This window comes from Streptosporangium sp. NPDC000095 (assembly GCF_042899335.1).
GTDB lineage: Bacteria > Actinomycetota > Actinomycetes > Streptosporangiales > Streptosporangiaceae > Streptosporangium.
Genome location: NZ_JBIAZS010000018.1, coordinates 1 through 56,566 on the forward strand (window position 1 = coordinate 1; position 56,566 = coordinate 56,566).

Here is a 56,566-nt window from a genome sequence, read left to right on the forward strand (position 1 = left end):
TCGACCCCCCCGGACCACCCCCCGCCGCGTCCCGGCCCCCCCCCCCCCGCCCCGTCGCGGGGGGGGGGGGGGGGGGGACAAAAAAAACCCCCCCCCCCCCCCCCCCGAAACTCCGCCCTGTTTCCGGCTTGTTTCGTCATCCACAGCCCGGAATCACCTTCTTGGGACGCGGGTTATGGCGCGTTGTATCCCAGGGTGTAGGCGCCGGAGCCGCTGAAGGAGACTATGCGGTATCGGTAGTAGCCGGCCGTGCCGGTATAAGTGATCTTCTCGTTGGGGGTCGGGCTTTCCGAGGTGGCGACGGTGACCCAGCTCTGGTTGTTCCACTTCTGCAGGTAGAGGTCGAAGTCGACGCTGCCGCTGCCGGCCAGGCAGGCGGAGTGAATGCCGTCGGCGGTCGACTGGTAGTAGCGGTTGTTCGGCTGATAGACGGACTGACCATTGGCCAGCGTGCCGGTGACGGTCCTCGAATAGCCGGTGCACGTGCCAGGGGCCGCCGGTGGCGGTGGGGGCGGGGTGGATCCGCTGCTGGTCGTCAGGGTCAGGCCGTAGGTGGTGAGGATCTCGCCGATCGGCTGGAAGTAGGTGACGCCGCCGGAGTTGCAGTCGCCGGAGCCGCCGGAGGTGACGCCCTGGGCCTGGTCGATGGAGATGAAGGAGCCGCCGGAGTCGCCGGGTTCGGCGCAGACGTTGGTCCGGGTCAGTCCGGAGACGGTGCCCTGGGGGTAGGTGACGCTGGCGTTGAGTTGCTGGATGGTTCCGCAGTGCCAGCCGGTGGTGGAGCCGGACCGGCAGACCGACGCCCCCTCGATGGCCACTCTGGAGCCGGCGACGTTCACCGTCTCGCCCGCGCCGTTGCTCACCCACGGCCTGGGGGTCCAGTTGTTGTTCACGGCGACCCAGGCGAAGTCGCTGTCCGGGAAGGTCGACCCCTGGAAGACACCTTGGTCGGCTTGGTTGAAGCCAGTGGTGGTGGCGCCCTTGGCGCCGCAGTGACCGGCGCTGACGAAAGCGTTCTGGGTCCCCTTGGTCACGGAGAACCCGATCGAACAGCGCTCCGAGGCGCCGATGTAGTAAGCGTTGCCGCCCACCAGGTCGGACAGGAGCTGGGGTCGTTCGATGGATGACACCACCCGCACCGCGACCGGGTCCACGTCGCTGGCCTCGATGGCGTCCTGGGTCGTTGACGGCACATCGGACAGGACGACGACCTGGTTGGTCCGCACGTTGACATAGCGCACCGGCCCGCCCGAGTGGGCGGACAGGGCCGTCTCGACCGTCTGGAGGGTCGAGTTGAGTTGCGCCAACGACCGGCCGACGATCTCGGCGCGGGCACCCCTGGTGACGATCTGGGGAGTGTGTTCTTTATCGGTGGTGGCCACCACGAGATTCTGTGCGAGGTCTCCGGTGAACCAGGAACCGCCGAAGTCGGCGCCGAGTTCTTCGCGGAGTTGTGCCTCGACCGGCGCCAGGCGGGTCTCGTTGAGCAGTCGGGCCTGGGCCTGCTCCGCGGTGAGATGGAGGTCGCGTTGCATGGCCGCGAGCATTCCCGGCGGTGGTTTCATCGTGGTCGCGGTGGTTGCGACGCCGGTCGTCAGGGGCCGGGCGGCGGCAGGGACGGCCGTCGCGGTAAAAGTGGTCGCCAGGACGCATCCCATGATGGCGGCATATCTGCGGGGCATCGGTCTCTCCTCGACCTTGACTATCCAAGAAAGAGGGGGGAGCGCCTCACACCATCGGTTGATCATGCGGTGCGGGCAGCACAACCTTAATTCAGCTGTTGTCGGTCGCGGCCACGGAAGCCACACGCCACGCGGGTGCGACTCCGGCGATGCTCGCCGGAGCATTCCGGGGCCCGGCGAGGGACACCGTCGATCGGGTCCTCGACCGTCCCGGACCTCCCGCCACCCCGTCGATGCCGTAGACCTCGGCGGTCGGGTCACCGGGAAAAGGTCGGAGCGGCAGGAGGTGAGACTTGGGCGCGTTGCGGCATCCTGTATTCCAGGCTGTAAGGGCCGGAGCCGCTGGAGGAGACCACGCGGTATCGGTAGTAACCGGCCGTGCCGGTGTAGTCGATCCTCTCGTCGGGGTGCGGGCTTTCCGAGGCGGCGACGGTGACCCAGGCCCGGTTGTTCCACTTCTGCAAATAGAGATCGAAATCGGTGTTGTCGTTGGCGTTCAGGCAACCGGAGTGGACGCCGCCGAAGGCCGAGTAATAGCGACGACCGCGCGGTTGATAGGCGGAACTACCTACGGTCAGCGAGTCCTCGGCGATGCGCGGGTAGCCGGTGCAGGTGTTCGCGCCCGTGCCAGACGGGTTGGCGGTGGTCGTCAGGGTCAGGCCGTAGGTGGTGAGGATCTCGCCGATCGGCTGGAAGTAGGTGACGCCGCCGGAGGCGCAGTCGCCGGAGCCGCCGGAGGTGACACCCTGGGCCTGGTCGATGGAGATGAAGGAGCCGCCGGAGTCGCCGGGTTCGGCGCAGACGTTGGTCCGGGTCAGTCCGGAGACGGTGCCCTGGGAGTAGGTGACGCTGGTGTTGAGTTGCTGGATGGTTCCGCAGTGCCAGCCGGTGGTGGAGCCGGACCGGCAGACCGACGCCCCCTCGATGGCCACTCTGGAGCCGGCGACGTCCACCGTCTCGCCCGCGCCGTTGCTCACCCACGGCCTGGGCGTCCAGCCGTCGTTCACGGAAACCCAGGCGAAGTCGCTGTCCGGGAAGGTCGACCCCTGGAAGACACCCTGCAACACCCGGTTGAAGCCGGTGGTGGCCTTGCCCTGCGCACCGCAGTGACCGGCGCTGACGAAAGCGTTCTGGGTCCCCTTGGTCACGGAGAACCCGACCGAGCAGCGGGACGTGGTGCCGATGTAGTAGGCGTCGCCGCCCACCACGTCGTAAAGGAGCCGTGGGCTCTCGGCGGAGTGCACCGCCTGCACGGCGTTCGCGCCCACACCGCTGGCCTCTATCTCATCCTCAGTGGCTAAAAGATCCGAGGTGAGGATGACGATCCTGTTGCTCTTCACATCGATGAAGCGCACTTTTCCCCCGGCAGTGGACAGAGACGCGTCAGTGATCGCCAAGGCCTTGTGGAGGTCCGGGAGCGACCGGGTGACCACCTCACCCCGTGCGCCCGCGGCGATGATGTCGGGAAGATCGGCGGGGGTGGTGGTGGTTACCACGAGGGTCTGCGCGACGGTTCCGGTGAACCAGGAACCGCCGAAACGGTCACCGAGCTTCGCGCGGAGTTGTGCCTCGACCGGCGCCAGGCGGGTCTCGTTGAGCAGTCGGGCCTGGGCCTGCTCCGCGGTGAGATGGAGGTCGCGTTGCATGGCCGCGAGCATTCCCGGCGGTGGTTTCATCGTGGTCGCGGTGGTTGCGACGCCGGTCGTCAGGGGCCGGGCGGCGGCAGGGACGGCCGTCGCGGTAAAAGTGGTCGCCAGGACGCATCCCATGATGGCGGCATATCTGCGGGGCATCGGTCTCTCCTCGACCTTGACTGTCCAAGAAAGGGGGAGAGCGCCCCATACCACTGGCTCATCGTGCTACGTGGGCAACACGTAACCTTAATTCAGCCGATGCCGGTCACAGCCACATAAGCCATACGCCACGCCGGACAACGATTTCCAGCGAAGGCCACCGGGCAGGTCACGGTGCCTTGTACCCCAGAAGGTAGGCGCCGGAGCCGCTGGAGGAGATTACGCGGTATCGGTAGTAACCGGCCGTGCCGGTGTAGTCGATCTTCTCGTTGGAGGTCGGCCCATTGGAGGCGGCGACGGTGACCCAGGCCTGGCCCTCCTGCTTCTGCAGATAGAGGTCGAAGTCGGTGCCGATGGTACCGGCCAGGCAGGCGAAGTGGGGGCCGTCGGCGGTCGACCGGTGATAGATCGCCTGGTGAGCGGGCTTCCCAGCGATCAGCCGGCCGTCGGCGGTGTGCGGGTAGCCGGTGCAGGTGCCCGTGCTCGGAGGCGGAGGATTGCCATTGGTGGTCACCAGGGACAGGCCGTAGGTGGTGAGGATCTCGTTGACCGGCTGGAAGTAGGTGACGCCGCCGGAGTTGCAGTCGCCGGAGCCGCCGGAGGTGACGCCCTGGGCCTGGTCGATGGAGATGAAGGAGCCGCCGGAGTCGCCGGGTTCGGCGCAGACGTTGGTCCGGGTCAGTCCGGAGACGGTGCCCTGGGGGTAGGCGATGCTGGCGTTGAGTTGCCGGATGGTTCCGCAGTGCCAGCCGGTGGTGGAGCCGGACCGGCAGACCGACGCCCCCTCGATGGCCACTCTGGAGCCGGCGACGTCCACCGTCTCGCCCGCGCCGCTGCTCACCCACGGCCTGGGGGTCCAGTCGCCGTTCACCGCGATCCAAGAGAAGTCGCGGGACGGGAACAGCGATGCCTGGAAGATCCCCTGAGGGCCCCGGTCGACGTTGGCGCTGGTGGTCATCCCCACCGTGCCACAGTGACCGGCACTGACGAAACCGTTCTGAAGACCGCGGACCACGGAGAAGCCGATCGAGCAACGGGTTGTGGCACCGACGTAATAAGCCTCGCCACCCACCAGATCGGAAAGGGGCTGGGGCCGCTCAGCGGAGGAGAGCACCCGCACCGCGCTCGAATTCACGCCGGCGGCCTTGAGGACGGCCCTGGTCGTCGACGGCACATCGGACAGGACGACGACCTGGTTGGCCCGCACGTCGACGTAACGCACATGCCCTCCAGCGAACGGGTGAGTGGACAGGATCTCGTCCGTCTGCTTCTTGATCACGTTGAGTTGCGCCAGCGACAGGCCGACCACCTTGCCCCTGGCGCCCTCGGCGAGGATATGGGGAAGATCGGCGGGGGTGGTGGTGGCCACTACAAGAGTCTGCGCGACGGGTTCGGTAAGCCACGAACCAGCGAAACGGTCACCGAGTCTTCTATGGAGCCGCGCCTCGATCTCCGTCAGGCGGGTCTCGTTGAGCAACCGGGCCTGGGCCTGCTCCGCGGTGAGATGGAGATCGCGCTGCATGGCCGCGAGCATTCCCGTTGGTGGTTTCGTCGCGGACACGGTGGCCGAGGCGTCGGACGTCAGGTGCCAGGCGACGGCGGGGGCGGTCGTCGCGGTAAGGGCGGTGACCGCCAGGACACATCCCATGATGGTGGCATGTCTGCGGGGCATCGGTCTCTCCTCGACCTTGACTGTCCAAGAAAGGGGGAGAGCGCCCCATACCACTGGCGCATCGTGCTACGCGGGCAACACATAACCTTAATTCAGCCGATGCCGGTCACAGCCATGAAAGCCACACGCCACGCGGACGACGATTTTCAGCGAAGAGCACATGAGCGTTCCTCGCGTTCGCCTGAACACACCATGCCCGGACTCCCGTTCGGGGTGCCCGGCGGGGAACTCGCCGGGCACCCCGGTAGACGAACGTGTGGTGGAGGGGGCCGGGCGCGCCACCCCGGGTCCGGGGCCGGGTGCGGTGTTTTTACCCGCGGGCCGCGGAGAACACCCGTCAGCGGGTGTTCGCCGGTGAGCTCCACCGCGGGTGTTCAGCCACGGGCGGTGGCGAAGGCCTCCAGCGCGCGGTCGACGTCCTCGGACGAGTGGGCCGCCGAGAGCTGGACCCGGATGCGGGCCTCGCCCTTCGGGACGACGGGGTAGGAGAAGCCGATCACGTAGACGCCCAGCTCCAGCAGGCGTTCGGCCATCGCGGCGGCCTCGGCGGCGTCGCCGATCATCACCGGGACGATGGGGTGGTCACCGGGCAGGATGTCGAATCCGGCCTCGATCATGCCGATGCGGAACCGCTCGGTGTTGGCGCGCAGCCGCGTCCGTGCCTCGTCCGAGCCGCTGATCAGGTCGAGGACGCGCAGCGAGGCGGCGGCGATCACCGGGGCGAGGGAGTTGGAGAACAGGTAGGGGCGCGAACGCTGGCGGAGCAGCTCGCAGATCTCCCCGCGCGCCGCCACGTAGCCGCCGCTCGCCCCGCCGAGCGCCTTGCCGAGCGTGCCGGTGAGGATGTCGACCCTGTCCCGTACGCCGTGCAGCTCGGGGGTGCCCCCGCCGTTGTCGCCGACGAAACCGACGGCGTGCGAGTCGTCGACCATCACCATCGCCCCGTACCGCTCCGCCAGGGCGCAGATCTCGTCCAGCGGCGCGACGTAGCCGTCCATGGAGAAGACACCGTCGGTGACGATCAGCCTGCGCCGGGCGTCGGCGGACTCCTTGAGCCGCGCCTCCAGCTCGGTCATGTCACGGTTGGCGTAGCGCAGGCGCCGGGCCTTGGACAGGCGGATGCCGTCGATGACGCTCGCGTGGTTGAGCGCGTCGGAGATCACCGCGTCCCGGTCGTCGAGCAGGGTCTCGAACACGCCGCCGTTGGCGTCGAAGCACGAGCTGTACAGGACGGTGTCCTCCTGGCCGAGGAAGTCCGACAGCCGCGCCTCCAGCTCCTTGTGCACCTCCTGGGTGCCGCAGATGAAGCGGACGGACGCCATGCCGAAGCCCCAGCGGTCGAGGGCCTCCTTGGCGGCGGCGACCACCTCGGGATGGTCGGCCAGACCCAGGTAGTTGTTGGCGCAGAAGTTCAGCACCTCACCGCCGCCGGCCACGGCGATGTCGGCGCGCTGCGGGGTGGTGATGACCCGTTCGGGCTTGAGCAGCCCGGCTTCCGCGATCTCGTTCAGGGTCGTACGGAAGTCGTCGCGCAGGTTGTCGAACATCAGGCCGTCCAATCCGAGGTGATCTTTCCGGTTCCGCCGAGGTCGCGGCGGGGGCCGGGCATCAGGCCGTCCAATCCAGGATGACCTTGCCGGTCCTGCCTCCGGCGGCGGTGTCGAAGGCCGCGTCGAAGTCGCGGTAGGAGAAGCGGTCGGTGATCACGGGGGTGAGGTCGAGGCCCTTCTCCAGGAGTACGGACATGGCGTACCACGTCTCGTACATCTCCCGGCCGTAGACGCCCTTGATGGTGATCATCGAGGTCACGACCGTCGCGAAGTCGACGGCGAACTCCTCGGCGGGCAGGCCTAGCATGGCGATCTTCCCGCCGTGCGACATGGAGGCGATCATGTCGCGGAGCGCCTTCGGGTTGCCGGACATCTCCAGGCCCACGTCGAAGCCCTCGCGCATGCCCAGCCCGTCCATGCCCTCTTGTATGGAGGTCTCCGCGACGTTCAGGGCGAGGGCGACCCCGAGCTTGCGGGCCAGCTCCAGCCGCTCGGGGCTGACGTCGGTGACGACCACGTTGCGGGCGCCCACGTGGGTGGCGACCGCGGCGGCCATCAGCCCGATCGGCCCGGCGCCGGAGATCAGCACGTCCTCGCCGACCATCGGGAACGTGAGGGCGGTGTGCACCGCGTTGCCGAACGGGTCGAAGATCGCGGCCACGTCGAGGTCGACCGGGACCCGGTGCACCCAGACGTTGGAGGCGGGGAGCGTCAGATATTCGGCGAAGGCGCCGTCGCGGTTCACCCCCAGTCCGATCGTGCTGCGGCACAGGTGCCGCCGACCGGCCATGCAGTTGCGGCACTTGCCGCAGACGAGGTGCCCCTCGCCGCTCACCAGGTCGCCGCGGGTGATGTCCTCCACGCCGGGCGCCACCTCGACGACCTCGCCGCAGAACTCGTGGCCGATGACGAGCGGCGTGTTCAGCGTCTGCCGGGCCCACGCGTCGAAACTCCGGATGTGCAGATCCGTGCCGCAGATCCCGGTGCGCAACACCTTGATCAGCACCTCGCCGGGTCCGACGGACGGCTCCGGCACGTCGACGAGCCACAGACCGGGCTCGGCCCTCTCCTTGACCAGTGCCTTCATCGCGGATTCCCCCTCGGTTTCGACCATACGCACTGTGCCCGGTCGCCTTCGGGGGTGTCCATCGCGGTTTTCTTAACCCCGCCCACAGCGTTGCTTCACGCCCGGGTCCCGGGGGGATACCCAGACATTTCTCCCTAAACCGGCCGAACAAACGGGTACGACCGCGAGATCTCGACGGGAGCACCGGTCAGGTCGTCTCCTTCAGGCCCCAGCCGATGATCACCGAGGACAACCTGGTCGTCGAGATCGACACGGTCCCGTACTTCCAGGTCACCGACCCCCGCGACGACCCGGTGCCAGGCGCGGATGCCCGCGCCGACGAACACCGGTCGTGATCGTTGCCCTACGAACCTCGGCCATGAAAAAGGTCCTCCCGCCCGGGTCACCGGGCAGGAGGACCGGGAAGAGAAACCCTCCTCCGGAGGTCAGGGGCGGTGCTCCTCCTGGAGGTGACGCTCCTGCTGCGACTCCGTCTCCGCTCCGAGGAGGCCGTTGCCGGGGAGAGGCGCCGGAGGCGCGTTGAGCTGGCGGGGACCGAGATCGGTCTCGGCGGCCTCGGCGACCGCGTCGGCGGCCGCCTGCTCGGCCTGCTTCCGCTCCTCGGCCGCCGCCTCGTTCACCCTGGGGGTCTCGCGGACGGCCGACGACTGCGGCAGCGCCTCGGTGAACGCCTTGGAGACGCCCTGGATGGCGGTGGTGACCTCGCTGGGGATGACCCAGAACGTGTTGTTCGGGCCCTTGGCCAGCTCGGGCAGGACCTGCAGATACTGGTACGCCAGCAGCTTGGGGTCGGGGTCGTTGCGGTGCACGGCCTGGAAGACCTCGTCGATGGCCTGCGACTGACCCTCGGCCTTGAGGATCGCGGCGCTCCGGTCACCCTCGGCCCGCAGGATCGCGCTCTGCTTGTCACCCTCGGCGGTCAGGATCTGCGACTGCCGCTGGCCTTCGGCGTTGAGGATCGCGGCGCGCTTGTCCCGCTCGGCGCGCATCTGCTTCTCCATCGCCTCCTTGATGCTCTTCGGCGGGTCGATGGCCTTGATCTCCACCCGGTTGACCCGGATGCCCCACTTGCCGGTCGCCTCGTCGAGCACTCCGCGCAGCTGGCTGTTGATCGTGTCACGCGAGGTGAGCGTCATCTCCAGGTCGAGCGAGCCGACGACGTTACGCAGCGTGGTGACCGTGAGCTGCTCCACGGCCTGGATGTAGTTGGCGATCTCGTACGCGGCGGCCCGGGGATCGGTGACCTGGAAGTACAGGACCGTGTCGATCTCGACGACCAGGTTGTCCTCGGTGATCACCGGCTGGGGCCTGAAGGAGACGACCTGCTCACGCAGGTCGATCATCGGATAGACCCGGTCGATGTACGGGATCACGAAGTTCAGGCCGGGCTTCAGCGTGCTGTGATAGCGGCCGAGTCGTTCCACGTTGCGGGCTCGCGCCTGGGGGACGATGCGCACCGAACGGATCACGGTGAACACCGCCAACAAAGCGATGAGCAGTCCGGCTACGAGTAGAGCATCCATGGCGTCACTCCCGACGTGGATTTATTTATGGCGGCACTCCCGCGGTCTGGCTGTACGGGCAGAGGGGTCGTGGCGTCACTCTCGTGGATACACGAGTGCGGTCGCGCCTTCGATCTCGATGACATCGACGGTCGCTCCGGCGGGGATCACCAGAGTCTCGTCGTAGGCCCTGGCGGACCACTCCTCGCCGCCGATCCGAACCCGGCCGTCCCTGCCGGTCACCTCGCTCAGGACGTAGGCGGACCTGCCCACGATCGCCTGGATCCCGAAGCGCTGGCTCCGGGGTTGCAGCTTGGCGATGTGGCGCTGGGCGACGGGACGGACCAAGGTCACTCCGGCGGCCATGGAGGCGACGAACACCACGAGTTGGAGTGGGATCGGCAGCCCCAGCGCGGCGGCGACGGAGGTGATGAGGGCGGCGCCCCCGAGCAGGCCGAGAGCGGTGGTGAGGGTGAGTATCTCTGCGACACCAAGCGCCACAGCCAAGATCAACCAGATGACCCAATACTCCATGCTCCGACCCTCCTGTCCTACTTGTACAACGTTCCGGACGTCAGGTAGGTTCCTTTGCTCACCGTATGCCTTTCGCCATGTCGCGGACAGGCCCGGTTCTCCCCGCAGGCCGCCGACTTCGAGCGCCTCGGCTCATCCCTTCCCTCGAATCGCCGGGTTACCGCGCGGGCTCGATCCTTCCGGAGACCTCACCCAGAGTGATGACGGTCCCGCCGGGTCCCGGAGCGGTCGCGGTGATCGTGACGGTGTCCCCGTCCTCCAGGAAGGTCCTGGCGGAGCCGTCGGGCAGCTTCAGCGGCTCGGTCCCGTTCCAGGTCAGCTCGATCAGCGAGCCGCGCTCGCCCGGCCCGGAGCCGGAGACCGTACCGCTCGCGTAGAGATCGCCGGTGCGCAGGGCGGCGCCGTTGACGGTCATGTGGGCGAGCATCTGGTCGGGCGTCCAGTACATGTCCCGGTACGGGGGACGGGAGACGACCTCGCCGTTCACGGAGACCTCCATCCGCAGGTCGAGCCCCCACGGCTCCTCGCGGCGCAGGTAGTCGAGCGGCTCGGGATCCTGCCGCCCGCCCTCGACGCGCGCCTCCGACAGGGCCGCGAGCGGGGTGATCCACGGAGACATCGAGGTGGCGAAGGACTTGCCGAGGAACGGGCCCAGCGGGACGTACTCCCACGCCTGGATGTCGCGGGCACTCCAGTCGTTGACCAGGGTCACGCCGAACACGTGGTCCTCGAACCGTCCTGCCCGCTCCCCGAGGGCGGTCGGCGCGCCGACGACGAATCCCAGCTCCGCCTCGATGTCCAGCTTGGCGGAGGGGCCGAAGACCCCCGCGCCGCGCTGCCCGGAAGGTCGGGTGACCGGGGTCCCGGACACCACGACCGTCCCCGCCCTGCCGTGGTAGCCGACCGGCAGGTGACGCCAGTTCGGCTTGAGCGGCTCCTCGTCGGGGCGGAACATCCGGCCCAGGTTGGAGGCGTGCTCCAGCGAGCAGTAGAAGTCGACGTAGTCGGCCACCTCGATCGGCAGGTGCAGGGTGACCTGGTCGAGGGGTATGAGGTGCGGCTCCACCACCACGTGGTCGGTGCTCAGCTTGTTCTGGATCAGGGTCCGGGTGTCCCGCCACGCGGCCGGGCCCCTGGACATGAAGGCGTTGAGCGATCCGGTGGCGAACACCTCGTCGTGCAGCGCCCCGGCCAGGTCGACCACGTGGTCTCCGTACCGGACGCCGACGCGAGGGGTCTCTCCCTCATGACGGGAGAAGACTCCGTAGGGCAGGTTCTCCAGGTCCCAACCCATTACACGTTCTCCTCTGTTGTGTCGGGGGCGGCCATGCCGTGGGCCGCTCCGCCGGTGGTCGCTGTATCGGGGATGGTCGTTCCGGGGATGGCCGTGCCGGTGCCGGTGCCGGTGCCGGTGCCGGTGCCGGTGCCGGTGGTGGCGGTGGCGGTGGTGGTGTTGTGGGGCGCCGTGCCGGCGGGGGCGGGCGGGCGCCGGGCGATCAGGCCCAGGGCGACCAGGTCCTCGATCGGGGTGTGCGTGTCGCACGACCCGTACGACACCAGCAGCTCCCTGGCGCGTGCCGAGGTGTCGTCGGGCACGGCCTGTGCCAGCCGTACCAGCTCGCCGACGTCGGTGAGCTTCAGCACCGGCACCGGGTCGCGGTCCTCCACGGCCGCGCAGACCGCGAGGACCAGGTTGAGGAATCCGTGCCGGTCGACGCCGAGCGCGGGATCGAAGTGGCGGACCGCGTTGTGCAACCCCGCGGTCGCCTTGAACGGTACGCCGTGCCTCGCGCAGTGCGCGATGAGGGCGCCCAGGTCCGCGGCGCTGGGAAAGGCGCCCGCGGTCAGCCCGCCGCAGCGGAACTTCAGACCGGGGCCCTCGCCGTCGCGCGGCAGGGAGGTCAGGGAGGCGAGGGAGGCATGGTCGCCGGCGGACACCTCGACGAACAGCCGGGCGTCGCCGGGCAGCCGTCCGGCCAGTCGCTCCCACACCGCTCCGGGGGTCTCGCCCGGCGCCTGCCGCACCTCGACCAGCTCGACGGCGACGTCCTCCAACGGCGGTAGGTCGGGGGTGTCGAGGATCAGACCGAGCCGGATGGGAAAGGTGAGGTGGTCGCGGAGCTCCCCCAGGCGTCCGGCCGGGCAGAGGAACCGGTGGGTGAGCACCGGGTCGTTGCCCGCCAGGTCGTTCCTGTGGCGTTCCAGGGCCTCCGCCATCGGCAGCCCGGTCGGCGGGAACAGCCCCGCGTCGTCGACGAGCTCCCGGAAGAGCGTCGCCGTTCCCATGCCCACACCGCTCATACCTGTGCCGCTCACACCTGTGCCGTCCACGCCCGTACCGCTCGCGTCCCTACCGTCCACGCCGGCGCCCGTTCCCGTTCCCGTGCTCGCGTCTACGCTCATGGTTCTGCCCCTACCCCGTGGCGGGTCGGAGGTCGCGCTCGGACCGGAGACCGTATCCGTGTTCGTGGTCACGTCCGGGGACGCTCCCGCGTTCGTGTCCCGGCCTCGGGCCGTGTCCGGAGGCGGCTCCGGGTCCGGGGCCGCGTTCGTCAACGGGCCCACGTCCACGCGTACGCGGGGTCCTCCACGGAAAGCCCGGCGCGACCCAGGTCGAGGGGGCGGAAGGTGTCGACCATCACGGCCAGCTCGCTCGTCTGCGTGTGGCCCTGCCGGACCGCCTCGATGACGGCTTCGACGGCGCCCGGCTGCGGCCCGTGCGTGAACCCCGCCGGGTGCAGGGAGACCGAGCCGACGTCGATGCCCGATCCCTTGCGCGCCGTGTAGTCGCCGCCCGCGTAGAACATCAGCTCGTCGGAGTCGACGTTGTGGTGGTTGTACGGGATCGGGATCGCGTCGGGGTGGAAGTCGAGCGGCCGGGGGCAGAACGAGCAGATCACGAAGTTGGGACCCTCGAAGGTCTGGTGCACCGGCGGCGGGGCGTGGGTGCGCTTCACGATCGGCTCGAAGTCGTTGATGTTGAACGCGTACGGGTAGAGGCAGCCGTCCCAGCCGACCACGTCGAACGGGTGGTCGCGGTAGACCAGCCGGGTGAGCCCGCCGCGCGTGCGGACGAGCACCGGCACCTCCTCGCCCTCGGTGATCAGGGGCTCCTGCGGGGTGCGCAGGTCGCGCTCGGAGTAGGGGGCGTGCTCCAGGAACTGGCCGTATTTGGACAGGTAGCGCTTGGGCGGCCGGATGTGACCGGCCGCCTCGATGGTGAACGCCGTGACGAGGCCCCTCGGCACCCACCGGTGGATCGTCCCGGTGGGGACGACGACGTAGTCACCCTCCCCGGCCTCGATCGCCCCGTATGTCGACTCGAACCTGACCTGCCCGCTCGCGATGTAGACGCACTCGTCGCCCATGGAGTTGCGGTAGAGCCCGCTGGGTTCCTCGCTCGCGGCGTACGACATGCGGACGTCGGCGTTCCCCGCGATCAGCCCGCGCCCGGAGACGAGGTCCCCCTGGGGCTTGAGGTCCTGGGTACGCAGGTGGCGGGGGGAGAGCGGCACGTTGGGGGTGAGGTTTCGCGACTCGTCGGGCTCGACGGCCTCGGCCTTGACGATCGCCGTGGGGAGGTGGCGGTGGTAGAGCAGCGACGAGTCGCTGGAGAACCCCTCCTCGCCCATCAGTTCCTCGGCGTACAGCCCGCCGTCGGGCCGCCGGAACTGCACGTGCCGCTTGCGGGGGATCTCCCCTACGACCCGGTAGTACGGCATCCGCTTCTCCCAGCTCTGTCCGTTTATAGGACGCATACGTCCTTTATACGAACAACCATCTGTCAGGGGGATGGGAGATGTCAAACGTCGTCCCAGGGTGTCCGTCCCGTAGGAATCCCACCTCTGCCGGCGCCGCCCCGGTGACCTACGCGAGCCGACGCCGTTCGAGCGAGGTGATGTGCGGACCCGACCCGGCGCGATTCGGGGCGCACATTCCCGGGCGAGCCTCAGCTCACCGCCTGCTTCACCAGCGCGCTGATCCGCGCCTCCACCTCGGCCGTCACCTCGGTCAGGGCGAAACCAGCGGCCCACATCGCGCCGTCGTCCAGGTTCGCCTGGTCGCTGAACCCGAGCGTCGCGTAGCGTGTCTTGAACTTGGCCGCGCTCTGGAAGTGGCACACGATTTTGCCGTTCAGCGCGTAGGCGGGCATCCCGTACCAGAGCTTCGGCGCGAGGGCCGGGGCGTCGGCGGTGATGACGGCATGGACGCGCTGGGCCAGGATCCGGTCCGATTCCTGCATTTCGGCGATCTTCGCGAGCACGTCCCGCTGGTCCTGCGCCGCCTTGTCCGCGCGTGAGCTGCGGCGCGCCGCCGTCTTCCGCTCCTGGGCATGGTCCTTCATCGCGGCCCGCTCCTCGGCGGTGAATCCCTCGTACGTGCTGCCTTCGGTGCTGCTCATGGCGGATCTCCTCCTGGAGGATCTTGATTTTCTGGATTTCGAGAAGGGACCTTGTGGTCCTCGGTCGTGATGACGTCGTCGAGGTCGTCTCGCCGCCCGCCTCGGCGGATCCTTCGAGCGAGGTGGGTTCGTGGTCTTGTCGGCGGCCGCCAAGCGGCGGGCATGGCAGGGGCAGGCGGCGATCAACGGTCCTGCAGAAGCCCCAGGACGTTGCCGTCGAGGTCGACGACGGTGGCCACCAGGCGTCCGCCGCCGACCTCGTGCGCGGCCTCCCGGACGATGGCCCCCGCGGCGATCACCTCGGCCAGCTTCGCCTCGATGTCCGGTACGTGCCAGTAGGCCACCGGCGAGGTCATGCCCTGCGGTCCACCGCCCGGCACCAGCCCGATGTGCTGGCCCTCGACCTCGAAGCCGACGTAGTAGGACGAGTCAACCTGGGGCGGGACACCGAGCAGGGCCGCATACACCGTCTTGGCCTTGGCCAGGTCGGACACCGGGTGCAGCACGGTCTTGATTCCCTGGGCGGAAGAGCCGGTCATGGTCACTCCTGTGGTCGTGGGCCTCGTCGACCCGCTGTTCGCGTGTTCACAGCTTCGCCTCCGGCCTGCCCGGCCGACATCCGTGGTGACCACGGAACCGCCCACGGATCGACGGCACGGATCGCGCCCGGTGGCCACCACGGATGAGAGCACGGAGGGGGTGCGGCAATATGTGACAGTGATTGCAGCAGCGGACATATCGCCCCGGGAAGCCGAAGTGCTGGAGCTGGTCGGGGCCCATCTCAGCAACGCCGAGATCGGGGCACGGCTGCACATCTCGGTGCGCACCGTGGAGAGTCACGTCTCCTCGCTGCTGCGCAAGCTGGAGGTGCCGGATCGGCGGGCGCTCGCCCGCCGCGCGTCCGAGCCGATCGGCGTCGGCCCGTCTCACCCGGCACCGGTTCTGCCGGCCCCGTTGACCTCGTTCGTCGGCCGGGTGAGCGAGCGGGCCGAGCTGGCCGAGCTGATCAAGGAACACCGTCAGGTGACCGCGGTCGGTTCCGGCGGGGTGGGCAAGACGCGGCTGGCGTTGGCGGTGGCCGCGGAAGCGGCCGGCGAGTACGCCGACGGGGTGTGGTTCGTCGACCTGGTTCCGGTCACCGATCCGGACCTGATCGCCACGGCGGTCGCCGGGGCGCTCGGCCTCGGTGAGCAGCCCGGCCGCGACATGACCGAATCCGTGCTCGCCGCACTGGCCGACCGCCATGCGCTGCTGGTGCTGGACAACTGCGAGCACATGGTGGACGGGGTGACGCTGTTTCTCGAGCGGCTGCTGGCGGCGTGCCCTCGGATGACGGTGCTGGCGACCAGCCAGGCACGGCTGATGGTGCCGTTCGAACGGGTGTATCCGGTCCCGCCGCTGTCGCTGTCCGTCGACGGTGAGTCAGACGCGGTCGCGTTGTTCAGGGAACGGGCGGCGGCGGTGGGCCGGTCACTGGATCCCGCGCTGCGCGATCAGATCGCCTCGATCTGTGAGCGGCTGGATGGGATGGCGCTGGCGATCGAACTGGCCGCCGCCCGGTGTTCCACGCTCGGGCTGGACGGCATCAACGCCGCCCTGTCCCATCCGCTGCGGATGCTGACCGGTGGCTCCCGTGCCGACGAGCGGCACCGTTCGGTGCGGGGGGCGCTGGACTGGAGCCATGCTTTGCTGGAACCGGCCGACCGGGCGCTGCTGCGCCGGGTGTCGGTGTTCGTGGCACCGTTCACCGCTGCCGCGGCGGCGGAGGCGGCCGGGGGCGAGGAAGGCATCGTCGCCGAGGGACTGGCCCGCCTGGCCGAACAGAGCCTGCTGGTGGTGACGGGGTCCCCGGGCGGGACCAAGTACCGGGCGTTGGAGACCATCCGTCAGTACGGGGTGGAGCGGCTGGCCGAGGCCGGTGAGCTGGTCGACGCCCGATCCCGGCACGTTCGCTGGTGCCTGACCAAGGCCGCCGAGCTGGCGGTGGTGCGAGCCGACTGGCGGGCCCGATTCGACGCGGTGGTGGACGATCTACGCGCCGCCCTGGCGTGGGCGGCCGACCGGCCGGAACAGCGCGCGGACGCGTACCGCCTCGCTCGGTTCATGGCGGAGCTGACCTTCGTCCGTCACCTGATCGGCGAGTCCCAGGGGCGCTACGAGCAGGCCGCCGCGCTCGCCGACGACCCCGCCGCCGGGGCATCGATGCTCCGGCACGCCGCGGCCGTGGCCGGCTGCCGGATGCACGGCGATGACATGTACCGCCTGCACCGTGCGGCCGCGGAGGCCGCCGACCGGGCCGGTGACACCGCCGGCGCCGCCCGTGACCTGGCGACCGCCGCCGCCGGCGCCTACCGGTTCTCCGGAAAGTTCGTCAGGAAGCTGCCACCGGAAGAGGTGATCACGCTCATCACCCGGGCGCGGGAGCTGGGCGGCGACGACCCGGCCGCCCAGGGCGCGGTGGCGTTGGCCGAGGCCGGACGGGCGCTCACCGAGATCGGTGCCGCACCGGGCGTGAACGACAACGCGATTCCCATGGCGATCGCACGCGCCGAACGAGCGGTCGAACTCGCTCACCGCACGGGTGACCCGCTCGCCGAGTCCGCCGCGCTCGATACGCTCACCTGTGCTCGGAGCTGGGCCGGCGACCCGTTCGCCGCCGCCGACTCGGCCCGGCGCCGGATCATGCTGCTCTCGTCCACACCGGACACCCCGGCCGGTACCCACGAGCTGATCGAGGCACTTGGTGAGGTCACCGAGGCCGGCCTCGGCACCGGCGACCTGCCGGGGGCCCGCCGGTGGGCGCGGCGACTCGCGGATCATCCGCTGCTGGCGGAAGTCGGCCATCGTGCCACGAGCTGGCTCCTTGTGGCCGACGCGATGGCGGGCAACGTCGAGGAGGTGGTCACCGGCAGCGTCCGGTTCCTCGACGCGTGGCAGCAGGCCGGCAGCCCCGCCAGGTCCGTCCTCGGCCCGTCGGCGGCCGCGGTGGCGATGATCCACGGCCTACGCGACGACCAGGACGCCTGGCGTGAATGGAGCGCGGTCCTGAATCGTCTCGACCCCTCACCGGGCAATACCCACGGCTACGGGGCGGTCTTCGACGCGATGCTCCTGCTCCACCGTGGGCGGGCACCGCAGGCGCTGGAGCGGCTGGCGCCTGAGCCCGGCGAGGTATGGCAGTGGGTCACCTGGATCTGGCTGCACTGGTATGTGGCGCTGAGTGCCGAAGCCGCCGTACTCGCCGGGAGCTCCGATGCCCGCGACCGTCTGGCCGAGGCTCGGACCGTCGTGGCCGGCAACCCGGTCGCCACCGCCATCGTGGAACGGGCCCAGGCGCTGCTCGACGACGACCGGGAGCGGTTGCTCGCCACGGCGGACGCGTTTGACGCCGCCGGCTGTCGCTATCAGTCGGCGCGGACCCTGGTGCTCGTCGGCGGCGGCCACGCCGCCCGTGGCGCGGCCGCGCTGGCCGACCTCGGTTTCGCCCCGATGGCCCCACCGGACGCGCCCCGGAGCCGTTTTTGAGTACGGCCTTCCGGGGTGTCATCGGCAGGCGCGTCCTCTCAGGGCTGCTGGTAGGCGTCGGGGATGCCGTCACCGTCACGGTCGACGGTCTCGACCTCGTGGATGCGCCGGTAGGTGCGATTGCGCATGCGGAGGATGAGTGTCGCGAGCAGGGCCGCGACGAGGGAGCCCGTGAGGACCGCCACCTTGACGTGGGCGTCACTCTCGCTGCCGGCCCCGAACGCCAGCTCCCCGATGAGGAGGGAGACGGTGAAGCCGATGCCGGCGAGTATCGCGAGCCCGGCCACGTCCACCCAGCTCAGGCTCTCGTCCAGGTCGGCGTGGGTGAAGCGGGACACCAGCCAGGTCGCGGCCATGATCCCGATGGGCTTGCCGACCACGAGCCCGATGACGATGCCCACCGCGATCGGGTCGGTGAGGGCGGAGGCGAGGCCGCTCAGGCCGCCGATGGCCACCCCCGCCGACATGAACGCGAAAATCGGCACGGCCACCCCGGCCGAGATCGGTCGCATGCGGTGCTCGAAGTGCTCGGCCAGGCCGGGTCCGGCGCTGGGGCCCCCGGCCCGCTCGCTGCGGACGACCGGCACGGTGAAGGCGAGCAGCACCCCGGCGACGGTGGCGTGCACACCCGAGGCGTGCATCAGCGCCCAGGTCACGGTGGCGAGCGGTAGTAGCAGCCACCAGGCGCGCACCCGGCGCCGCACCAGCAGGGCGAAGATCGCCAGCGGCACCAGCATGCCCAGCAGGGGCAGCAGCGACAGGTGCGCGGTGTAGAAGAGCGCGATGATGGCGATGGCGAGCAGGTCGTCGACCACGGCCAGGGTGAGCAGGAAGGTGCGCAGCGCCGTGGGCAGGAACCGGCCGACGACCGCGAGCACGGCCAGCGCGAAGGCGATGTCGGTGGCCGTCGGGATCGCCCAGCCCTTGCCCGCGTAGTCGGCCGCGTCGCTGGAGAGGGTGACGAGCAGATACAGCCCGGCCGGGACGATCACACCGCCGAACGCCGCCGCGACCGGCACCGCCGCCCGCCGCACCTGGCGCAGGTCGCCGGCGACGAACTCGCGTTTGAGCTCCAGCCCGGCCACGAAGAAGAAGATCGCCAACAGCCCGTCGGCGGCCCAGGTGGCGAGGGTCAGATCCAGGTGCAGGGCCGCGGGCCCGATCCTGATGGCGCGCAGCGCCTCGTAGGCGCCCGACCAGGGGGAGTTCGCCCAGATCATCGCGACTACCGCGCCGACCAGCAGCAGCGCTCCGCCGACGGTCTCCCCGCGCAGGATGTCGGCGATGCGGCGGGCCTCGTCCCACGAGCCGCGGCTGAACAGGCGAGGCGTGCCGGGAGAGGTGTTGCCCATGTGAGCTCCGCTTCAGGGGTCGGGTCGGACACTGCCGACCAGACTTCCCGGCGCACCGCCGTTCACCATACCCGTGGGTTCGGCGGAACCCGGCGGAGGGTGCCACGTGTCAGGGCCGCCCGTGGCGCGGTCGCCCGTCGTCCGGCGGCCCCGAGGGGCACGGAAGGTGCCACGTGTCAGGGCCGCCCGTGTCAAGGCCGGTCGCCCGCGGTCCGGCGGCCCTGAGGGGCAGGGCGTGCTCAGGGCTCGCTCGGGCAGGGCGTGCTCAGGGCTTGCGTCCCACGGCGCAGAACTCGTCCACCTCGCGGAGGCCGCCGACGATCGACGGCCCCGGACGCCAGAGCGGGCACGAGACCACGCCGGGTTCCACCACTTCCAGCCCTTCGAAGTAGCTCTCGATCTGCTCGGGACTGCGGAGGGTGTACGGGACCGAGCCGGCCTCGTTCCAGATGGCGATGGCCTTCTCGAACTCCACGCCCCGGATCACGTTGGTGCCGTCGGCCACCGCCAGGTAGCTGCCGGAGGGCAGGGCGGCGAGCAGGCGGCGGGTGATCGCCCGTCCCTCGTCGATGTCGGTGATGTGACCCAGGATGTTCATCAGCATCAGCCCGACGGGCCTGTCGAAGTCCAGGGTGTTCCCGGCGGCCTCCAGGATCCTGTCGGGGTCGCGCAGGTCGGAGTCGATGTACTCGGTCGCGCCCTCGGAGGTGCCCGTCAGCAGGGCGCGGGCGTGCGTGAGCACCATGGGGTCGTTGTCGACGTAGACGATGCGCGCGTCCGGGGCCACCCGCTGGGCGACCTGGTGGGTGTTGTCGACGGTGGGCAACCCGGTGCCGATGTCGAGAAACTGACGGATCCCGCCCTCACCGGCCATGTACTCGACGGCGCGGGAGAGGAATGCCCTGGACGAGCGAGCGATATCGACGATGTCAGGAAAAATACCGACGAACTGGTCGCCGATTTCGCGGTCGATGGCGTAGTTGTCCTTGCCGCCGAGCCAGTAGTTCCAGATGCGGGCGGAGTGGGCCACGCTGGAGTTGATCGTGGAGGCATCGTGCGGGGAGGTCTCGTCGGACACGGCCTGCTCTTTCTCTGATGCAGGGGAAGGAAGATCCTATTTTGCCATCTTGCCGGTTCTGTGCCGTTCTTGTCCGCATTTGTCTATTTATTTGATTGTTTAGCTGACCTGAGATGAGGAAACCTCAGGTCAGCGAGGCGGACAGCTCCTCGGCGGCGGCGACGACCCGGGGCCCCACGGTGTCCGGATCGAGCCGGGTGAAGGCGACCACGCCCACCGACGCCTCCAGCCAGGGGAGACCGGTCACCGGGGCGGCGATGCCTCTCGCCCCCTCCTGGAGCTGGCCCTCGGAGAGCAGATAGCCGGTGTGGCCCTCGCGCAGGGCGAGGATGGCCAGTCCCGCCGCACCCCGGCTCAGCGGGTGGCGGGAGCCCTCGCGATAGGCGACGTGCATGTTCGTCCAGGAGGGTTCGACCACCGCCACGGCGAGGCCGTCGTCGCCTTCGGCCACCGTGAGGTGCGCGGTCGCCCCCACCTCCTCGGCCAGCCCGCGCAGGGCGGGGAGAGCGCCCTCCCGCAGCAGCGGTTGCACGGCACGGGCCAGGACGAGGACCCCGAAGCCCAGGTGGACGCGTCCGCCACCGTCCCTGCGGACGAAGCCCTCGTTCTGGAGGCTGGTGAGCAGCCGGTACACCGCCGGGCGGCTCAGCTCCAGCTCCGCCGCCAGCTCCGTGGGGGTGTGACCCCGCCGTCCGTCGGCGAGCAGGCGCAGCAGGCGCAGGCCGCGCTCCAGGGTCTGCGAGGATTCGGCCGGCATCTAGGAGGCCCACTGAGCTGGAAGCATGTCCCGATTATCGCTCGGTATCCGGGATGACCGTTGGACGGGAACCACGCTGCGATCATCGCCGCCACCCCGGTGCGGGCCGGAGGTTCCTTGCGGGACGGGCATCCCGGCAGGAGGCGGGAGCCGGTCGACCGTAGAAGCACTCCCGCACCGGATTTGCCCGCTAGCTGCAATGTCAGGGAGTCCTCCCCCTGACATCCTTGATGTGTGGCCATACGCTGTCTCATCGTCGACGACAACGATCACTTCCGCAGTGCCGCCCGCGCGCTGCTCGAAGGGGAGGGGATCGCTGTGGTCGGCATGGCAGCAGAGAGCGGCGACGCCCTCCGGCAGGTCGACGACGCCCGGCCGGATGTCGCGCTCGTCGACATCGATCTCGGTGAGGAGAACGGCTTCGAGGTGGCTCAGCAGCTTGTGAACGGTCGCCGCCGCCCTCCGCACGTCATCCTGATCTCGACGTACGAGGAAAGGGACTTCGAAGAGATGATCGCGGGCAGTCCCGCCGTCGCGTTCCTCTCGAAATCAGCCCTTTCCGGGGCGGCGATCCGGGAGATCCTCCAAGAGGCCCGCTAAGGAGAGGACCTCTGCGGTCTCTGCGGTACGGAGACGCGGAGGCATGGTCACAGGTGACGTCGTGCTTTGTGGCCGACGTCCTCGCCGATGACCTCTCAGCGGGAGTCGAGGAAGGTGAGCACGGCGAGAACGCGGCGGTGGTCGTCCTCCGTCCCCGGGATCTGCATCCTGGACAGGATGCTGTGCACGTGCTTCTCGACTGTCCCCTCGGTGATCCAGAGCTTGTGTGCGATGCCGGAATTGGAGCGCCCCTCGGCCATCAGGGACAGGACCTCCATCTCACGCGTCGTGAGAAGTTCCAGCGGGTCGTCCCTGCGATGGGACCTGATGAGCTCCTTCACGAGGCTCGGATCGACGACCGAGCCGCCCTGGGCGATGCGCTCAAGCGTCTCCACGAAGTCCTCCACGCCGGTGACCCGGCTCTTGAGCAGGTAGCCGACCCGATGTCCCGTCGCGAGAAGCTCCATCGCCTCCTCCACCTCGACATGTGCCGACAGCAGGAGGATCCCCGTCTCGGGAAACTCCTCGTGGATCACCCGCGCCGCGTCAAGGCCCTCGTTGGTGTGGGTCGGAGGCATCCGGATGTCGAGAATGACGAGATCGGGTCGGTGCAGCCGGACGAGGGCGAGGATCCCCTCCGCGTCCCCGGCCTGGCCGACGACCTCCAGGCCCGACCGCGACATGAGGCTCGCCATCCCCTCGCGGAAAAGCACGTCGTCGTCCGCCAGCGCTATCCTTATTCGATCTTCGCTCACCGCTCTCGCCTCTTCTCCGCTGTCTCCCCGCCGCATTCTTGTTACAGAAATGGTCATGCGAGATCAAAGGATTTATTCCTTTGTCGCTCCGGGTAGCCGTCTATGCGCGGCCAGACCGGAATTCGACCGTACAGGAGCCGTCACTCCTCTCCGACATGCGAGTATCTTAGTCTCTATGCCGGAAAGGCTGTTGTCGGTGTTGCTGCGCACAAAGCGCCCACCCCTTTCGGTGGGAATCATCTGTGTCGTCCTGAGTGTCGCGGCGGGAGCCCTGCTGTCTCTTCTCATGGAGAATGTGGCGCCGGGCATTTCCCTGGGAGGGATCTATCTTCTCGGCATTCTGCTGATCTCGCTGGAGTGGGGAATGGGGCTGGGACTGGTGACCGTGGTCGCCAGCGCCGCCGCCTTCGACTACTTCAACCTTCCGCCCCCGGGGACCTTCTTGCTCGAGACACGCTGGCTCTGGGCCCCGCTCCCGATCTTCTTCGTCGTCGGACTGGCGACCAGCGCGATCGCGGCGCTGGCGCGTTCGCTGGGCATCCGGGCGGACCAACGTCGTCGCGAGGCGGACCTTTCCACACAACTGGCCCACATCCTGTTGCGCGCGGAGAATCTGCGGGCGGCGCTGCCACCGGCCTCGCGTCTGCTGGCGGAGGCCATGGAGGCGCCGAACGTGGAGATCCGGCTCGGGGCGGTGCCCGCGGAGGAGGGGGGAGAGACGATGCCGCTCATGGAGAACGACGTCAGGACCGGCACGCTGCTCCTGCCCGCCCGCCTTCCCAGGGCCGTACGAAGGCGCCTGTGTGAGCGGATGGTGCCCTCCCTGGAGGCGCTGCTGCTGGCGGCCCGTGATCGCGAGAACACCGGGATCGCCCTGGCGGCGAACCGTGACAAGCTCCGCCGGATCGCGGAGGAGCAGACGGCGCTGCGTCGCGTCGCGACACTCGCGGCGCAGGGCATCTCCTCGACGGAGCTGTTCAGCGCGGTCGCCTTCGAGGTCGGCTCCCTCATGGAGGCGGAGCACGCGGCGATCACTCGCTACGACCCCGGCCACGTGACGGTGGTGGGCTCGTGGAGCCGGCAGGACTGCCTGGAGAAGACGCTGCCCATCGGCTCGGAGTGGCCGCTCGACGAGGTGAGCCTCACGGCCATCATGCTGAGGACGGGGCGTCCGGCACGAAGGACCGACTACGTGAAAGGCGACGGGCCGATCGCGCAGTGGTCGCAGGCGGGAGGGATCGTCGCGGGGATGGGTGCTCCCGTGATCGTCGACGGGAGCCTGTGGGGCGGGCTGCTCATCTTCTCCACCACCTCGCAAACGAAGTTCGAGGAGATGGAGGAACGCCTGACGGACTTCGCCGAGCTGGTCGGCACGGCCATCATGAAAGCCCAGACCCGCGCCGATCTCGCCGCCTCCCGCGCCCGAATCGTCGCCGCGTCCGACGAGACCCGCCGCCGCATCGAGCGCGACCTGCACGACGGAGCCCAGCAGCGCCTGGTCTCGCTCGGGCTCGAACTGCGCGCCATGGAGACAGGCGTGCCACCGTCGATGACGGAGCTGAGGAAGCAGATCTCCCACACGGTTCACGGGCTGACCGGGGTCGTGAACGATCTGCAGGAGCTCTCCCGCGGTATCCACCCGGCGATCCTCTCGAAGGGCGGGCTCGTGCCTGCGCTGAAGACGCTCGCGCGCCGCTCCGCCGTTCCCGTCGATCTCGAACTCGCCTCCGTCCCGCGCCTGCCGGAGCGCGTCGAAGCGGCCGTCTACTACACGGCGGCGGAGGCGCTCACCAATGTGGTGAAGCACGCGAACGCCTCCGTGGTGTACGTCACCCTGGGCATGAACGGATCGGGTATCCGGCTCTCGGTCCGCGACAACGGAAGCGGGGGAGCCGACTACGGCAAGGGGTCGGGGCTCATCGGGCTCAGGGACCGCGTCGAGACGCTCGGCGGCAAGCTGAAGGTCGTGAGCAAGGAGGGGGAGGGGACAGCGCTCTCGGTGACGGTGCCGGTGGTGACGACGCCTTCATGACGACGCCTTCATGACGACGCCTTCATGACGACGCCTTCATGACGACGCCTTCATGACGGCGTCTTCGTGACGGTGCCGAAGGGCGATCGCGGCTCGCCGGTGACGGGCGGAGGGAGATCGGGCCCGGCGTCAGAGGTGTTCGGACACCTGGTGATCGGCGAGCGGAAGGCGGAGGACGAAACGCGCGCCGCCCATGGCGGAGTCCTCCACGTCGATGGTTCCCCGATGGGCCGTGGCGATGTCACGGGCGATCGTGAGGCCGAGTCCGGTGCCTCCCCGGGTGCGGCAGCGTGCCGTGTCCAGGCGGGTGAACCGCTCGAAGATCCTTTCACGGTCGGCGGCGGCGATGCCGTCACCGTCGTCGGCGACCGCGAGCTCGCCGTACCGGCCGTTCTTGCGCACCTCGACCAGCACCGCGTTCCTGGCATGGCGCTGGGCGTTGTCCAGGAGATTGGTGAGGAGGCGGGTGATCTCCACGTCGACGACGTTCGCCCGCACGCCGGGGACGAGCCGCAGCCGTACGGGGACGCCCTTTCCGTGCCGCGAGACCGCGACGCGGACCATTTCCGCCAGATCCACGTTGACGAACGAGTCGGGAGGGTTCGCCCCCACCTTGGCCAGCACCAGCAGGTCGGTGACGATCGTCTGGAGTCGGCCGACCCCCTCCAGCGCGTCGTCCAGAAGCTCGTCCAGCTCCGTCTCGTCGGGGTGCAGCCGTGCTTCTTCCAGGAGCGTCCGAAGCCCGGCGATCGGCGTGAAAAGCTCGTGCGAGGCGTCGGACACGAAGCGGCGCTGCTGGGTCAATGAATGATCGATTCTGCTTCTGGCGCTTTCCAGCCGGTTCAACAGATTGCCGGTCGCCAGTGCGAGATGCATGATCTCATCTGCCCCTGGAAGGCCGTGGAATCCGTTGCTCAGATCCTTGGCAGGCGGCGACATGAGAGTCCGTTTCGGTATGCGTCGAGGAGTGCTCTTTCGTCGACGGCGGTGGAGTCTCTCACCCACGGCTTGACGGCCGGGGGAGTCCTCCCGCTCTGGACAGTTACCCACGTCATCATCATTACCGGGCTCGTCGCTCGCCGTCTGCGCTGGCAGCCTCCGTTCGGCACCCCATGCCACCGGGCTCCGGGCATTCCCGCTAGCCGTAATACCCGGGTCCTCTCGCGGGGACGTTCCGCCGCGCGAGGCCGAGATCGGTCCACGCCGGTGCGACGGGGGTGTCCGGTGTGATGGCTGGTATGGGTTCGACGGGATATATCGGAATGCTGATGATTCCCTGACCGGGGCTGTCGGGTCCACCGTGATCTGGGTAAAGTGCGGGTCGATCGTTTTGTCCAGTTTGCCGGGGAGTTCAGACCATGCGACTTACACTGCGCCGGGCCCTCGCCACGGGCGCCACGCTCGCGCTCGTCGGTGTCATGACCCCCGCGGCCGCGTACTCGCAGGACGATCCCCGCAGTTGTAACGACACGATGGGACCCGACACCCCGGCCTACGTCGTCTGCCACTGGCTGGCCAAGCCCGAAGAGGCCCTCGGGGTCGCGCTGTTCTGGGGGGCCGACGACAACGCCAACCTCAAGGAGGCGACCCCGAGCGACGGCAAGTTCATCGACTGCTCGGCCGCCGGCTCGGTCTGCCCGGAGCCGCCCGGTGGCGGTGCCGAGGGCGACGAGAACTCCCCCTTCCCCGAAGGGGCCGGAGAGGGTGGCCTTCCCGAGTGTGAGGAAGGGCAGCCGTGCTCGGTCGACGGACACGGTGAGGGCGGCGACGGCACGCCCTCCAGAGCCGAGCAGACCGGCGCCTCCACCGCCAAGAACGTCCAGGACCCCGCGGTCGCGGCCGCGGCGCTCACCCCCGCCGGCCAGGCGATCACCGCGGCGAAGGCCCTGCAGCTGAGGGTCTGGATCGACACCGAACTGGCCGACGACTGGAAGGCGGGCACCGAGACCTTCACCGCCGCCGTCAAGCGCATCGGCGCGCTGGCCGCGCGCCCCGAGGTCGCGGGCATCCGGTTCACCTCCCAGCTGGGCTACAACACCACCTTCACCACGAACGAGGAGGTCGCCGCGTTCGTCACCGCGGCCTCCGACGCCCTCCGCCAGGCCGCGCCCGGCAAGCGGCTGGGCATCCACACGGTGGTGCCCGAGCTCGCCTGCGGCGCGAACGACACCTGCAAGGCCGAGATGCGCAAGCGGTACCCGCTGCTCACCCCCGAGAAGATCGAGTCTCCCCTGATCGCGGGCCGCGTCGACCAGATCTCCCTGGACACCGGCCTGCTGTACGGCGGCTACGACGCCTGGAAGATCAACGCCGAGCAGGCCCACCTCAACCAGTGGATCCAGGTCCGCGCCCGGTCGTGGGACGTTCTCGCCCAGGTCGCCGCCGAGGAGACCGGGATCGTCGGCGAGGTGACCGCGGAGAAGGTCGTCTCCCGGCTCTCGGTGCCCGTCAAGGACAACGCCGCCCAGCAGGTGAACGTGTGGACGAGCGTCCAGGACGCCCAGGGCACCATGAAGAGGCTGACCGCCTGGGACCAGCTGAAGAAGCTCGCCCCGATCCAGCGCCGCCTCGCCGCCGTCTACAACCTGGCCAACCCCGAGACGGACATGGCCGCCGACCTCAAGAAGCTCTCCGAGGTCTTCGGCCAGATCTATCTCAAGACCGCCTGACGCGTCGCGGCCCTTTCCCGCGTCACGTTCTCCCGAGATCGGCGAGATGCTCCATGGCGGTGAGGTCGATCTCCATCGCGCTCGTCCCGGGAGGCAGGCCCAGCGCCTGAACCGTACCGGGGCGCAGCTGGCCCGCATGGCCCAGCACGGCCTCGCCGACGAGGAGCTCCAGGCAGCGTCCCGGCAGCCAGGGCGCGTACTCGGTGGGCCGGGTGACCAGCCCGGCCCCCATGACGTGCGCCGCCGTACGCGCGGCGTCGACCGCGCGGGCCCACGACGACTCGCCGGTGAGGGCGGCGGCGAGGTGCCTGGGCTGGGCGGGAATCGCGGCCGCCAGCGCGTCGAGCTGGGCGCCGGTGGGGCGGCGGTCCGCGCGGGGGCGAGGCGGAGGGGCGTCGCTCGTGAGGGGGGCGAAGACCACTCCCTGCTCGAAGAGCGCGGGGACGAGGTTTCCCCGTTTGAGGTTCAGGCCGAGCGTCGTGAGCAGTCCGGGGAGAAGCGTGGTGCGCAGCGACGGCTCGTGCGGGCTGATCGGGTTCGTGAGCGTGAGCGTGGCGCGGCGCGGATCGTCGGGTGCCAGGCCGAAGGCGTCCCAGGCGGCGTCGCAGACGAAGGGGAAACCGGGCGTCTCGACGTATCCCGCTCTCGCCAGCGCGTGCCCGATCCGCCGCCGCAGGTCCTGTGACCGGGGCAGCCCTCCACCGGCCTCCCGTCTTCGGGTGCTCCCTGCGCGGTGACCGCCGCGCGCCAACGGGATGATCTCCATGTCGGGCACGGCCCGCGCGGCGGGAACGGCCCGCGTCATCGCCGTGTTCGTGACCCTGTCCAGGGGAAGGAGCATGGGCCGCGACCTGCCGGGGGCGAACCCGTCCATCTGAAGGGGAAAGCGGATGTCGCCGTCGACGACGTCGCGCATGTCCTTCAGCCCGTGCCGGAGCATCAGCGTGCGCTCGATGCCCATGCCGAAGGCGAAGGCGCCGTATCTGTGCGGGTCGATACCGCAGGCGGCCAGCACCCGGGGATGGACCATGCCGCACCCGCCCCACCCGATCCATCCCTCTCCGCCGCACGTCCCGCACGGATCCGAGGTGGCCCCTTCCCGGAGCGCCCTCGCCGGGTCCTCCTTCGGGAGGTCACGGCAGACGGCGCACTCCACGTCCACCTCGGCCGACGGGTCGGCGTAGGCGAACCGGCGGGCGCGGAGCCGGGTCGCCGTGCCCCTGCCGAACATGGAGACGGCGAAGTGGTCGAGGGTCTTCTTCAGGTCGACCATGGTGAGGCCCACGTCGACGGCGAGGCCCTCGACCTGGTTGAACACCGGGCTGTGGGTGACGTCGGCCGCCTCGGGACGGAAGACGCGGCCCGTGCAGATCACCCGGAGGGGCGGGGGCGTGCCGAGCATCGCCCTCACCTGCACCGGTGAGGTGTGCGTACGCAGCAGGAGGCCCGACCTCCGGCCGGAGCCCGCGGGGTTCTCGATGTGGAAGGCGCGTTCCGGGGCGCGGGCGGGGTGGCCGTCGTCCATGTTGAGTGCGTCGAAGGCGAACCACTCGGCCTCGACCTCGGGCCCCTCGACGACGTGATAGCCGAGGTCGAGGAAGAGATCGGTCATCTGCTCGGCCATGATCGTCACCGGATGCCTGGCCCCACGCGAGTCATGCGGCGCACTCCCCGCGCTGCCGCTGGATGCGCTCCTCATTACTGCTTCTGCCCTCTTCCTCTGTGAGGCTTCCCGGCAGGGCCGGCTCTTGAGGCGGTCGGGCGAGAGCCGCCGGATCGCTTTTGGCCGGGATGTGACGGGAAGCGAGCGGAAGCGCGGATCGTGGCGACCGGACGACCTCACGCGTGAGACGCGAGATCACCTTCTGGAAAGGGATGGGCGTGCGAAAACCACTCGGGAACATCGGTGTTCACACGTCAACCCGAGCCTTCGCTACGCCTTGCGCTCATATGACTACCCAAAGTTATTGCCAGGTCAATGGCGCGTCAACATGCCACCAGGTCGGCGACGGGAACGGCGGTGAAGGCGGGGGGAAGGCCGGCGCGGGGCCGAGGGGGGAGGGCCGGGGTGAGACGGGAGGGCAGGGGTGGAAACGGCGGGACCGGATCCGATCGGGGTGCCCCTGCCCGGGTGGGGTGGGGGCCTCGATCGGATCCGGTTCGCCGGCCGATCCGGGGTCCGGTGCCCGGGTCGGCTCCGGATCGGCTCCGGGATGCCGGGGCCGACTCGGCCTGAGGCGTCCGGGGCGGGCCCGAGTGCTCAGGTCGGTTCGGTGAGGTGTTCGGATCGGGGGTGGAAGGTCAGCTCGGCCGGGTCTGGGCGAGGTAGCCGGCGAACTCCTCCAGGGAGATGAGGCCGTCGCCGTCCTGGTCGATCCTGGCGACGGCCGCAGCGGCCGCCTCCGGGGTGATCGGCTGGCCGAGCACCTCCATGAGTCTCGTCAGTTCGGGGATCGAGATGAGGCCGTCACCGTCAACATCAACGATCTTGAAAGTTGTCGCGTAGTCGTCCGCCACGATTGCATCCGCCTTCGGCAGCAGGGAAATCAGACGCCAAGCACACTAGCGGGATTCGAGGCGCGTCTTCCGCTGGAAAGCGGAGTATTCACGCGGAAAGGGGCGCCGCCGATTCGATCGGCGGCGCCCCCTTCGAGACCGCGTCCCCTCACGTCGTGCCGCGTTCCGACGGCGTCATACCTGCGGCGTGGACGCAGGTATGGGCGCCGGTACGGGCATCGGCCGCGCGGGTGATGCGGATGTCGATGTCGGACGGCCCGGTAAGGGCAGGGAGGGGGAAGGTTCAGGCCCGTGCGCCGGCCATGGCCTGGCACGCCTCGGCGCATGCCCGGCAGGCGTTGGCGCACTCCTTCAGCATCGCGTCGCCGTTCATGGACATGCACGCCTCGGCGCACTTGCTCGCGACCTTCGCGCACATCGCGGCCATCTCCATCGCCATCGGCGACTGGCGCATCATCATGTCCGCGCACATACGGGTTATGTCGGAGCAGTCCATGAGCGGGGCCATCATCGCCATGTCGGCGTGCTGACCCCCCTGCCTCAGGCAGTAGGACATGGTCTGCTCGCAACGGCTGTGGCTCTCCATGCAGGCATCGATGCACTTCTGCATCTGAGGGCTCATCTTCACCGCGTGGCTCATACTTTCTCCCCGTTTTCGTGACCGGCATCGTTTTGACGGCCAAAGGTGTCGCAACAGGGTTGTGCCCCTGCCGAATACCTCTGCTCGCCGGGGAGTTCCGCCTTTAGCCGCAGATGGAAATAGTTTTGTGTATGAATTCACCCTTAATTTGTAGGATTAACGGGAAAAGGAGGGCGACGGCCCGAGCATCGTGCTCGGACCGCCGCCTGGCCTCCGGCCTCCGTTCCCTGGCCTCCGCCGTCTGCTCCCGGTCAGGTCGCCCCGGTCAGGTCGCCCCGGTTGGGGGCGCCGCTGTCGGATACGCCGCTGTCGGATCGCCGTTGTCAGACCACCGCGCCCGAACCCTCGCGAGGCCGGGCCGGCCCCTTCCGCTTGGGCGCGGGCGGAGTGCCGGGGCTGCGCTTCTCCAGTTCGATGGCGATCGGTCCCGCGACCAGCGCGGAGGAGAGCGTGCCGACGACGATTCCGATCAGCAGCGCCACCGCGAAGTCGGTGAGCGAGTCACCGCCGAGCACCGCGAGCGCGGCCAGGATGAACAATGCGCCCAGGCCGGTGTTGACCGTACGGGGGATCGTCTGCAGGATCGAGGTGTTCGTCACCTCGGCGAACGAGGCCTTCGGCCGCGCTCCCCACAGTTCGCGGACCCGGTCGAAGACCACCACCTTGTCGTTGACCGAGTAGCCGATCACGGTGAGCATCGAGGCGAGGAACACCCCGTCCACCGGCTTGCCCATCCACGCGAACGCGCCGATCACGATCGCCGCGTCGGCGGCGAGGGCGAGCACCGCCGCCAGCCCGAACGTCCAGCGGAACCGGAAGGCGAGATAGGCGAGCTGCGCGGCGAGCGCGACCCCCAGCGCGATCAGCGCGTTGCGGCGCAACTCGTCCCCGAGGCTCGGCCCGATGAGCTCGTCGCGCTCCTTGGTGACCTGCGCGCCCTGGCTCTCCAGCGCGTTCTCGATCCGCACCACCTCGGCGGGGCTGATCTGCCCGGTCCTTACGGAGATGTCGTCGCCGGAGGTCTGCACCACCGCGTTGGGGAACCCGGCCTCGCTGACGAGCGCGCGGGCGGCGTCGGCGGTCATCGGGGTGCTCGAGGAGTACTCCACGAGCCTGCCCCCGGTGAACTCCACGCCGAAGTTGATCCCGCGCACCGCCACTCCCGCCACGGAGGCGGCCACCAGCACGCACGTGACCAGGAGATACAGCGCGCGGCGGCCCATCAGGTCCGGCTTGTGCGTGTTCAGCCAGGTGCGGACGCGGCCGATGCTGGACAGGCCGGTCATCCTGGGCCGTGCGGCCACACCCTGGAGGGACACTGCCCACTGGGCGATGACGCGGGTGATGACCATCGCGGTGATCAGCGAGGCGATCACGCCGATGCTCAGCGTGACGCCGAAACCGCGTACCGGTCCGGACGCCAGGAAGAACAGGAGTCCGGCGGCGAGCAGCGTGGTGATGTTGGAGTCGGCCACCGCGCTCCAGGCGTTGCGGAAGCCCTTCTCCAGCGAGCCCCGCAGCCCCGGCTCCGCCTCGTACTCCTCGCGGGCCCGCTCGAAGACCAGCACGTTGGCGTCGACCGCCATGCCGATCGCGAGCACGAAGCCCGCCAGTCCCGGCAGGGTGAGTGTGGCGCCGAGCCCCACGAGCGCCGCGTACGAGATCAGCGCGTAGCAGGCGAGGGCGAAGGCGGCGATGAGGCCCACCAGCCGGTAGATCACGATGATGAACAGCGCGGTGAGGATGATGCCGATGACCGCGGCCTGGGCGCTCGCGGTGATCGCGGCGGCGCCGAGCGTCGGGCCGACGGTCCGCTGCTCGACGATCTCGACGGGCACCGGCAGCGAGCCGCCCTTGATCAGCAGAGCGAGGTCCGCGGCCTCCTCCGCGGTGAAGGTGCCGGTGATCTGGGTGGAACCTCCGGCCAGGCCGACGTTGCAGCCCACGCTCTCGTTCACCTGGGGTGAGACGATCACCTTGGAGTCGAGCACGATGGCGACCCTGCGCTTGGGGTCGCCCGGCTGGTTGCAGGCGGCCTGGCCGGTCAGCTCGGCCCACTCCGCCCGTCCGTTGTCGCGGAAGTCGACGGTGACGAACCAGCCGCTGCCCTGCTGTGCGTCGATCCCCGCCTGGGCGTCGCTGACGCCGTCACCGGTGAGCGCGGCCGGTCCCACGTGCAGCGGGCTGCCGTCCTCGTCGGGCAGGATCAGCTCGCCGTCCTTGGGCTTGGTCTCGTCGGCGGGGTTGGGGACGGCGATGACGGGGTGGAAGGTGAGCTGCGCGGTCTTGCCGATGACCTCGGCGGCCTTGGTCGGGTCCTGCACGCCCGGCAGTTCCACGATGATGCGCCGCTCGCCGGAGCGGGCCAGCGGCGCGTCCGCGACGCCCAGGCCGTCGGCCCGGCGGCGGAGCACCTCAAGGGTGCGGTCGGTGGCCGCCGCGTCGGCCTTGACGGTCGGTGAGTCCTGGGTCTCCAGTACGAGCTGGGTGCCGCCGCGCAGGTCGAGACCGAGGCGCGGCGACATGGTCAAAGCGATGAACAGCGAGGTGGCGATGACGGCGAACGCCGCCACCGCGCGTACCACCGGGGCACGCGACATGGAAGCCTCCACAGGCTGGGAAATTGTCCTCGGGAATGCCGGAGGTGCCTTTTCGTGGACGTCGGCATGTCTCGCGTACGGGAGCAGCGCTTTCCAGGCGCGACGGCCTTTCGGAAGGACGACCTTCGAAAAGGCGGCCTTCGGCTCCTCAGGAGAAGGAAAGGCGTTCTCCCGGTACGGCGAAAGGCCCGGAGGGGCTCCGGGACGATTCAGCCGACGGTGGAGGCGGGCGGTGCGCGCCCCGGCCTGACGAGCAGGGCCGCGAGCGGGCGGGTGTCGTCGTCGCGGGCCGGACGGGTGCTCCGGCCGGTGGCGAGGGAGAGGTGCCGGAGGTCGGACGGCGGGGTCGCGAGCGGATGGCCGCCCCCGCCCCCCAGCAGGCCGATCCCCGCGACGGAGAGACCGGAGACGAGGGCGTTCCTGTGCCCGACGTCGGAGACCGGTCGGGAGGGCCGCTGGTGCTCGCCGGAGACCTGGGCGACGGTGGAGTGCCGCAGGAGGACGGCGGCGCCGCCCCCGCTCAGCCCTCCGGAGACGAGCATCGGCAGCAGGAGGGCGAGCAGCCAGCCGAAGGGCGCGCCGCGCCTCAGCTGTCGCATGATCTCCTCCTGGCCATCCGTCCACCGTAACGTGTCGGAGGCCCCGCGATCTCATCGACGTCGACCCAGTGTCGGCGTTGTCTCATAAAAAGGTCAAGGGAGGGTAGTGCGGACGCATGCGCCTCACCTATACAGCTGATCTGTGGTGGAAGAACGCCGTCGTCTACTGCCTGGACGTGGAGACCTACAAGGACGGGAACGGTGACGGTATCGGTGATTTCCGGGGCCTCACCCAGGAGATCGACCATCTGGACCGGCTCGGGGTGACCTGCATCTGGTTGATGCCGTTCTATGCCACCCCCAGCCGCGACGACGGTTACGACGTCAGCGACTTCTACGCGATCGATCCCCGGCTGGGCACCCTTGGCGACTTCGTGGAGTTCATGCGCACCGCCAGGGACCGGGGGATGCGGGTGATCGCCGACCTGGTGGTCAACCACACCTCCGACGAGCACCCCTGGTTCAAGGAGGCCCGCTCCAGCCGCGACTCCGCCAAGCGCGACTGGTACATCTGGCAGGACGAGCCCGACCCCGTCGATCCCAAGGCGATCGTCTTCCCCGACAAGGAGGACAGCCTCTGGGAGCTGGACAAGAAGACCGGCCAGTACTACTACCACAGCTTCTACAAGACCCAGCCCGACCTGAACACGGCGAACCCGCAGGTCCGCGACGAGATCGCGCGCATTGTGGGCTTCTGGATGGAGCTCGGCCTGTCGGGCTTCCGGGTGGACGCGGTGCCGTTCCTGATCGAGGAGATCAGCGGTGATCCGCACGAGTTCCTCGCCGACCTGCGCGCCTTCATGAACCGCCGCGACGGCTCCTCGATCCTGCTGGGCGAGGTGAACCTGCCCTACCCGGAGTTGCTGAAGTACTTCGGCGACTCGGGGAACGGCGACGAGGTCACCATGTGCTTCGACTTCATCGCCATGCAGCGCTTCTACCTGTCGATGGCCCGCCAGAACCCCGAAGCCCTCGCCGACGCGCTGCGCGACCGGCCGGACCCGCCCGACGACTCCCAGTGGGCGATGTTCGTCCGCAACCACGACGAGCTGACCCTGGACAAGCTCACCGAGGCGCAGAAGCACGAGGTCTTCGACGCCTTCGGCCCCGACAAGAACATGCAGCTGTACGACCGGGGCCTGCGCCGTCGCGTTCCGCCGATGCTCGGCGGCGACATGCGGCGGATCAAACTGGCCTACAGCGTGCTGTTCTCCCTGCCGGGCACACCGGTGCTCTTCTACGGCGAGGAGATCGGCCTCGGTGAGAACCTGAAGGCCGAGGGCCGGATGGCGGTCCGGGTCCCGATGCAGTGGTCGGCGAAGGGCGGCTTCTCGCCCAACCCCAAGACCAAGGTCTCCGCGCCCGCCGGCAAGTTCGGCCCGCGCAACGTCAACGTCGAGGACCAGCGCCGCGACCCGGACTCGCTGCTGAAGTGGATCATGCTGCTGATCGAGCGCTACCGGGAGTCGCCCGAGCTGGCCTGGGGGAAGTACGAGATCCTGGACGCCGGTGACACGGCGGTGCTGGCCCACCGGGCCGACGCCGAGCGCGGCACCGTGGTCGCCGTCCACAACTTCGCCGACCGCGAGGCGAAGGTGGATCTCGTGCTCGAAGGTCTCGGCGACCGCGACAAGCTGGTCGACCTGCTGGTGGACGGCACCCTCGATCTGCCCGCCGACGGCCGGGTGAAGTTCACCCTGGAGCCGTACGGCACCCGCTGGCTCCGTACCTCCCTCCGTGACGCGGCGCCGGAGGAGACCTCGGTCAAGAGCGAGTGACCCGACCGGGAGACCACCTCGGACCACGTCCGGGGTGGCCGTCCTGCGGGACGGCCCGCTCGCCGTCCTGCGGGCCGTCCCGTTCCTCGGCCCGCTCCCCGTCCTGCGGGCGGTCCCGGTCCCCGGCTTGCTCGCCGTTCTGCGGGCCGGCTCGCTCGCTGTGCCGTTTCCCGTCCTATTTCCCTTTCCGCTCGACCTCCCGCTCCCCGTGGCGCTCTCCGCCGCGTTCCCCTTCCCGTTCCCCGGGCCAGGCGAGCATCGCGAGCTCGGCGATCCGTTCCAGCTCCTGCCGGGTCGCGCCGTCGCGGGACTGGGTGGACATGCCCTGGATCGTGGCCGCGTAGAACATGGCCAGGGCTCCGACGTCGGTGTCCTGGGGTAGCAGGCCCGCCGCCACGTCCGAGGCGATGCGTGCCGCGATCGCCGACTTGGCGCCCTCCCTGATCTCGCGCATCGCCTCCCGCACGTCGGCCGACTCCGGGCCGACGTTGACCGCCGCACTGATGACCAGGCAGCCGGGCGGATGGCTGGGGTCCGCGTAGTCGATCGCGGCCTGACGCAGCATCCTGGCGATCGCCGCCCGCGCGGTCGGCTCCTCGGCGAGTGCCGCCGGGGCGAAGTCATGCGTTCGGTAACGCGCGACGACCTCGTCGAACAGGCGTCGCTTGTCGCCGAAGGCGGCGTACAAGCTGGGCGGCCGGATGCCCATCGCGGTGGTGAGGGAGGCGATGGAGGTGGCCTCGTAGCCGTGCCGCCAGAACTCCAGCATCGCCGTCTCCAGCGCGGCGTCACGGTCGAAGGCTCGTTTCCTGCTCACCGGAGCATTGTATAGCGATCGCTAAAAAACCCTGCTACGGTTCCGTTTTGTAGCGATCGCTAAAAATGGGAGGCGATGTGAGAACCGCGTTGGTGACGGGCGCGAGCAGGGGAATCGGCAGGGCGATCGCCCTGCGGCTCGGACGCGAGAAGGTGCGGGTGGCCGTCCACTACGCCAGGGACGAGGCGGCGGCGGGGGACGTCGTGACGGCGATCACCGAGGCCGGGGGAGAGGCCTTCCCGGTCAGGGCGGAGCTCGGTGTGGAGGGGGACGTGGAGACGCTCTTCACCGCCCTGGAGAGGGAGGTGGAAGGGCTCGACATCCTCGTCAACAATGCGGGGATCGTCATTCGCGCGGGCATCGCGGAGACCACGCCCGAGGCGTACGACAGGATGTTCGCCGTCAACGTCAGGGCGCCGTTCTTCATCATCCAGCGGGCACTGCCACTCCTGCGCGACGGCGGGCGCATCGTCAACATCAGCTCCGGTGTGACCAGGATCGCCTCCCCCGATATCGCCGCCTACGTCGCGACGAAGGGGGCGATGGAAACGCTGAACCGGACGCTGGCCAAGAAACTCGGTCCGCGCGGGATCACGGTGAACTCGGTCTCGCCGGGCCTCACCGACACCGACATGAACGCGGGCTGGCTGCGGGGCAACCTCGAAGCCGAGGGTTACGCGGCCGAACTGACGGCCCTCGGCAGGGTCGGCGTAGCGGAGGACATCGCCGACGTCGTCGCCTTCGTCGTCTCCGACGACGCCCGCTGGGTCACCGGCACCACCATCGACGCCACCGGTGGCGCCGTCCTCTGAGCTCCGCCCGGCCCCACGTGCGGGGCCGCGCGTCCAGAGCGACGAGGTCGTGCGGCCCCTCTGAGGAACACCGCGTGCTCTAGCGGGCCAGGCGGTCCAGCAGCTCGCCGAGCAGCGCGCGTTCGCCAGGGGTGAGGTCGCCCGGGTCGTTGCCGACCAGCGCACGCAACGTCAGTGCGGCGCTCGCACGGGTCGCGGGGGCGTCGGCGGAGGGCGTGTGCAGGACTCCGGCCAGCGCGGCCTCGCGGACGCGTCCGGACAGCCTGAAGTCCGGCTCCGGCTGGCTGATCAAGGTGAGCGTGATGCCGACGTTGGCGGCAAGCACCTGTTCGGCGGCTTCGTCTGCCGGCACCTTGAGCAGGCCCTGGGCGGCGGCGGCGGTCAACCGCTCGCGCAACGCGGCGTGCGCGGGAGCGGTGACGGCGCAGGGCTTTCCCGGCTCGGCGCGGCCGTAAAGCAGCCCGTAGAACGACGGGTGCTCCAGCCCGAACCGCACGTGCCTGTCCCAGCCCTCGCGCAGGTCGTCCAGCGGGTCGCCAGAGCTCTCGACCGCGGTGTACTGGGTGAAGCCGTGGTTCAGTACGGCGTCGATCAGGCCCTGCTTGCTGCCGAAGTGGTGGTACAGCGTCGGGGCCTGCACCCCGGCGCGTTCGCACACCGCCCTCGTGGACACCGTGCCGCCGCCCTCCAGCAACTCCGCCGCGACGAGCAGGAGTCGATCCCGTGCGTTCTGCATGCTTGCTACAGTAGCTTATATAGCGCTACATTGCCCGCTATAGCGAGAGGAGAAGTCCATGAGGACTTGGTTCGTCACTGGCGGGACACCCGGAGGGTTCGGCCTGGTCTATGCCGAGGCTGCACTGAAACAGGGCGATCAGGTGGTGGTGACAGCACGTCGGCCCTCTGAACTGCAGGAATGGGCTGAACCGCACGGCGACCGTGTGCTGGTTCTCCAGCTCGATGTCACCGATGTCGAGCAGGTGCGTGCGGCGGTCAAGACGGCAGAGGAGCGGTTCGGCGGGATCGACGTGCTCGTCAACAACGCGGGCCGTGGCTGGTTCGGCTCGGTCGAGGGGGCCCCCGACGAGACGATCCGCCGCACGTTCGACCTCAACCTGTTCGCCGTGGTCGAGGTGATACGCGCGGTCCTGCCTGGTATGCGGGCACGCGGCGACGGCTGGATCGTGAACATGTCGTCGGTGGCAGGCCTCGTCGGCGCACAGGGTTTCGGCTACTACTCGGCGGCGAAGTTCGCGCTCGAAGGACTGTCGGAGACACTGCGCCATGAAGTTGAGCCGTTCGGTGTGCGCGTGCTCGTCGTAGAGCCGGGAGCGTTCCGCACCAAGGCTTTCGCCGGCTTCCAGAACGAGCCCGTCAACGAGACCGTCGACGCCTACGTGCCGCTGGTCGAGGGCGTCAAGGCGGCGTTCGTGGAACATGACGGCAAGCAAGAAGGTGACCCTGAACGCGGAGTGCAGGCCGTGATCAGCGCGATGAACGCACCCGTTCCGCCGCAACGGATCGTGCTCGGCAACTCTGGCTACGACGTCGTTGTTGCGATGCACGAGAACGCACTCGTGGAGCTGAGCGCGAACGAAAAGCTCTCGCGCGGTGCGGACTTCTAAGCCTGTTGCCAGAACGTGAGGAGCCTCGTCGGGGTGGGTTGAGTTACCACACAACCGACCCGACGAAGCCTTCATCAGTATGCGCCCCGCGCATGTCCATGCCGACTTGACCCCTGCTCGGCACCTCGAGCCGGTCACCGCGCTGCACGGCGTGCGGCGGGTCGCCGCCCGCATCGTCATTGTGCTGCTGAGGTGCTGCAGGGACGTACCAGGACGCGCCCGCGTCCTGGCACCCGAGAAGACCGGAGAGCAGAAATGGACGACATCACCCTTCCCAAGGCTGTCGAGAACTTCATCGCGGCCACCAACGCGCACGACGCCAACGCGCTGGCCGCGGTCTTCGGCGACGGGGCCACCGTGCGCGATGACGGGACGACCTACGCCGGCGAGGCCGAGATCCGCGAGTGGATCCAGGGGCACCTGATCAACCCCAAGATCGTGATCACGCCGACCTCGTTCGCGGGCGACCGTCTGGTGGCCTCCGGGGACGGTGAGTTCCCCGGCGGGCCTCTGTCCTTCGCGTTCGTGTTCGGCATCAAGGACGACCAGGTCACCGACCTCGCGATCGACCCCGTCTGACTCGTCACCCCGGCATCCGTCATGCTCTGGCTCCGCCATTTTGAATTGTCAGACAGGCCTTAGCGGGCTTCCTGGGGGTCGGCGGCCTCTCCCAGCTCGGTGAAGAGCGTGAGCTGGAGCCCGGCCGGACCCTCAAGGCGGGAGTTGAGCGAGTTCCACGGGGTCCGGACGGGTTCGGCGATCACCGTGGCGCCGGCCCCGGCCAGCTCGGCGGTGACGGCGGGCGAGTCGTCCACCTCGAACGCCACCCGGATGTGCCCGGCCACCCTCCGCCCCACCTCGACCCGGTCGATGAACTCCGCCTGCGACGGGTCGGCGATCTCCAGGGTGGCCCGCCCCGCCTCCAGGATCGTCACCCGGCCGTCGGGCGAGGAGTACGCGGCCCGCTCGGGCAGGCCGAGCACGTCGCGGTAGAAGCGCAACGCCTCGTCGTAGTCGTCGGCGGTGACGACCAGGCGCAGCTCTCGAACGGTCATGACGGCTCCCAGGGTGATCGCGGATCTCTCGACCACGACAGCACGACCACCGGCGTCCGGCATTCCCGCGGCCCGGGTCGTTGGCCGGTGTTTCGCCTTCTCGCCGGGTCACAACGCCTTGTGACGCTCCCCCTCGCCGGGGCGTAACGCCTTGTGGCGCTCCCCCCGAGGCGGCGTGCCCCGGTTTGCCGCGCCCCGTCGCGGGGGTCGGTCGGCCCGGATGTGAGGACATCTCCCGATGCGCATATGCTGCGCATCGTCGTTTTCATGTCAGGCAGTGCCTAAAAGGGGCCAAGCGTCCAGAGGGAGAAGCTCACCGTGTACAAGGAGTTCGCGATCGAGGCCGTGGTCTGGGTGATCCCCGTCGTAGTGCTGCTCGGACTCGCTTTCATGATCACTGCCTGACCCGGAATCCCGGCGCGGACCTCACCGCCGACGCCGGGATCCTCGAGGAGCTCCGACGCGCCCGGTTCCGTGGGAACGGTTCCTCCAAGGTCGCCGGATGCCCGCGATCGTTCAACGCTCGTGATCACTCGACGCCCGGTACGCGCCTCGCCGGTTTTGTCGTAGGAGCATGCCAAACTTGCGCCACCGTGCCGCGGGTTTCCACGGCACGGGGTCCCCGGCATGCCGGGTCCCCACGGCGCGGTGTTCTCCCGCGTCGCAGGGCGACCGGCCGCCCGTTCCCCCGAGGAGACGTCATGACGACCCCAGGCCAGGGCGACGTTCCCACCGACATCCCCGCCGGCATCGGACGTCCCGCGGGCCGGGCTCTCGCCGCGGCCGGTTACACGACGCTCGTCCAGGTGGCCGCCACGACCGAGAAGGATCTCCTGCGGCTGCACGGCGTGGGCCCCAGGGCGATCCGCCTGCTGCGCGAGGCCCTCGCCGAACGCGGGCTCGCCCTGCCCGCCCGGTAAGCCCATCCGGAGGGCCCGAGCCCCGGGAAGCCTGGAGGACCCGAGCCGCAGGAAAGACGGCCGGTTCGCCGCCGGGGGAGGTCAGCTGTGGTGCCGCATCTCGGGCCAGAGTCGCGGCCAGGGCAGCAGCGGGTCACGGCAGACGAGGACGGGCAGGTTCTGCTCCTCGTTGGACAGGCCGACGCCGTTGTCGATCCTGCCGCGCTCCTCGCAGGTGGTGAACGCGCGGGCGTAGCCGCCGGGGGAGTCGGTCACCACCACGGCGACCCGGGCGGACGCGGGCGGCGGGCCGCGCCAGTAGAGCTCGTTGTGCCCGCTGTGGACCTCGGGAAGGCCGTACTGGTCGGCGTAGCGGTCCAGCGCCCCGGCCTCGCCGTAGTTGTCGGTGAGGAGCACGGCCCGTGCGCGCTCCTCGGGCGTGAGCCCGTCGACCACCGCCGCGACCCGCGCGGCGAACTCCGGCCATCCGATCGACTCGCGCGCCACCTCGTTGATCCCGGCGACCGGGGTGCCCTCCAGGGCCGAGGGAGGGATCACCGGCAGCGCGATGACGACGGAGGTGACCGCGTTGACCGCGAGCGCGCCGGCGACCAGTATGCGCCGCCCCCCACCTGAGGACATCCACCGGACGACCGGGCCGCACCCCGCCGCGAAGAGCAGCACGAGCAGGCCCGCCACGTAGTCGGGGCGCCCGCCGGAGTAGAGCGTCAGCGCGCAGGCCAGTGGATAGGCGAGGGCGAGGCAGCGCAGGCGGGGTTCTCGCCACAGCCGTACGGCGCCGACCACCTGGAGGACCGCCTGCGGCGGGCCGAGCAGCAGGAGCTGCAGCGGCAGGAAGGCGAGACGGTTGTCGGCGCCCTCGTCCGCCTCCAGCGCCCCGGCCATCACCAGCTGCGGCCAGCCGTGGGTCGCCTGGTAGACCAGGTTGGGCGCGGCGATCACGAGCGCGAGCAGCGCGCCGAGCCAGAGCCCACGCTCCCGCAGCACGTCGCGCGGCCCCGCCACCAGCACACCCACCCCCAGGCTGACCAGGAACAACACGATCAGCTGCCGGTTGTACGTCGCCACCCCCGCGACGGCGCCCACAGCGAGCCACCAGCGGCCGTCGCCACGCAGCGCCCGTACGGCGAACAGCGCCGCCGCGACCCAGAACGGAAGATCGACACCCAGGGTGAGCAGGGAGTGCCCGCCGATCAGAAGCAGGCTCGTGGTGGCGATTCCCGCCGCGGCGACGATCTGCGTCCCGCGGTCGCCGCCGAGCTCCCGGGCCAGGAGGGCGACCAGGACGACGGTGAGCGACGCGATCAGGGCGGGAACGACGCGCAGGGCGACCACGGTGTCGCCGAACACGGCGACCGAGGCCCGCGCGATCAGCGGGGTGAGCGGCGGGGTGTCGAAGTATCCGAGGGCGGGGTGTTCGCCCAGCATCCGGAAGTACAGCTCGTCCCGGTGGTAGCCGTAGCGTGGGCTCGCGACCAGCAGCACGGCGAACGCGGCGAGTGCGACCGCGCCGACGGGCCGCCCGGCGAAGGGGGCGGCCGGTGCGGTCGTGCCTGGGGTGCGCGGGGCGGAGGGGGAGGTGGTGGGCACCCGTTCATCATCGGCTTTCGACGCCGGTGACGCGAGGGGGTTTTCGGTTCGCCCGCCGTTCGATGCGGGAGGTGATTCCGAGCCGCTCGGCATTCGGGGCGGGGGCGATCCCGGGGCGCCTGTTATCCAGGACGGGGAACGACCCCGAGTCGCCTGTTATGATCACCGCGGAAAGCCCGGCGGAGGATGCTCACAAAGAACATCGATTTACGCGACGTGAAACCGATGAACGATTCGAGGGACTGTGCGCCGATGATTCCGGAGAACGATTCGAGGAACCGTGCTGAGATGATTCCGATCGAAGGATGACAAGGGGGGCGGAGACCGATGGACAACGCGGGGTGGGCGGTCGATGTTCCCCAAGGATATCGCGTCGGTGAATGGCGGGTCGGCAGGCCCGTCGCCACGGGGAGTTGGGGGAGCGTCTATGTGGGGGTTCGGGACGGGGAGGACTCGACGCCCTCGGCGTTGAAGTTTCTGCCCACGGGGACGGTCACCCGACGGCAGTTGAAACATCTCATGGAAATGACGCAGCGGGAAATACGTCTGCACAGCAGGCTCCAGCATTCCCGGCTGATTCGATTACACGAAACGCTTGTCGTCGACGACCAGGATAATCCCGATCTCGACGGCGCGTGTGTTCTGGTGATGGACCTGGCGGAACGGTCGCTCGCCGATCTGATTCGAGCGGGGGAACCCGTTCCCGACGCGCCGAGGCTGATCGCCGAGATCTGCGAGGGAATAGCGTACATGCACGCCGAGAAATGGGTGCATGGAGATCTCAAGCCCAACAACGTGCTCATGATGGCCGACGGTTCGATACGTCTCGCCGACTTCGGCCTGACCACCGAGATAGACGGGACCCACGGCTATCTTCCCCCGATGGGCTCGGTGGACCACGTGCCTCCCGAACGCTGGGGCGAGCCCGTGACCGAACGGGGACACGCCGTGCGCTTCTCGGCCGACGTCTGGGCGCTGGGCGTGATGGCGTGCCAGCTGCTCACCGGCCATCTTCCCTTCAGCGCCCCGACCGCCCGCGCGCGCTACGTCGCCGCCGTCGAGTACGCGGCAGGAGAGCGCCCCCTGACGCTCCCGGTCTCGCTTCCCGAGACCTGGCGTTCCTGGGTGAGTGACTGCCTCGCCCCTGACGCGAGGCTCCGGCCCAGTGCGGCCCGCCAGCTCTACCGGGCGCGGGTGCTGGCCGGTACCACCGAGGCCCCGCCGCGGCGCACGGGCATCCGGTTGGCGGGGATGGTGGCCGCGGCCTTTCTGGTACTGGCCGGCGCGTCGGGGGCCGGGATGGTCGACGCGTCCGTGGCCGATCCGTTCGGGCGCTGGTTGCGTGCCGATTCCGACATTCCCCGGGAGTATCGCGCTCTGATCGTCGAAGCCGGCACCATGTGCGACGAGCCGGGCCTGAGCCCGGCGCTGGTCGCCGCGATACTGAAGACGGAGAGCGGCTTCGACGCGCGACTGCACGACGTGGAGAAAGACGAGTACGGCCTCGCGCGCTGGACGCCGTCGGTGCTGCAGTACTACCTGCCCGCCGACCGCCGAGGCGTCATTCTCACCCCGCCCCTGTCGCCGGAGGACACCATCCCCGCCGTCGGCCGCTATCTGTGCGTACGTCTCCCCCTGCTGGCCGGGGTGCCCGGAGATCCAGGCCTCCTGGGAGCCGCGGCCTTCCGCTCCTCCGACGGGGTGATCCGGGAGGAGAACGGGGTTCCCGAACGGTTCCGGTCGTTCGTCGAACGGGTGCGGAAGCACCGGGCCGAATACCAGCCGTGATCGCGTGGAGGGGCGCCGCGGGCGTCGGCCGTGATCGCGTGGAAAGGCGTCGGACGTCAGCCGTGATCGCGCGGAGGGGGCGTCGGCCGTGATCGCGGGGAGGGGGCGCCGGGCGTCAGCCGTGATCACAGGCTCAGTCGCTGCAGGTGCTCCTCCCGCACCAGATCGAAGCGCAGCGCGACGGAGACCAGCGCGGCGCGTTGCCAGTCGGCCTTGCGTGAACCGGCCGACGGTTTGACGCGCAGTTTCTTACGCGCCAGATAGTCGATGTGGAAGTTGACCGCCGCGCGGGTCAGCCCCTCGCAGCCGGGCACCTCGCGCAGCAGTTCCAACACCTCCGGCACCGTCGGGATGACCGAGGAGGCGCAGTCGCGAAGGCGCGGTTCGCAGAGCGCGACCAGCACGAGGAAGTATTTCGCCGTCTCGTCCAGGGAGAAGCTGGAGATCGTCGGCTCGCCGACCGTCAGGCTCTCGGGTGTGTCGGGGTCGATGAAACTGTGCTGCGAGGCGAACACCAGGAAGGAACAGGCGCCGCCCGCCACCGGAAGCACCACGCGGGCGAACTCGAACGGCACGGGCGCCGCGACCCGCCGCGGAGCCACCTTGAGGAACTCCCCTCCGCCTTCGGGATTCTCCACGACCAGGGTGGAATTCCGGCTCAGGTTGGTGAGCAGCCAGTAATCCTCCATGGCATGGATGACCCCGGCCCGCCTGGAGATCTCCGGATGATCCAGCGGAAAGTCGACGGGGACGCTCGCCGTCCCGCGACCAAAAACGATCTCGTGGCCTGGGGAAAGCTCGATGACGGCCGGTTCGGCGCCAGAGCCTTCGGCCTGTAAGAGGATCGTTCGCATCCACCCGCCCTAACAGCACCCTGGAAGCTTCCAGGTTCCCTGGTCCTCAGCCTATGCCGAATGCTGTTCTCGTCCGCACTGGATTTACCGGGGCTCAGCGCGTTGACGGCCGCTGTTCGGCGAGGGCCGAAAACGGCACATGAGGTTCCCTCGGGGAACGGAACACCTCGTCCGAGTCAGGACCGTTGAAGCGGTGGCCGGCCCATGGGGACCGGCCACCGTCTCTTTCCCGTCGCCTTTCGGCCGCCGAGCCGAGGAAAAATCCCTCGACGTCCTCCGGGACGTGCTGAGACACTGGCCGCTGCCCGAAGGGCCGAGAGCACCTCGGCCCGGCCGAGCCCTGCCCCGGCCCGCCCATCCAGGTCTGACCTGGTCCGATCGGTCGGCGGACTGGCCTAACCTGTCCTGGTCGCGCATGACCTGACCAATCGCGGGCCGGTGGAGGCGCCGAGCGCGGCGCCGACGGAGGCGGGGCGCGGGGGGATTTTCCGATGATCGTGGTAACGGTAGGTGAATGATGAATCCGGTCGGCGAGAAAGAGATACGCAGAGCCTTCGTCAACTGCTCCAAGGGGGAGGCGAGCAGGATCAACCTGCCCAGGGGCCTGCCCGAGCTCCCCTGGGCCGACCTCGACTTCCTCGGCTGGCGCGATCCCGGTGCTCCCGACCGGGGCTACCTGGTCACCGAGCGGCAGGGCGAGCTCGTCGGCGTCACCCTGCGCGTCGCGCAGGATGTGCGCAGGGGGTTCACCAAGAGCACCGTGTGCTCGATCTGCGTGACCCCCCACTCCGGCAGCGGGGTCGCCCTGTTCGTCGCGCCCAGGGTCGGCGCCGCGGGCCGCCAGGGCAACACGGTCGGCACCTACATCTGCGCCGACCTCGCCTGCTCCCTCTACATGCGGGGCATCAAGCGGTCGGAGGCCGGCGTGCGGTTCGAGGAGACGCTCACCATGGAGGAGCGGATCGCGAGGACCACCGTCAACCTGGACGACTTCCTGGACAAGGTCTTCGACGGAGACCTGCGTTCGGCGTGACCTGATCGCGGTCCGCACGAGGGCGGGTCAGGACAGACAGCCGGAGCAGGCCGCGCCGGTGCCTGGCCGACAAGAAGATGGTTGCGCTTCCCGGAGATCGGGGCGGCGACGGAGTCGGCTGGGAGCGATCAGGCGAGGTCGCGGCGCATCGGCTGGAGCAGCGCGGCCGTGCTCGCCAGCGCGGTGTATCCGAGCAGGATCAACGTCCCGGCCATCGGAGACAACAACTGGACGGGGTCGCTGGACAGTTGCCGGGCCATGGCGTCGGCCACGGCGGTGAAGTCGGTCAGTGCCGCGGTCGCGCCACCGGGTAGCCAGGGGTACAGGTTGCGGACACCGGGGATCATGATGAGCAGCAGCTCCGCCCCGTACAGGTAGCCGATCACCACGCACAACGCCGCGATCTGTTGGCGAATCAGCGCGCCCATGCCCACGCCGAGCACTGTGTAGGCGACCATCGCGACCGCCAGGCGGCCCAGCAGCTCGATGACGGTCCCGGCGGGCAGCCCCAGGTTGATGCCGCGGGCCGCGGCGGCGCCGAACAACGCCACAGCAGCGGTGCCCGACAGGACGAGCCCGTAGATCATGCCCGCCAGACCGTAGGTGATGAGCTTGGCGGCCAGCACCCGCCAGCGCTCCGGCGCGAACAGGAACGTGAAGTTGATGGTCCGGTGCCGGTATTCCGAGGTCACGGCCAGGGTGCCGATCGCGGCGGGGATGAAGGCGGTGAAGCTGAGGAAGCCGACAACGGCTCGCACTCCGGCTTCGGTGTGCAGCCCTGGCATCGGGGGGTCGAAGTTCTCCGGTCCGACGAGGGCAAGCAGTCCGATCAGGCCGCCGCCGAGGAGGGCGGCCACGAGTAGGGTGCCCAGCCACATCCGGGTGGCGAGCAGCCTGCGGAGCTCCGCGTGGATGAGGGGCTTCATGCGTTCGTCCGTTCGCCGGTCAGTTCGAGGAAGATCTCCTCCAGGCTGCGGTGTTCGGTGGTCAGGCCGTGGACGCGCAACCCGTGAGCGGCGGCCAGATCGGCGATCTGGGCCGGGTCGAGACCGTGGACGCGTAGGTTCTGCGGGCCGGTCGCGTCCACCTGGTGGGCCTGGCGTGACAGGATCGGCCGCAGTTCGGCGGCGTCGGGCGTGCGTACCAGCACGGCTTGCGTCGTATCGGACAGCTCACGCAGGGAGCCTGCGGCCAGCAACCGCCCCTGCCTGATGACCACCACGTCGTCGACGACCTGCTGGACCTCGCTGAGCACGTGGCTGGAGACCAGGATGGTGCGGCCCTCATCGGCCAGATCGCGCAGGAAGGACCGCAGCCACGCGATGCCCTCGGGGTCCAGGCCGTTGCTCGGCTCGTCCAGCAGCAAGACGTGGGGGTCGCCCAGCAGAGCGGTGGCCAGGTTGAGCCGCTGCCGCATGCCGGTGGAGAAACCGCCCGTCCTGCGCCCGGCGGCCCCGGCCAGGCCCAGAAGGCTGAGCAGGTCCTCGACCCGGCCACTGGGGTATCCGCCCATCGCGGCGTAGATTCGCAGGTGGTCCCTTGCCGAGTGGTGCGGATGGAAGGAGGCGGCGTCGAAGACCGCGCCTACCACGGTGGTCGGACGAGGGATGTCGCGGTAGCGTCGTCCACCGATCGTCACGCTGCCGGACGTGGGCACGACATGGTCGATCATCATGCGCATGGTCGTGGTCTTGCCGGCCCCGTTGGGGCCGAGGAAGGCGGTGACCGCTCCCGGTCTGACGGTGAAGCTGAGGTCGTCGACGGCGGTGAGCGCACCGTACCTCTTCGTCAGGTTACGGACCTCGATGCCGCTCATGAGGCCACGGCCCGGATCGCCTCGACGAGCCGGTCGGTGTCGGGGGCCGAGATGACGACTTCGTCGAATTCGCCGCCGGAGCTCGCGCGATCCAGCAGCAGGTGCACTCCGGGCAGGTGGCGGTTGACCGACACCAGTTGCCGTGGACCACCGTAGAGGCCCCACACGCCGATCTTGGTGTGGCCTGACACGGTCAGTCCCCTTCTTGCGCCGCGCGGGACACGCAGCGGCTGATCCGCGGCGATCGCCTGTCGTACCGCTGCCAGGGGAATGGTGTGCCGGGCGCGGCCGACGAAGAATCGCTCCCACGGGCCGAACTCCATAATGATCGAACTGTCTTTGATGGTCACCGTCGCCATGTGTCAGCCTTCTTTCGTCAGAGGAAGGAGAATCGTCGCCAGCAACCGGGCCGTGCGGCCTCGTCCCGGCTCGTTGGTGAGCAGGGGCTGGACCAACTCGGCGAACCCCTGCGCGAAGCGGATGAACTCCTCGTCATCCAGGTGCAGCACCAGCTGCTGGTAGCCGGCGCCGTCGGCAGCCAGGTCGACGTGCTCCCTGGCGAGGTAGCGCGAGAACTCCGACAGCAGGCTGCTGACGAACGCGGTGAAATACCGCGCGTGATCTTCGGTGGAAGTCGAAGCCAGCGCTTCGGCGGTGGGGGTCACCCCGCCTTGCGCCACGGCGTAAATCCGCTCCGTCGCTCCTCCGACCTTGCGTTCGTCCACCACCTCCAGAAGACCCGCCTTGGCCAGCGTGGCGATCTGCCGGTACAGCGTCGCCTGTGGCACGTCGGGCAGCAGGCCCGCCAGATCGGATGCCGTGCGACGGCCGCCGGCCACGGCGCCCAGGATGCGGATGCGCACGGGATGGAGCGCCAACTCGGCCCAGCGCCCTGTCGAAGTACTCACGATCAGAACATTATCACTATCGATAATGAGAAAGACATGGGGATGCGAACACGTGAGCTTGATCGCTGTCGGCGTGATCCCACCCGGACATGATCGGCCCGACACCTACGCCGACGCGGTAGATGAAGGCCGCCATCGCCTGGTGGCGCAGCCGTGGCCGGCGGCCCCCGGCCGGCCTCGGCCCAGCCGGCCTCCTCGGCGAGTCGATGAGCGCGCCGCCCATTCACGGGACCGCACGAGGACCGTGACCATGGCCGGTGCGACCGTGTTCACCCGGTGCCACCGTGTTCACCCCCGTGGGAAGACCGGGCGGGAAGGAGCGTCCTCCCGTGTCACCCGGTGCCCGGCCGGTCGCGCCAGGCCAGGCCGCCCCCCTCCACCTGGACACCGACCTTGTCGCCGACGGTCATCGGTTCGGTCGGGGCCGTCACCCGCGCGGTGACGTGCGTGCTGTCGGACAGGCTCAGGGTGACGAGCGCGTCGTGGCCGTGGAAGTCGTCGCCGACCACGGTCGCGATCACGGCCTGCGGTGCCGGTGGCGTGGTGATCCGGACCTGTTCCGGACGGACCAGCACGGTGAGCGCTCCGCCTCCCGGGGGGAGTTCGGCCACCACGACCGGGCCGAGCGCGGTGCGCAACACCGCGGGATCACCGTGGTGACCCGGCTCGTCCTGTGCGGACAGCAGGATCGCCTCGCCGACGAAGGCGGCCACCCAGGCGTCGGCGGGCCGGTGGTAGACGTCGGTGGGGGAGCCGCTCTGCACGATGACGCCCTCGCGCATCACCGCGATCTGGTCGGCCACAGACAGCGCCTCGCCCTGGTCGTGGGTGACCAGGATCCCGGTGGCGCGGTCCGCGCGCAGCGCGGCCCGTACGTCGTGCCTCAACTCGGCGCGGAGCCCGGCGTCGAGCGCGCTGAACGGCTCGTCGAGCAGGATGAGGGAGGGGCGCGGCGCCATGGCGCGGGCGACCGCCACCCGTTGCTGCTGTCCTCCGGACATCTGGTGCGGCATCCGGTCGCCGTACCCGGCCAGGCCGACCAGGCTCAGCGCCTCCTCGATCCTGTCGCCCCGCCGCTCGGCCCGGCTCAGCCCGTACCCCACGTTCTCGCGTACCGACAGGTGGGGGAAGAGCGCGCCCTCCTGCGGCACGATCACGATCTGGCGCCGCTGAGGCGGCGTGTGCGCGGCGGGACCGGCGACGACCCGCCCGTCGACGGTGATCTCGCCCGCGTCGAGGCGTTCGAAGCCCGCCACGCAGCGCAGCAGGGTCGTCTTGCCGCAGCCGGAGGGGCCGAGGACGGCGGTGAGGGTGCCGCTCGGCACGGTGAGGTCGACCCCGTCGAGGGCGGCGACGGACCCGTAGCGCCGGGCGAGCCCGCGCAGTTCCAACCGGCTCACCGCTGAACCTCCTTGCTGAGAATCCCGGTACGCGCGGCGAGCAACCAGGTGGGCACCGATGACAACACCACGAGCAGAACCGCGTAGGGGGCGGCGCCCGCGTAGGCGGCGACCGCCGTGTTCGACCACAGCTCGGTGGCGAGGGTGTCGACACCGGTCGGGCGGAGCAGCAGCGTCGCGGGCAGTTCCTTCATGCAGGTGAGGAAGACGAGCGCCGCGCCGGCGCCGATCCCCGGCAGGGTGAGCGGCAGGGTCACCGTGCCCAGCACCGCGAGCGGCCCCTTGCCCAGGGAGCGGGCGACCTCTTCGAGTACGGGCGGCGCCTGGGCCGTCGCGGTGGCGACGGCGGCGACGCCCAGCGGCAGGAAGAGCGCGGCGTAGGCGAGCGCGAGCAGCCAGGTCGTCTGGTAGAGCGGGAAGGCGACGTTGATCCCGAAGAACACCAGGGACAGGCCGATCACCACCCCCGGCAGGGCGTGGCTGAGGTAGCTGAGCCGCTCCAGCGTCGCGGCCAGGCGCCCCGGCACCCGGGCGTTCAACACCCCGACCGGCAACGCGAGCAGCATGGTCAGCGCCGTCCCCGCCAGCGCGAGCAGAAGGGAGTTGCCCGCGGCGGCCAGCACCTCCGGCCAGGTTCCCGGACGGGAGATGCCCTCGGCCATCCGCCGGGCGAGACTGTACGCGGTGACGCCGAGCGCGAGGACCGCGACGGCGAGCAGTGCGGCCGCGGCGGGCAGGCGTGCCACGCCCAGAGCGGCCCTGGCGGGCGGGCGGCGGGTGCCGCTCAGCCGGGAGTAGCGGGCTCCGCGCCGCCGGGTCGCGCCCTCCCCGGCCAGGATGAACACGGTCAGCACCACGAGTACGGTCGACAGCACCAGTGCGCCGGTACGGTCGAAGCCGAGGTCGAAGGCGAGGAAGATGGCGCGGGTGAAGGTGTCGGCGCGCAGGATCGAGACCGCGCCGAAGTCCGACAGCACGTACAGCGCCACCAGCAGCCCGCCACCGGCGATCGCGGGGCGGATCTGGCGCAGCGTCACCCGGGTGAAGGTGTGCCAGGCGTCGTGGCCCAGCGACCGCGACACCTCCTCCTGCGCCGGGTCGGCACCGGCGAGGGCCGCGGCGGTCGGCAGCAGGACGTAGGGATAGGAGCAGAGCGTCAGCACCAGGGCCGCCGCCCAGAAGCCCTCGAAGCCGTCCACCGCCGACACCCAGGCGAAGGCGGCGATGTAGGTCGGCACCGCGAGGGGCAGGACGGCGAGGACGGCGAAGACGCGGCGGCCCGGCAGGTCGGTGCGCACCAGCAGGAAGGCCGAGCCGACCCCGAGCACCAGGCAGGCGAGGGTCACCACGGCCGCGAGCGCGAGCGTGCTCGCCGCCAGCGCCGCGACCCGCGCGGTGAGCAGTTCCTCGGCGATCCGGGCGCCGCCCGCCTCGGCGGTCCGGACGGCGAGGTAGGCGAGCGGGATGAGGGCGACCGCGACGGCGAGCACCGACAGCGCCAGCACCACGGGCCTGGCCGGGCGGGGCCGCCTCGCACCTCCTGCCGGGACGCCGGGACGGCCGGGCCGCGGCGAGGATCCGCCGCGACCCGGCCGCCTCACGGAGAGCGGCGACGTTCTCAGGGGACCAGTCCCGATTCCTTGATGAGCGCGATCGTCGCCTCAAGCTGGTCGAGGTCGTTCAGGTCGACCGACGGGACCTTCAGCTCGTCCAGGGCGGGCACCCCGGCGGGCGGGGCGGCGTCGGCCAGGACCGGGTACTCGAAGGTCTCCTCGGCGAAGTACTTCTGCGCCTCGGCGCCGAGCAGGTAGTCGACGAAGGCCTGCACGTCAGGGTTGTCGGCGGCCTTCTTCAGCACGCCGACGCCCGCCACGTTGACCAGGGCGCCGCTGTCCCCGTCGGGGAAGAAGTGCAGCTTGGCGGCGAGCCCGTCGGGCGTCTTGCCCCGCTCCTTGGCCAGCTCGCCCAGGTAGTAGTGGTTGATCAGGCCGACGGCGACCTTGCCCGAGTCGACCTCCTCCAGGATCGGGCCGTTGCCCTCCCGGATCTGCGGCTCGTTGGCCTTGAGCCCGGCGAGGAACTCCTTCGCCTTGGCCTCTCCGTGCTGCACGGTCACGGCGGTGACGAACGACTGGAAGGACGCGTTGGTCGGGGCCACCCCGACCTTGCCCTTCCACTCCGGGGCGGTGAGGTCGAACACCGAGGTGGGCAGCTGGTCGGCGGGGACCAGGTCGGGGTTGTAGACCAGCACCCGCGAGCGGGCGGTGACGCCGACCCACTCCCCGCTCTTGGCGCGGTAGGTGGCGGGCACCTTGTCGAGCACGGCGGCCGGAAGCGGGGCGAACATCCCCTTCTTGGCCACGGCGCCGAGCGCGCCGGCGTCCTGGGCGAAGAAGACGTCCGCCGGTGACTTCTCCCCCTCTTCCAGGAGCTGGGTGGCCATGGCCGAGGTGCTGGCGTAGCGGGCCTCGACGGCGATGCCGCTCTGCGCGGTGAACTTCTCCAGCAGGGGCTTGACCAGGGCCTCGTTGCGCCCGCTGTAGACGGTGATCTTCTTCTCGGCCGCCTGGCCGGCGGCCTCGCCGGTGTCCGCGGACTCGCCGCCGCACGCGGCCAGACCGAAGAGGAGAGCACCCGTGGTGGCCAGTTTGAGCATGGTTCTGGGGAGGGACGTCGGCACCGGGGTGCTCCTTCGATCATGGCGCTTGCAACTACATCGCTGTAGAAGTTAGCAGAGCCTAACCTAAGGAGCTGCGGCAGGGGGTGGGGCGCCTCCTGGGAGGGGCACCTGATCTACGTGCCGGGGAGGCCGGGTTCGGTCAGGACTTATGTGTGGGGAGGCCGGGTTCGGTCGGGACCTATGTGCCGGGGAGATCGAGTTCGGTCAGGCCGAAGCCGAGTTGGCTGTACAGCTCCAGCTGGTCGAAGTAGTCCCGTTGCGTAATGATCTTTTCGTTGGCGACGTAGGCCATGCACGCACCGCGGACGGTGATGCGACGGCCGGTCTCCTCCACCTCGCGCCCGTCGGGCAGAAGGAAGGGGCCCGTGTGGGTGCCGGTGAGCGTCCATTCCGCGACCACGGGATCCTCGCAGGGGACCTCCAGCCAGACCGTCTTCTTGAAGTCGGGAAACGCCTTGAAGTACTGCTCGTAGAGCCAGGCGATCTGCTCGTGTCCCTCCATCGTGCCCGACGGTGCGACGAGGACGGCGTCCGGGCTGTAGCAGTCGAGTACTCGGTGCAGATCGTGAGCGTTGATCGCTTCGATCAGGCGGCGTTCGAGCTCCAAGGAATTCACGTGACCCTCCTGGTGCTGGACGAGGCGTTGGGCTTCCGGGACTTCCGGTCCGACCGGGATGCCGTACGTCGGGGGTGCTCAGGGGGCGTCGGACCGAGAGCCTTGACGGCGCTCTTTCAAAGCTATCCAGTGGGAAGTGAGCCTTTGGTCCGGGTGTCGTGGTATTCGCACCACGGAAGGTGCTGTAGGTCCCCGGTCGTCCCATGGGAGTGTCATGTCTTCGTCATGCCCGCTCGCCCGGTGCATCGGAGAGGAGGATTCACCTACAAAATAGCTGAAACCGCCAAAAAAGCGATTTATATTGAACTCTGCGCTATAAATGGAAATCAGCGAAAATAGCGCTGGTCGGCGAGTCCCGTGCGGGTTAGGTTGACCAGCATGAGCACCTCCTATCACCCCCCTCACAACTACCGGGTCGTGGCACCCGACCAGCTGCGCGGATTCCCCAAGGCGCTGGGGATAAGCGACTACTGGATGCCGAGGACGATCGCCCTGGTCACACAGGGGAAACCCGGCGACCTGGCCCTGGTCGGCGATCCGCCGTACGACTCCTCCCAGCACGACTCCTCCGGGATCGGGGTTGGCACGTTCCACTTCGACATGACGACCCGCACCTCCCAGGGATGGGGCGGCGGCATCGTCCGCTATATCCAGTCGGGCAAGCCTTGTGTGTGGAAGCCCGCGGAGCCGAAGGAGGGCACCTTCAACCTGGTGGTGGAGATAACCGCCGAGGACGCCACCGAGATTCGCATCTCGGAACGGGAGCACATCGAGGATTTCCAGCGCGCCTGGGAGTGCTCCTTCGGGCTGGTCGCCGGCCTGGCGCCCAAGTGCTCCGCCGAGTCGACGGAAGGGGCGATCAGGGCACTGGTCACCCGTCTGATCGAGATGGGAGCGGCGTACGTGATCCCGGCCGACCCCGGTGACCTGGCCAACTGGGGTCCCCGCGTCCTCGCCGTCTACAAGGCCCTGTGCGCCCACTCCTACAAACGCGACGACAAAGGCCATCACTCGCCGATCGAATACCGGTTCACGGTGCACGAGAAGACCATCACCGTGCGTTTCGCCTTCGGCCCGAGACATTCCAGTGAGGAGTTCGTGATTCCCGGGGAGATCTCCCCGGTGTTCACCGCCGCGAGCTACGAGGAGTACCTCCAGGCGAAGAAGGCCGCCGTCTCCCAGCCTCCGGTGGTGGCCGTTGCCGGGTTGAAGGTCGGCACCGTGGTCGTGTGGTCCGATGTCGTCGCCGACGGCCGGCTGTTCGAGGACTATCCGCTGGGGCCCTCCATCGCGGAGCAGACCGTCTACGCCGTCCCCGATCTTGAGACGGAGCGGTGGGTGGTGGACATGCCGGCCATCAACGGCCGGCTCCACTTCGAGCAGGGAGAGGTGGTCGCGGTGGCCGACACCCACACCTGGGTGAAGATCGACTTCCGGGACCACGACTCTGACGGCACGTTCTCCTGGGTCTCGCCGAAGGTGGCTGAGCTCAACCTCCCCGGCGGGTACGGCTACGTGTGGCTGCGGCACCACCTGCTGAAGCCGAAAACCTGACCGGCGTCACCGCCCGTCTCTCTCGACCGCTCACCTGATCGCCTCGCTCGATCGGCCCGCATCCCGTGATCCGACCGCGGTGGCCCGGCGAGAAGCTCGCCGGGCTACCCCGGAAGGCGCGGCTCGGAAGGTGCGACGACGGTCGGTGGTCATCGGTCTGTGACCCCCGCGCTGAGAAGGTGAACCACTCCCGACCGTAACTGTCGAACAGGAGTCAAGTTCGGCGGTCAAATTGGGCCTTCTCAGCCGCCCGGTCGGCGGGTTATCAAGAGTCTGGGGGCGCCCGCGCGCCATCCCCGCTCATGACCACCACTCCGATGCGGACGAGGGATGACATGCGCCGGCTATGGGCAGTGATCGTACGAACGCTCTGCGTCGCGGCCCTCGCCGCGACCGGGCTCACCGGGACCGTCACGACCGCCGCAGCCACTGTGACCGCCACCGCGGCCGAGCCTCCCCGCTGGGGATTCGCCGTCGTCAGAGGCAGCGCGGTGGTGGAGACCCTGCACCAGGCGGGCTCGTGGCCGCAGGGGCTCAAGGTCGAGGCCACCCAGGGCGAGCCCGGTCAGGTGTTCGTGAGGTTCCCGCAGATCGGTAGGGCTTCGGGGGGAGTCGCCCACGTCACGGCGATCTCCCAGTCCGCCGACTGGTGCCAGGTCGAGGGCTGGTGGCAGTCGGGCACTGACGAGATCGTGGCGGTGCGGTGTCACCGGTACGGCGTCGGGCCGATCGCCTCGCGGTTCTCGGTCACCTTCGGCTCCAGCGAACAGTACCTGCCCGCGCGCCAGGCGTTCGGGTACGTGCACTGGGACGGCTCCGCCGTGGCCACGGGGTTCAACTCCTCGGGGCCGGCCGCGGTGAACACCGTCGTGCCGCTGACGGCCCCGGGAACGTGGCGGGTCACCCTGCCGGGACTCGGCTCGGCGGGCCAGGCTGGGAACATCCAGGTCACCGCGGTCGAGCCGACCGTACCGGCACACTGCAAGCTGGGCGGATGGAGCGCGACGACGGCCGCGCAGAGCATCGTGGTGCGCTGCTACGACGCCGTCGGCACATCACTGAACACCGGATGGAGCCTGACCTACCACCGCGAGCGGGCCATCACCTGGACACCTTCGGGGTACCGCTTCGCCTACACCTTCGACAACGCCCCCACGACCCAGGGCCCCTATGTGCCGACGCCGTACCCGGTCAGCTACAACTCGCAGTCCGGGGGCCTGCAGCTCAACAATTTCGGGGTCGCCAGGAAACAGGTGATGTTCGGCGAGGTCAGCGGATATGCGGACAACGTCCAGGTGACCGCGTTCGGCTACGGCCCGGAGTTCTGCAATCTGTACGCCCCCTGGGAGACGTATTCGACGTATGTGAGCATCCGGTACGTCAGCTGCTACAACGGCACCGTCCCGGTCGACCACCCGGCGATGATCACCTACATAGCCCGCTGACCAGGGTCTTCTTTCCCTTTAGGCGCCGGACCGCCGACGGCGGAAACGAGCGTCCGCCTCCCCGTGCGGCGATCGGCGGTGATGAGGATGCCGTCGAACGCCACGTCGCCCGCGAGGTCGGCATCACCCGAACGGCGCCTGAGCCAGAGTGATGCCAAGCTGAGCCAATATGGCTTGTAAGTGGCATCACCGTGTGCCATAGTGATGCCATGGACTTGACCCCGTATGTGGCCTCGCTCGGTCGCGAGTTGCTGACCGCCGCCGAGACCGGTGAAGGCGACGCCAGTGTGCTGATCGAGCGGTTGACCGTTTCGATGGAGTCGGCGATCCGGCTCACCCTGCTTGAGGCGTTGTCGGCGGCCGCCGACGAGATCACCCGAGATCTGGCTCCCGGTTCGGTCCAGGTTCACCTGCGGGGGCGTGACCCGAGCTTCGTCGTGGCGGTTCGGCAGATGGAGCATCTCGCCGCCGACACCCCGGCTCCGAGCGCGCCGTCGGCCGACGACGCCGCGGCGAGCTTCGAGGACGG

The 56,566-nt window shown here is 69.4% G+C and carries 49 protein-coding genes (1 of these 49 cut by a window edge); 14 read left to right on the forward strand and 35 right to left on the reverse strand.

All coding sequences use genetic code 11. From position 1 onward, the window contains the following. Positions 1-173: 173 nt before the first annotated feature. The 12 genes from ACFY3V_RS31845 to ACFY3V_RS31900 all read right to left on the reverse strand — a co-directional run bounded on the left by ACFY3V_RS31845 (position 174) and on the right by ACFY3V_RS31900 (position 14,761). A complete protein-coding gene (locus ACFY3V_RS31845; RefSeq protein ID WP_350945726.1) occupies positions 174-1,682 on the reverse strand; it encodes a S1 family peptidase in 1,509 nt (502 codons plus the stop codon). 257 nt (positions 1,683-1,939) lie between these two features. Then, complete coding sequence (locus tag ACFY3V_RS31850) at positions 1,940-3,475, reverse strand: S1 family peptidase (RefSeq protein ID WP_389778628.1); 1,536 nt, start codon at positions 3,473-3,475, stop codon at positions 1,940-1,942. A gap of 169 nt (positions 3,476-3,644) precedes the next feature. Further along, positions 3,645-5,147, reverse strand: coding sequence for a S1 family peptidase (locus ACFY3V_RS31855; protein ID WP_389778630.1), 1,503 nt, complete (start codon positions 5,145-5,147; stop codon positions 3,645-3,647). Between the two features lie 374 nt (positions 5,148-5,521). Further along, on the reverse strand, positions 5,522-6,694 hold the full coding sequence (locus tag ACFY3V_RS31860) for a glycine C-acetyltransferase (RefSeq protein WP_362904928.1): 1,173 nt from the start codon (positions 6,692-6,694) through the stop codon (positions 5,522-5,524). Between the two features lie 61 nt (positions 6,695-6,755). After that, positions 6,756-7,784 carry an L-threonine 3-dehydrogenase gene (tdh, locus tag ACFY3V_RS31865; RefSeq protein ID WP_362904921.1) on the reverse strand — a complete coding sequence of 343 codons (1,029 nt, stop codon included), beginning with the start codon at positions 7,782-7,784 and terminating at the stop codon, positions 6,756-6,758. Between the two features lie 425 nt (positions 7,785-8,209). Then, positions 8,210-9,307, reverse strand: a complete 1,098-nt coding sequence (locus ACFY3V_RS31870; protein WP_362904919.1) for an SPFH domain-containing protein — start codon at positions 9,305-9,307, stop codon at positions 8,210-8,212. Positions 9,308-9,382: 75 nt separating this feature from the next. Continuing rightward, the gene (locus ACFY3V_RS31875) at positions 9,383-9,820 is read right to left on the reverse strand and encodes an NfeD family protein (RefSeq protein WP_350945720.1); all 438 of its coding nucleotides are present in this window, start codon (positions 9,818-9,820) and stop codon (positions 9,383-9,385) included. A gap of 157 nt (positions 9,821-9,977) precedes the next feature. Continuing rightward, positions 9,978-11,114 carry a fumarylacetoacetase gene (fahA, locus tag ACFY3V_RS31880; protein ID WP_389778633.1) on the reverse strand — a complete coding sequence of 379 codons (1,137 nt, stop codon included), beginning with the start codon at positions 11,112-11,114 and terminating at the stop codon, positions 9,978-9,980. Then, positions 11,114-12,223: a hypothetical protein gene (locus tag ACFY3V_RS31885; RefSeq protein ID WP_389778635.1), complete on the reverse strand. Its 1,110-nt coding sequence runs from the start codon at positions 12,221-12,223 to the stop codon at positions 11,114-11,116. Before ACFY3V_RS31885 ends, fahA begins: the two co-directional genes overlap by 1 nt. A gap of 149 nt (positions 12,224-12,372) precedes the next feature. Further along, positions 12,373-13,542, reverse strand: coding sequence for a homogentisate 1,2-dioxygenase domain-containing protein (locus ACFY3V_RS31890; RefSeq protein ID WP_362904926.1), 1,170 nt, complete (start codon positions 13,540-13,542; stop codon positions 12,373-12,375). Positions 13,543-13,769: 227 nt separating this feature from the next. After that, positions 13,770-14,222, reverse strand: a complete 453-nt coding sequence (locus ACFY3V_RS31895; protein ID WP_362904914.1) for a DUF1801 domain-containing protein — start codon at positions 14,220-14,222, stop codon at positions 13,770-13,772. A gap of 182 nt (positions 14,223-14,404) precedes the next feature. Next, complete coding sequence (locus ACFY3V_RS31900; RefSeq protein WP_362904912.1) at positions 14,405-14,761, reverse strand: VOC family protein; 357 nt, start codon at positions 14,759-14,761, stop codon at positions 14,405-14,407. 178 nt (positions 14,762-14,939) lie between these two features. Between ACFY3V_RS31900 and ACFY3V_RS31905 the strand changes: the two genes are divergently transcribed. Continuing rightward, a complete protein-coding gene (locus tag ACFY3V_RS31905; RefSeq protein WP_362904910.1) occupies positions 14,940-17,747 on the forward strand; it encodes a LuxR C-terminal-related transcriptional regulator in 2,808 nt (935 codons plus the stop codon). Between the two features lie 38 nt (positions 17,748-17,785). On the opposite strand, the gene nhaA is transcribed toward ACFY3V_RS31905, so the two are convergent. The 3 genes from nhaA to ACFY3V_RS31920 all read right to left on the reverse strand — a co-directional run bounded on the left by nhaA (position 17,786) and on the right by ACFY3V_RS31920 (position 20,934). Beyond that, the gene (gene nhaA, locus ACFY3V_RS31910; protein ID WP_389778638.1) at positions 17,786-19,099 is read right to left on the reverse strand and encodes a Na+/H+ antiporter NhaA; all 1,314 of its coding nucleotides are present in this window, start codon (positions 19,097-19,099) and stop codon (positions 17,786-17,788) included. Positions 19,100-19,364: 265 nt separating this feature from the next. Then, complete coding sequence (locus ACFY3V_RS31915; protein ID WP_362904906.1) at positions 19,365-20,177, reverse strand: SAM-dependent methyltransferase; 813 nt, start codon at positions 20,175-20,177, stop codon at positions 19,365-19,367. 124 nt (positions 20,178-20,301) lie between these two features. Next, a complete protein-coding gene (locus ACFY3V_RS31920) occupies positions 20,302-20,934 on the reverse strand; it encodes a helix-turn-helix domain-containing protein (protein ID WP_362904904.1) in 633 nt (210 codons plus the stop codon). 234 nt (positions 20,935-21,168) lie between these two features. Between ACFY3V_RS31920 and ACFY3V_RS31925 the strand changes: the two genes are divergently transcribed. Next, positions 21,169-21,534: a response regulator gene (locus tag ACFY3V_RS31925; RefSeq protein WP_362904903.1), complete on the forward strand. Its 366-nt coding sequence runs from the start codon at positions 21,169-21,171 to the stop codon at positions 21,532-21,534. 95 nt (positions 21,535-21,629) lie between these two features. Here the strand turns inward: ACFY3V_RS31925 and ACFY3V_RS31930 are convergent, their stop codons facing one another. Further along, on the reverse strand, positions 21,630-22,289 hold the full coding sequence (locus ACFY3V_RS31930) for a response regulator (protein ID WP_389778641.1): 660 nt from the start codon (positions 22,287-22,289) through the stop codon (positions 21,630-21,632). 229 nt (positions 22,290-22,518) lie between these two features. Between ACFY3V_RS31930 and ACFY3V_RS31935 the strand changes: the two genes are divergently transcribed. Then, positions 22,519-24,321: a DUF4118 domain-containing protein gene (locus tag ACFY3V_RS31935; RefSeq protein WP_389778643.1), complete on the forward strand. Its 1,803-nt coding sequence runs from the start codon at positions 22,519-22,521 to the stop codon at positions 24,319-24,321. A 129-nt stretch (positions 24,322-24,450) separates the two neighbouring features. On the opposite strand, the gene ACFY3V_RS31940 is transcribed toward ACFY3V_RS31935, so the two are convergent. Beyond that, a complete protein-coding gene (locus tag ACFY3V_RS31940) occupies positions 24,451-25,197 on the reverse strand; it encodes a sensor histidine kinase (protein ID WP_389778645.1) in 747 nt (248 codons plus the stop codon). Between the two features lie 482 nt (positions 25,198-25,679). On the opposite strand from ACFY3V_RS31940, the gene ACFY3V_RS31945 reads away from it, so the two are divergent. Continuing rightward, positions 25,680-26,990: a hypothetical protein gene (locus ACFY3V_RS31945; protein WP_389778647.1), complete on the forward strand. Its 1,311-nt coding sequence runs from the start codon at positions 25,680-25,682 to the stop codon at positions 26,988-26,990. Between the two features lie 22 nt (positions 26,991-27,012). Here the strand turns inward: ACFY3V_RS31945 and ACFY3V_RS31950 are convergent, their stop codons facing one another. The 5 genes from ACFY3V_RS31950 to ACFY3V_RS31970 all read right to left on the reverse strand — a co-directional run bounded on the left by ACFY3V_RS31950 (position 27,013) and on the right by ACFY3V_RS31970 (position 33,346). Next, on the reverse strand, positions 27,013-28,689 hold the full coding sequence (locus ACFY3V_RS31950) for a hypothetical protein (protein ID WP_389778649.1): 1,677 nt from the start codon (positions 28,687-28,689) through the stop codon (positions 27,013-27,015). Between the two features lie 602 nt (positions 28,690-29,291). Then, complete coding sequence (locus ACFY3V_RS31955) at positions 29,292-29,507, reverse strand: EF-hand domain-containing protein (RefSeq protein ID WP_362904891.1); 216 nt, start codon at positions 29,505-29,507, stop codon at positions 29,292-29,294. Between the two features lie 283 nt (positions 29,508-29,790). Beyond that, positions 29,791-30,147, reverse strand: a complete 357-nt coding sequence (locus tag ACFY3V_RS31960; protein WP_350945704.1) for a four-helix bundle copper-binding protein — start codon at positions 30,145-30,147, stop codon at positions 29,791-29,793. Positions 30,148-30,470: 323 nt separating this feature from the next. Then, positions 30,471-32,747, reverse strand: a complete 2,277-nt coding sequence (gene secD / locus ACFY3V_RS31965) for a protein translocase subunit SecD (RefSeq protein WP_389778651.1) — start codon at positions 32,745-32,747, stop codon at positions 30,471-30,473. A gap of 209 nt (positions 32,748-32,956) precedes the next feature. After that, entirely contained in the window at positions 32,957-33,346 is a 390-nt protein-coding gene (locus ACFY3V_RS31970; RefSeq protein WP_362904886.1) for a hypothetical protein, read from the reverse strand. A 116-nt stretch (positions 33,347-33,462) separates the two neighbouring features. Between ACFY3V_RS31970 and ACFY3V_RS31975 the strand changes: the two genes are divergently transcribed. Then, positions 33,463-35,124 carry an alpha-amylase family protein gene (locus tag ACFY3V_RS31975; RefSeq protein ID WP_362904884.1) on the forward strand — a complete coding sequence of 554 codons (1,662 nt, stop codon included), beginning with the start codon at positions 33,463-33,465 and terminating at the stop codon, positions 35,122-35,124. Positions 35,125-35,299: 175 nt separating this feature from the next. Here ACFY3V_RS31975 and ACFY3V_RS31980 read toward each other — a convergent pair whose 3' ends face one another. Further along, positions 35,300-35,941: a TetR/AcrR family transcriptional regulator gene (locus ACFY3V_RS31980; protein WP_389778654.1), complete on the reverse strand. Its 642-nt coding sequence runs from the start codon at positions 35,939-35,941 to the stop codon at positions 35,300-35,302. Positions 35,942-36,018: 77 nt separating this feature from the next. Here ACFY3V_RS31980 and ACFY3V_RS31985 point away from each other — a divergent pair, with 77 nt between their 5' ends. Continuing rightward, complete coding sequence (locus ACFY3V_RS31985) at positions 36,019-36,753, forward strand: SDR family oxidoreductase (protein ID WP_389778656.1); 735 nt, start codon at positions 36,019-36,021, stop codon at positions 36,751-36,753. Positions 36,754-36,832: 79 nt separating this feature from the next. Here the strand turns inward: ACFY3V_RS31985 and ACFY3V_RS31990 are convergent, their stop codons facing one another. Beyond that, positions 36,833-37,489: a TetR/AcrR family transcriptional regulator gene (locus tag ACFY3V_RS31990; RefSeq protein ID WP_362904878.1), complete on the reverse strand. Its 657-nt coding sequence runs from the start codon at positions 37,487-37,489 to the stop codon at positions 36,833-36,835. 58 nt (positions 37,490-37,547) lie between these two features. On the opposite strand from ACFY3V_RS31990, the gene ACFY3V_RS31995 reads away from it, so the two are divergent. Both ACFY3V_RS31995 and ACFY3V_RS32000 read left to right on the forward strand, forming a co-directional pair. Continuing rightward, a complete protein-coding gene (locus ACFY3V_RS31995; protein ID WP_389778658.1) occupies positions 37,548-38,378 on the forward strand; it encodes an SDR family NAD(P)-dependent oxidoreductase in 831 nt (276 codons plus the stop codon). A gap of 255 nt (positions 38,379-38,633) precedes the next feature. Beyond that, positions 38,634-38,957 (forward strand): nuclear transport factor 2 family protein, encoded by a 324-nt coding sequence (locus ACFY3V_RS32000; protein ID WP_354842435.1) that lies wholly within the window; start codon positions 38,634-38,636, stop codon positions 38,955-38,957. Between the two features lie 59 nt (positions 38,958-39,016). On the opposite strand, the gene ACFY3V_RS32005 is transcribed toward ACFY3V_RS32000, so the two are convergent. Then, a complete protein-coding gene (locus ACFY3V_RS32005; RefSeq protein ID WP_362904872.1) occupies positions 39,017-39,433 on the reverse strand; it encodes a VOC family protein in 417 nt (138 codons plus the stop codon). Between the two features lie 701 nt (positions 39,434-40,134). Here ACFY3V_RS32005 and ACFY3V_RS32010 point away from each other — a divergent pair. Further along, positions 40,135-40,353 (forward strand): helix-hairpin-helix domain-containing protein, encoded by a 219-nt coding sequence (locus ACFY3V_RS32010; RefSeq protein WP_362904870.1) that lies wholly within the window; start codon positions 40,135-40,137, stop codon positions 40,351-40,353. Between the two features lie 81 nt (positions 40,354-40,434). Here ACFY3V_RS32010 and ACFY3V_RS32015 read toward each other — a convergent pair whose 3' ends face one another. Then, positions 40,435-41,943: a glycosyltransferase family 39 protein gene (locus tag ACFY3V_RS32015; protein WP_389778661.1), complete on the reverse strand. Its 1,509-nt coding sequence runs from the start codon at positions 41,941-41,943 to the stop codon at positions 40,435-40,437. A 327-nt stretch (positions 41,944-42,270) separates the two neighbouring features. Here ACFY3V_RS32015 and ACFY3V_RS32020 point away from each other — a divergent pair, with 327 nt between their 5' ends. Further along, complete coding sequence (locus ACFY3V_RS32020) at positions 42,271-43,731, forward strand: serine/threonine-protein kinase (RefSeq protein WP_362904866.1); 1,461 nt, start codon at positions 42,271-42,273, stop codon at positions 43,729-43,731. A gap of 125 nt (positions 43,732-43,856) precedes the next feature. Here ACFY3V_RS32020 and ACFY3V_RS32025 read toward each other — a convergent pair whose 3' ends face one another. Then, complete coding sequence (locus ACFY3V_RS32025) at positions 43,857-44,585, reverse strand: hypothetical protein (protein ID WP_362904864.1); 729 nt, start codon at positions 44,583-44,585, stop codon at positions 43,857-43,859. Positions 44,586-45,099: 514 nt separating this feature from the next. On the opposite strand from ACFY3V_RS32025, the gene ACFY3V_RS32030 reads away from it, so the two are divergent. Beyond that, the gene (locus tag ACFY3V_RS32030) at positions 45,100-45,618 is read left to right on the forward strand and encodes an FBP domain-containing protein (RefSeq protein ID WP_362904862.1); all 519 of its coding nucleotides are present in this window, start codon (positions 45,100-45,102) and stop codon (positions 45,616-45,618) included. 128 nt (positions 45,619-45,746) lie between these two features. On the opposite strand, the gene ACFY3V_RS32035 is transcribed toward ACFY3V_RS32030, so the two are convergent. The 8 genes from ACFY3V_RS32035 to ACFY3V_RS32070 all read right to left on the reverse strand — a co-directional run bounded on the left by ACFY3V_RS32035 (position 45,747) and on the right by ACFY3V_RS32070 (position 53,038). Continuing rightward, positions 45,747-46,544 (reverse strand): ABC transporter permease, encoded by a 798-nt coding sequence (locus ACFY3V_RS32035; RefSeq protein ID WP_389778664.1) that lies wholly within the window; start codon positions 46,542-46,544, stop codon positions 45,747-45,749. Next, positions 46,541-47,434, reverse strand: coding sequence for an ATP-binding cassette domain-containing protein (locus ACFY3V_RS32040; protein ID WP_362904858.1), 894 nt, complete (start codon positions 47,432-47,434; stop codon positions 46,541-46,543). The genes ACFY3V_RS32035 and ACFY3V_RS32040 overlap by 4 nt, the downstream gene beginning before the upstream one ends. After that, positions 47,431-47,793, reverse strand: a complete 363-nt coding sequence (locus ACFY3V_RS32045) for a hypothetical protein (protein WP_389778666.1) — start codon at positions 47,791-47,793, stop codon at positions 47,431-47,433. The genes ACFY3V_RS32040 and ACFY3V_RS32045 overlap by 4 nt, the downstream gene beginning before the upstream one ends. A 3-nt stretch (positions 47,794-47,796) precedes the next feature. Further along, positions 47,797-48,342, reverse strand: a complete 546-nt coding sequence (locus tag ACFY3V_RS32050) for a helix-turn-helix domain-containing protein (RefSeq protein ID WP_362904854.1) — start codon at positions 48,340-48,342, stop codon at positions 47,797-47,799. A 332-nt stretch (positions 48,343-48,674) separates the two neighbouring features. Further along, the gene (locus ACFY3V_RS32055; protein WP_362904852.1) at positions 48,675-49,742 is read right to left on the reverse strand and encodes an ABC transporter ATP-binding protein; all 1,068 of its coding nucleotides are present in this window, start codon (positions 49,740-49,742) and stop codon (positions 48,675-48,677) included. Further along, positions 49,739-51,250: an ABC transporter permease gene (locus tag ACFY3V_RS32060; protein ID WP_389778669.1), complete on the reverse strand. Its 1,512-nt coding sequence runs from the start codon at positions 51,248-51,250 to the stop codon at positions 49,739-49,741. The genes ACFY3V_RS32055 and ACFY3V_RS32060 overlap by 4 nt, the downstream gene beginning before the upstream one ends. 110 nt (positions 51,251-51,360) lie before the next feature. Beyond that, positions 51,361-52,422, reverse strand: coding sequence for an iron ABC transporter substrate-binding protein (locus tag ACFY3V_RS32065; protein WP_389778671.1), 1,062 nt, complete (start codon positions 52,420-52,422; stop codon positions 51,361-51,363). Positions 52,423-52,600: 178 nt separating this feature from the next. Continuing rightward, positions 52,601-53,038 (reverse strand): ester cyclase, encoded by a 438-nt coding sequence (locus ACFY3V_RS32070; protein WP_362904846.1) that lies wholly within the window; start codon positions 53,036-53,038, stop codon positions 52,601-52,603. Between the two features lie 378 nt (positions 53,039-53,416). Between ACFY3V_RS32070 and ACFY3V_RS32075 the strand changes: the two genes are divergently transcribed. From ACFY3V_RS32075 to ACFY3V_RS32085, 3 genes are all read left to right on the forward strand, one after another. After that, positions 53,417-54,592 carry a hypothetical protein gene (locus ACFY3V_RS32075; RefSeq protein ID WP_389778674.1) on the forward strand — a complete coding sequence of 392 codons (1,176 nt, stop codon included), beginning with the start codon at positions 53,417-53,419 and terminating at the stop codon, positions 54,590-54,592. A 353-nt stretch (positions 54,593-54,945) separates the two neighbouring features. Continuing rightward, entirely contained in the window at positions 54,946-56,037 is a 1,092-nt protein-coding gene (locus ACFY3V_RS32080) for a hypothetical protein (protein WP_389778676.1), read from the forward strand. Positions 56,038-56,246: 209 nt separating this feature from the next. Next, positions 56,247-56,566: the 5' portion of a YlcI/YnfO family protein gene (locus ACFY3V_RS32085; RefSeq protein ID WP_350945684.1), read on the forward strand. 199 nt of this gene lie beyond the right edge of the window; only the first 320 of its 519 coding nucleotides appear in the window; the start codon lies at positions 56,247-56,249; its stop codon lies off the right edge, out of view.

What these genes read in the sequence shown, in the direction of transcription:
- ACFY3V_RS31845 (WP_350945726.1), bottom strand. Translation starts at nt 1,682, where the DNA reads ATGCCCCGCAGATATGCCGCCATCATGGGATGCGTCCTGGCGACCACT.
- ACFY3V_RS31850 (WP_389778628.1), bottom strand. Translation starts at nt 3,475, where the DNA reads ATGCCCCGCAGATATGCCGCCATCATGGGATGCGTCCTGGCGACCACT.
- ACFY3V_RS31855 (WP_389778630.1), bottom strand. Translation starts at nt 5,147, where the DNA reads ATGCCCCGCAGACATGCCACCATCATGGGATGTGTCCTGGCGGTCACC.
- ACFY3V_RS31860 (WP_362904928.1), bottom strand. Translation starts at nt 6,694, where the DNA reads ATGTTCGACAACCTGCGCGACGACTTCCGTACGACCCTGAACGAGATC.
- tdh (WP_362904921.1), bottom strand. Translation starts at nt 7,784, where the DNA reads ATGAAGGCACTGGTCAAGGAGAGGGCCGAGCCCGGTCTGTGGCTCGTC.
- ACFY3V_RS31870 (WP_362904919.1), bottom strand. Translation starts at nt 9,307, where the DNA reads ATGGATGCTCTACTCGTAGCCGGACTGCTCATCGCTTTGTTGGCGGTG.
- ACFY3V_RS31875 (WP_350945720.1), bottom strand. Translation starts at nt 9,820, where the DNA reads ATGGAGTATTGGGTCATCTGGTTGATCTTGGCTGTGGCGCTTGGTGTC.
- fahA (WP_389778633.1), bottom strand. Translation starts at nt 11,114, where the DNA reads ATGGGTTGGGACCTGGAGAACCTGCCCTACGGAGTCTTCTCCCGTCAT.
- ACFY3V_RS31885 (WP_389778635.1), bottom strand. Translation starts at nt 12,223, where the DNA reads ATGAGCGTAGACGCGAGCACGGGAACGGGAACGGGCGCCGGCGTGGAC.
- ACFY3V_RS31890 (WP_362904926.1), bottom strand. Translation starts at nt 13,542, where the DNA reads ATGCCGTACTACCGGGTCGTAGGGGAGATCCCCCGCAAGCGGCACGTG.
- ACFY3V_RS31895 (WP_362904914.1), bottom strand. Translation starts at nt 14,222, where the DNA reads ATGAGCAGCACCGAAGGCAGCACGTACGAGGGATTCACCGCCGAGGAG.
- ACFY3V_RS31900 (WP_362904912.1), bottom strand. Translation starts at nt 14,761, where the DNA reads ATGACCGGCTCTTCCGCCCAGGGAATCAAGACCGTGCTGCACCCGGTG.
- nhaA (WP_389778638.1), bottom strand. Translation starts at nt 19,099, where the DNA reads ATGGGCAACACCTCTCCCGGCACGCCTCGCCTGTTCAGCCGCGGCTCG.
- ACFY3V_RS31920 (WP_362904904.1), bottom strand. Translation starts at nt 20,934, where the DNA reads ATGCCGGCCGAATCCTCGCAGACCCTGGAGCGCGGCCTGCGCCTGCTG.
- ACFY3V_RS31940 (WP_389778645.1), bottom strand. Translation starts at nt 25,197, where the DNA reads ATGCATCTCGCACTGGCGACCGGCAATCTGTTGAACCGGCTGGAAAGC.
- ACFY3V_RS31945 (WP_389778647.1), top strand. Translation starts at nt 25,680, where the DNA reads ATGCGACTTACACTGCGCCGGGCCCTCGCCACGGGCGCCACGCTCGCG.
- ACFY3V_RS31950 (WP_389778649.1), bottom strand. Translation starts at nt 28,689, where the DNA reads ATGAGGAGCGCATCCAGCGGCAGCGCGGGGAGTGCGCCGCATGACTCG.
- ACFY3V_RS31960 (WP_350945704.1), bottom strand. Translation starts at nt 30,147, where the DNA reads ATGAGCCACGCGGTGAAGATGAGCCCTCAGATGCAGAAGTGCATCGAT.
- secD (WP_389778651.1), bottom strand. Translation starts at nt 32,747, where the DNA reads ATGTCGCGTGCCCCGGTGGTACGCGCGGTGGCGGCGTTCGCCGTCATC.
- ACFY3V_RS31970 (WP_362904886.1), bottom strand. Translation starts at nt 33,346, where the DNA reads ATGCGACAGCTGAGGCGCGGCGCGCCCTTCGGCTGGCTGCTCGCCCTC.
- ACFY3V_RS31975 (WP_362904884.1), top strand. Translation starts at nt 33,463, where the DNA reads ATGCGCCTCACCTATACAGCTGATCTGTGGTGGAAGAACGCCGTCGTC.
- ACFY3V_RS31990 (WP_362904878.1), bottom strand. Translation starts at nt 37,489, where the DNA reads ATGCAGAACGCACGGGATCGACTCCTGCTCGTCGCGGCGGAGTTGCTG.
- ACFY3V_RS31995 (WP_389778658.1), top strand. Translation starts at nt 37,548, where the DNA reads ATGAGGACTTGGTTCGTCACTGGCGGGACACCCGGAGGGTTCGGCCTG.
- ACFY3V_RS32000 (WP_354842435.1), top strand. Translation starts at nt 38,634, where the DNA reads ATGGACGACATCACCCTTCCCAAGGCTGTCGAGAACTTCATCGCGGCC.
- ACFY3V_RS32005 (WP_362904872.1), bottom strand. Translation starts at nt 39,433, where the DNA reads ATGACCGTTCGAGAGCTGCGCCTGGTCGTCACCGCCGACGACTACGAC.
- ACFY3V_RS32010 (WP_362904870.1), top strand. Translation starts at nt 40,135, where the DNA reads ATGACGACCCCAGGCCAGGGCGACGTTCCCACCGACATCCCCGCCGGC.
- ACFY3V_RS32020 (WP_362904866.1), top strand. Translation starts at nt 42,271, where the DNA reads ATGGACAACGCGGGGTGGGCGGTCGATGTTCCCCAAGGATATCGCGTC.
- ACFY3V_RS32025 (WP_362904864.1), bottom strand. Translation starts at nt 44,585, where the DNA reads ATGCGAACGATCCTCTTACAGGCCGAAGGCTCTGGCGCCGAACCGGCC.
- ACFY3V_RS32030 (WP_362904862.1), top strand. Translation starts at nt 45,100, where the DNA reads ATGATGAATCCGGTCGGCGAGAAAGAGATACGCAGAGCCTTCGTCAAC.
- ACFY3V_RS32035 (WP_389778664.1), bottom strand. Translation starts at nt 46,544, where the DNA reads ATGAAGCCCCTCATCCACGCGGAGCTCCGCAGGCTGCTCGCCACCCGG.
- ACFY3V_RS32040 (WP_362904858.1), bottom strand. Translation starts at nt 47,434, where the DNA reads ATGAGCGGCATCGAGGTCCGTAACCTGACGAAGAGGTACGGTGCGCTC.
- ACFY3V_RS32045 (WP_389778666.1), bottom strand. Translation starts at nt 47,793, where the DNA reads ATGGCGACGGTGACCATCAAAGACAGTTCGATCATTATGGAGTTCGGC.
- ACFY3V_RS32075 (WP_389778674.1), top strand. Translation starts at nt 53,417, where the DNA reads ATGAGCACCTCCTATCACCCCCCTCACAACTACCGGGTCGTGGCACCC.